General features: G+C 72.4%; 51 protein-coding genes and 1 pseudogene (2 of these 52 running past the window's edge). 17 read left to right on the forward strand and 35 right to left on the reverse strand.

Annotated elements, in window-relative coordinates; genetic code table 11:
* Both dnaJ and hrcA read right to left on the reverse strand, forming a co-directional pair.
* Window positions 1-1,135, reverse strand: partial view of a molecular chaperone DnaJ gene (gene dnaJ, locus J2S42_RS14565; protein WP_307248761.1) — the 5' portion only. It extends 2 nt beyond the left edge of the window; 1,135 of the gene's 1,137 nt are visible here — the first part of the coding sequence; it begins with the start codon at window positions 1,133-1,135; its stop codon straddles the left edge of the window (only 1 of its three bases is visible, at window position 1).
* 45 nt (window positions 1,136-1,180) lie between these two features.
* Window positions 1,181-2,203, reverse strand: a complete 1,023-nt coding sequence (gene hrcA, locus J2S42_RS14570; RefSeq protein ID WP_307239488.1) for a heat-inducible transcriptional repressor HrcA — start codon at window positions 2,201-2,203, stop codon at window positions 1,181-1,183.
* Between the two features lie 237 nt (window positions 2,204-2,440).
* Here hrcA and J2S42_RS14575 point away from each other — a divergent pair, with 237 nt between their 5' ends.
* Window positions 2,441-3,175, forward strand: a complete 735-nt coding sequence (locus J2S42_RS14575; protein WP_307239490.1) for a DUF4870 domain-containing protein — start codon at window positions 2,441-2,443, stop codon at window positions 3,173-3,175.
* A 59-nt stretch (window positions 3,176-3,234) separates the two neighbouring features.
* Here the strand turns inward: J2S42_RS14575 and hemW are convergent, their stop codons facing one another.
* Window positions 3,235-4,455: a radical SAM family heme chaperone HemW gene (gene hemW / locus J2S42_RS14580; RefSeq protein WP_307239492.1), complete on the reverse strand. Its 1,221-nt coding sequence runs from the start codon at window positions 4,453-4,455 to the stop codon at window positions 3,235-3,237.
* Window positions 4,456-4,519: 64 nt separating this feature from the next.
* Between hemW and J2S42_RS14585 the strand changes: the two genes are divergently transcribed.
* Window positions 4,520-5,290 (forward strand): enoyl-CoA hydratase-related protein, encoded by a 771-nt coding sequence (locus tag J2S42_RS14585; RefSeq protein ID WP_307239493.1) that lies wholly within the window; start codon window positions 4,520-4,522, stop codon window positions 5,288-5,290.
* A gap of 29 nt (window positions 5,291-5,319) precedes the next feature.
* Window positions 5,320-6,177: a hypothetical protein gene (locus J2S42_RS14590; protein WP_370879184.1), complete on the forward strand. Its 858-nt coding sequence runs from the start codon at window positions 5,320-5,322 to the stop codon at window positions 6,175-6,177.
* Between the two features lie 83 nt (window positions 6,178-6,260).
* On the opposite strand, the gene J2S42_RS14595 is transcribed toward J2S42_RS14590, so the two are convergent.
* The 3 genes from J2S42_RS14595 to lepA form a co-directional block, all read right to left on the reverse strand.
* The gene (locus tag J2S42_RS14595) at window positions 6,261-6,539 is read right to left on the reverse strand and encodes a GlsB/YeaQ/YmgE family stress response membrane protein (protein ID WP_307239495.1); all 279 of its coding nucleotides are present in this window, start codon (window positions 6,537-6,539) and stop codon (window positions 6,261-6,263) included.
* 92 nt (window positions 6,540-6,631) lie between these two features.
* Window positions 6,632-7,048 (reverse strand): NUDIX hydrolase, encoded by a 417-nt coding sequence (locus J2S42_RS14600; RefSeq protein WP_307239497.1) that lies wholly within the window; start codon window positions 7,046-7,048, stop codon window positions 6,632-6,634.
* An 80-nt stretch (window positions 7,049-7,128) separates the two neighbouring features.
* A complete protein-coding gene (gene lepA, locus J2S42_RS14605) occupies window positions 7,129-8,988 on the reverse strand; it encodes a translation elongation factor 4 (RefSeq protein ID WP_307239498.1) in 1,860 nt (619 codons plus the stop codon).
* A 263-nt stretch (window positions 8,989-9,251) separates the two neighbouring features.
* On the opposite strand from lepA, the gene J2S42_RS14610 reads away from it, so the two are divergent.
* The 3 genes from J2S42_RS14610 to J2S42_RS14620 all read left to right on the forward strand — a co-directional run bounded on the left by J2S42_RS14610 (window position 9,252) and on the right by J2S42_RS14620 (window position 11,264).
* Entirely contained in the window at window positions 9,252-10,241 is a 990-nt protein-coding gene (locus J2S42_RS14610) for a phosphotransferase (protein WP_307239500.1), read from the forward strand.
* Window positions 10,242-10,384: 143 nt separating this feature from the next.
* Window positions 10,385-10,657 carry a 30S ribosomal protein S20 gene (gene rpsT / locus J2S42_RS14615; protein ID WP_307239502.1) on the forward strand — a complete coding sequence of 91 codons (273 nt, stop codon included), beginning with the start codon at window positions 10,385-10,387 and terminating at the stop codon, window positions 10,655-10,657.
* 82 nt (window positions 10,658-10,739) lie between these two features.
* Window positions 10,740-11,264 (forward strand): GNAT family N-acetyltransferase, encoded by a 525-nt coding sequence (locus J2S42_RS14620; RefSeq protein ID WP_307239504.1) that lies wholly within the window; start codon window positions 10,740-10,742, stop codon window positions 11,262-11,264.
* Between the two features lie 351 nt (window positions 11,265-11,615).
* Here J2S42_RS14620 and J2S42_RS14625 read toward each other — a convergent pair whose 3' ends face one another.
* The 5 genes and pseudogenes from J2S42_RS14625 to J2S42_RS14645 all read right to left on the reverse strand — a co-directional run bounded on the left by J2S42_RS14625 (window position 11,616) and on the right by J2S42_RS14645 (window position 17,732).
* Window positions 11,616-13,124: a hypothetical protein gene (locus J2S42_RS14625; protein ID WP_307249324.1), complete on the reverse strand. Its 1,509-nt coding sequence runs from the start codon at window positions 13,122-13,124 to the stop codon at window positions 11,616-11,618.
* Between the two features lie 288 nt (window positions 13,125-13,412).
* Window positions 13,413-13,631: pseudogene (locus tag J2S42_RS14630) on the reverse strand (hypothetical protein); the annotation flags it as partial.
* Window positions 13,628-14,608, reverse strand: a complete 981-nt coding sequence (holA, locus tag J2S42_RS14635) for a DNA polymerase III subunit delta (protein ID WP_307239506.1) — start codon at window positions 14,606-14,608, stop codon at window positions 13,628-13,630. The pseudogene J2S42_RS14630 and the gene holA, both read right to left, overlap by 4 nt.
* Before the next feature lie 56 nt (window positions 14,609-14,664).
* Entirely contained in the window at window positions 14,665-17,079 is a 2,415-nt protein-coding gene (locus J2S42_RS14640; protein ID WP_307239507.1) for a ComEC/Rec2 family competence protein, read from the reverse strand.
* Window positions 17,076-17,732: a ComEA family DNA-binding protein gene (locus J2S42_RS14645; RefSeq protein ID WP_307239509.1), complete on the reverse strand. Its 657-nt coding sequence runs from the start codon at window positions 17,730-17,732 to the stop codon at window positions 17,076-17,078. The genes J2S42_RS14640 and J2S42_RS14645 overlap by 4 nt, the downstream gene beginning before the upstream one ends.
* 175 nt (window positions 17,733-17,907) lie before the next feature.
* Here J2S42_RS14645 and J2S42_RS14650 point away from each other — a divergent pair, with 175 nt between their 5' ends.
* A complete protein-coding gene (locus tag J2S42_RS14650; protein ID WP_307239511.1) occupies window positions 17,908-19,077 on the forward strand; it encodes a DUF1444 domain-containing protein in 1,170 nt (389 codons plus the stop codon).
* Here the strand turns inward: J2S42_RS14650 and J2S42_RS14655 are convergent, their stop codons facing one another.
* The 7 genes from J2S42_RS14655 to pepN all read right to left on the reverse strand — a co-directional run bounded on the left by J2S42_RS14655 (window position 19,078) and on the right by pepN (window position 25,055).
* Window positions 19,078-19,326, reverse strand: coding sequence for a hypothetical protein (locus J2S42_RS14655; RefSeq protein WP_307239512.1), 249 nt, complete (start codon window positions 19,324-19,326; stop codon window positions 19,078-19,080).
* Between the two features lie 50 nt (window positions 19,327-19,376).
* The gene (locus J2S42_RS14660) at window positions 19,377-20,198 is read right to left on the reverse strand and encodes a DegV family protein (protein ID WP_307239513.1); all 822 of its coding nucleotides are present in this window, start codon (window positions 20,196-20,198) and stop codon (window positions 19,377-19,379) included.
* A gap of 29 nt (window positions 20,199-20,227) precedes the next feature.
* Window positions 20,228-20,665, reverse strand: a complete 438-nt coding sequence (locus tag J2S42_RS14665; protein ID WP_307239514.1) for a hypothetical protein — start codon at window positions 20,663-20,665, stop codon at window positions 20,228-20,230.
* Between the two features lie 37 nt (window positions 20,666-20,702).
* The gene (locus tag J2S42_RS14670; RefSeq protein WP_307239515.1) at window positions 20,703-21,329 is read right to left on the reverse strand and encodes a histidine phosphatase family protein; all 627 of its coding nucleotides are present in this window, start codon (window positions 21,327-21,329) and stop codon (window positions 20,703-20,705) included.
* Window positions 21,326-21,730 (reverse strand): ribosome silencing factor, encoded by a 405-nt coding sequence (gene rsfS, locus J2S42_RS14675; RefSeq protein ID WP_307239516.1) that lies wholly within the window; start codon window positions 21,728-21,730, stop codon window positions 21,326-21,328. Before rsfS ends, J2S42_RS14670 begins: the two co-directional genes overlap by 4 nt.
* 102 nt (window positions 21,731-21,832) lie before the next feature.
* On the reverse strand, window positions 21,833-22,429 hold the full coding sequence (gene nadD, locus J2S42_RS14680; RefSeq protein ID WP_307239517.1) for a nicotinate-nucleotide adenylyltransferase: 597 nt from the start codon (window positions 22,427-22,429) through the stop codon (window positions 21,833-21,835).
* Window positions 22,430-22,541: 112 nt separating this feature from the next.
* Complete coding sequence (gene pepN / locus J2S42_RS14685) at window positions 22,542-25,055, reverse strand: aminopeptidase N (RefSeq protein ID WP_307239518.1); 2,514 nt, start codon at window positions 25,053-25,055, stop codon at window positions 22,542-22,544.
* Between the two features lie 131 nt (window positions 25,056-25,186).
* On the opposite strand from pepN, the gene J2S42_RS14690 reads away from it, so the two are divergent.
* Window positions 25,187-25,414, forward strand: a complete 228-nt coding sequence (locus tag J2S42_RS14690; protein ID WP_033340074.1) for a DUF397 domain-containing protein — start codon at window positions 25,187-25,189, stop codon at window positions 25,412-25,414.
* A 6-nt stretch (window positions 25,415-25,420) separates the two neighbouring features.
* Here the strand turns inward: J2S42_RS14690 and J2S42_RS14695 are convergent, their stop codons facing one another.
* The 11 genes from J2S42_RS14695 to J2S42_RS14745 all read right to left on the reverse strand — a co-directional run bounded on the left by J2S42_RS14695 (window position 25,421) and on the right by J2S42_RS14745 (window position 36,383).
* On the reverse strand, window positions 25,421-26,050 hold the full coding sequence (locus J2S42_RS14695; protein WP_307239519.1) for a cellulose binding domain-containing protein: 630 nt from the start codon (window positions 26,048-26,050) through the stop codon (window positions 25,421-25,423).
* Between the two features lie 124 nt (window positions 26,051-26,174).
* Window positions 26,175-26,708 carry a hypothetical protein gene (locus J2S42_RS14700; RefSeq protein WP_307239520.1) on the reverse strand — a complete coding sequence of 178 codons (534 nt, stop codon included), beginning with the start codon at window positions 26,706-26,708 and terminating at the stop codon, window positions 26,175-26,177.
* Window positions 26,705-26,965, reverse strand: a complete 261-nt coding sequence (locus J2S42_RS14705) for a hypothetical protein (RefSeq protein ID WP_307239521.1) — start codon at window positions 26,963-26,965, stop codon at window positions 26,705-26,707. The genes J2S42_RS14700 and J2S42_RS14705 overlap by 4 nt, the downstream gene beginning before the upstream one ends.
* A 368-nt stretch (window positions 26,966-27,333) precedes the next feature.
* Window positions 27,334-27,735 (reverse strand): hypothetical protein, encoded by a 402-nt coding sequence (locus J2S42_RS14710; RefSeq protein WP_307239522.1) that lies wholly within the window; start codon window positions 27,733-27,735, stop codon window positions 27,334-27,336.
* A gap of 78 nt (window positions 27,736-27,813) precedes the next feature.
* Window positions 27,814-28,251, reverse strand: a complete 438-nt coding sequence (locus J2S42_RS14715; RefSeq protein WP_307239523.1) for a GNAT family N-acetyltransferase — start codon at window positions 28,249-28,251, stop codon at window positions 27,814-27,816.
* Between the two features lie 64 nt (window positions 28,252-28,315).
* A complete protein-coding gene (gene obgE / locus J2S42_RS14720) occupies window positions 28,316-29,845 on the reverse strand; it encodes a GTPase ObgE (RefSeq protein WP_307239524.1) in 1,530 nt (509 codons plus the stop codon).
* Between the two features lie 153 nt (window positions 29,846-29,998).
* The gene (gene rpmA, locus J2S42_RS14725) at window positions 29,999-30,256 is read right to left on the reverse strand and encodes a 50S ribosomal protein L27 (protein ID WP_307239525.1); all 258 of its coding nucleotides are present in this window, start codon (window positions 30,254-30,256) and stop codon (window positions 29,999-30,001) included.
* 13 nt (window positions 30,257-30,269) lie between these two features.
* The gene (gene rplU / locus J2S42_RS14730; RefSeq protein WP_033340082.1) at window positions 30,270-30,587 is read right to left on the reverse strand and encodes a 50S ribosomal protein L21; all 318 of its coding nucleotides are present in this window, start codon (window positions 30,585-30,587) and stop codon (window positions 30,270-30,272) included.
* A 189-nt stretch (window positions 30,588-30,776) separates the two neighbouring features.
* The gene (locus J2S42_RS14735; protein WP_307239526.1) at window positions 30,777-31,346 is read right to left on the reverse strand and encodes a hypothetical protein; all 570 of its coding nucleotides are present in this window, start codon (window positions 31,344-31,346) and stop codon (window positions 30,777-30,779) included.
* Between the two features lie 139 nt (window positions 31,347-31,485).
* Entirely contained in the window at window positions 31,486-35,472 is a 3,987-nt protein-coding gene (locus tag J2S42_RS14740; protein WP_307239527.1) for an Rne/Rng family ribonuclease, read from the reverse strand.
* Between the two features lie 176 nt (window positions 35,473-35,648).
* Window positions 35,649-36,383: a TIGR03936 family radical SAM-associated protein gene (locus tag J2S42_RS14745; protein WP_307239528.1), complete on the reverse strand. Its 735-nt coding sequence runs from the start codon at window positions 36,381-36,383 to the stop codon at window positions 35,649-35,651.
* A 147-nt stretch (window positions 36,384-36,530) separates the two neighbouring features.
* Between J2S42_RS14745 and J2S42_RS14750 the strand changes: the two genes are divergently transcribed.
* Together J2S42_RS14750 and J2S42_RS14755 are read left to right on the forward strand one after the other, a co-directional pair.
* Entirely contained in the window at window positions 36,531-37,598 is a 1,068-nt protein-coding gene (locus J2S42_RS14750; protein ID WP_307239529.1) for a glucose-1-phosphate thymidylyltransferase, read from the forward strand.
* The gene (locus tag J2S42_RS14755; protein ID WP_307239530.1) at window positions 37,598-38,323 is read left to right on the forward strand and encodes a class I SAM-dependent methyltransferase; all 726 of its coding nucleotides are present in this window, start codon (window positions 37,598-37,600) and stop codon (window positions 38,321-38,323) included. Before J2S42_RS14750 ends, J2S42_RS14755 begins: the two co-directional genes overlap by 1 nt.
* 338 nt (window positions 38,324-38,661) lie before the next feature.
* On the opposite strand, the gene J2S42_RS14760 is transcribed toward J2S42_RS14755, so the two are convergent.
* Both J2S42_RS14760 and J2S42_RS14765 read right to left on the reverse strand, forming a co-directional pair.
* On the reverse strand, window positions 38,662-41,256 hold the full coding sequence (locus J2S42_RS14760) for a hypothetical protein (protein ID WP_307239532.1): 2,595 nt from the start codon (window positions 41,254-41,256) through the stop codon (window positions 38,662-38,664).
* A complete protein-coding gene (locus tag J2S42_RS14765; protein WP_307239534.1) occupies window positions 41,253-41,621 on the reverse strand; it encodes a GtrA family protein in 369 nt (122 codons plus the stop codon). The genes J2S42_RS14760 and J2S42_RS14765 overlap by 4 nt, the downstream gene beginning before the upstream one ends.
* Window positions 41,622-41,723: 102 nt before the next feature.
* On the opposite strand from J2S42_RS14765, the gene J2S42_RS14770 reads away from it, so the two are divergent.
* Window positions 41,724-42,668, forward strand: a complete 945-nt coding sequence (locus J2S42_RS14770) for a glycosyltransferase (RefSeq protein WP_307239535.1) — start codon at window positions 41,724-41,726, stop codon at window positions 42,666-42,668.
* Complete coding sequence (locus tag J2S42_RS14775; protein WP_307239537.1) at window positions 42,652-43,146, forward strand: GNAT family N-acetyltransferase; 495 nt, start codon at window positions 42,652-42,654, stop codon at window positions 43,144-43,146. The genes J2S42_RS14770 and J2S42_RS14775 overlap by 17 nt, the downstream gene beginning before the upstream one ends.
* A 609-nt stretch (window positions 43,147-43,755) precedes the next feature.
* Here J2S42_RS14775 and rffA read toward each other — a convergent pair.
* A complete protein-coding gene (gene rffA, locus J2S42_RS14780) occupies window positions 43,756-44,928 on the reverse strand; it encodes a dTDP-4-amino-4,6-dideoxygalactose transaminase (RefSeq protein WP_307239539.1) in 1,173 nt (390 codons plus the stop codon).
* Between the two features lie 58 nt (window positions 44,929-44,986).
* Entirely contained in the window at window positions 44,987-46,957 is a 1,971-nt protein-coding gene (locus J2S42_RS14785) for a TIGR03960 family B12-binding radical SAM protein (protein WP_307239541.1), read from the reverse strand.
* Window positions 46,958-47,124: 167 nt separating this feature from the next.
* On the opposite strand from J2S42_RS14785, the gene J2S42_RS14790 reads away from it, so the two are divergent.
* Both J2S42_RS14790 and J2S42_RS14795 read left to right on the forward strand, forming a co-directional pair.
* Window positions 47,125-48,750, forward strand: a complete 1,626-nt coding sequence (locus J2S42_RS14790; protein WP_307239543.1) for a hypothetical protein — start codon at window positions 47,125-47,127, stop codon at window positions 48,748-48,750.
* A gap of 112 nt (window positions 48,751-48,862) precedes the next feature.
* Window positions 48,863-50,335 carry a cryptochrome/photolyase family protein gene (locus J2S42_RS14795; protein ID WP_307239545.1) on the forward strand — a complete coding sequence of 491 codons (1,473 nt, stop codon included), beginning with the start codon at window positions 48,863-48,865 and terminating at the stop codon, window positions 50,333-50,335.
* On the opposite strand, the gene J2S42_RS14800 is transcribed toward J2S42_RS14795, so the two are convergent.
* Together J2S42_RS14800 and ileS are read right to left on the reverse strand one after the other, a co-directional pair.
* Window positions 50,336-51,013: a lysophospholipid acyltransferase family protein gene (locus J2S42_RS14800; protein WP_307239547.1), complete on the reverse strand. Its 678-nt coding sequence runs from the start codon at window positions 51,011-51,013 to the stop codon at window positions 50,336-50,338. It lies immediately after the preceding gene.
* A 118-nt stretch (window positions 51,014-51,131) separates the two neighbouring features.
* Window positions 51,132-54,284, reverse strand: coding sequence for an isoleucine--tRNA ligase (gene ileS / locus J2S42_RS14805; protein WP_307239549.1), 3,153 nt, complete (start codon window positions 54,282-54,284; stop codon window positions 51,132-51,134).
* 316 nt (window positions 54,285-54,600) lie between these two features.
* Between ileS and J2S42_RS14810 the strand changes: the two genes are divergently transcribed.
* The 3 genes in view from J2S42_RS14810 to J2S42_RS14820 are tightly spaced (each overlapping or abutting the next) and all read left to right on the forward strand, a layout consistent with a single transcriptional unit that may run on beyond the window.
* A complete protein-coding gene (locus J2S42_RS14810; RefSeq protein WP_307239551.1) occupies window positions 54,601-55,596 on the forward strand; it encodes an ABC transporter ATP-binding protein in 996 nt (331 codons plus the stop codon).
* Window positions 55,593-56,363 (forward strand): ABC transporter permease, encoded by a 771-nt coding sequence (locus J2S42_RS14815; RefSeq protein ID WP_307239553.1) that lies wholly within the window; start codon window positions 55,593-55,595, stop codon window positions 56,361-56,363. Before J2S42_RS14810 ends, J2S42_RS14815 begins: the two co-directional genes overlap by 4 nt.
* Window positions 56,360-56,874: the 5' portion of an ABC transporter permease gene (locus tag J2S42_RS14820; protein WP_307239555.1), read on the forward strand. The gene runs 274 nt beyond the window's last position; 515 of the gene's 789 nt are visible here — the first part of the coding sequence; the start codon lies at window positions 56,360-56,362; its stop codon lies off the right edge, out of view. The genes J2S42_RS14815 and J2S42_RS14820 overlap by 4 nt, the downstream gene beginning before the upstream one ends.

A 56,874-nucleotide genomic window follows, 5' to 3' on the forward strand; every position in this document is an offset into this window, starting at 1 on the left:
AGTGCCCGTTGAAGGCGTCGCGCATGCGGGAGAAGAAACCGCCCTGCTTGGAGAGCTCGGCGACGTCCTCACCGCGGGTCTTGGCGAACTCGCGGAGCATGCGCTCCTGGTCGGAGGTCAGCTTGGTGGGGGTGCGCACGTCCAGGTGGACGAAGAGGTCGCCGCGGCCCTGGCCGCGCAGGCGGGGGACGCCCTTGCCGCGGATCCGCATGGTGGCGCCCGGCTGGGTGCCGGACTTGACGTCGATCTGCTCCTCGCTGTCCAGCGTCTTGATGGTCAGCCGGGTGCCGAGCGCGGCCGAGGTCATCGGCACGGTGACCCGGCAGTGCAGGTCGTCGCCGCGGCGGGAGTAGACGTCGTGCGGGCGCTCGTGGATCTCGACGTAGAGGTCGCCGGCGGTGCCGCCGCCGGGGCCGACCTCGCCCTGCTGGGCGAGGCGGATGCGCATGCCGTCCTCGACACCGGCCGGGATCTTGACGGTCAGCGACCGGCGGGTCCGGACGCGGCCCTCGCCGGCGCAGGTCGGGCACGGGCTCGGGATGACCGTGCCGTGGCCCTGGCACACCGTGCACGGGCGGGACGACACGACCTGGCCGAGGAACGTGCGCTGCACGGACTGCACCTCGCCGCGGCCCTGGCAGGTCTCGCAGGTGGCCAGGTGGGTGCCGGCCGCGGTGCCGGCGCCGGAGCAGGTGGTGCAGATGACCGCGGTGTCGACCGTGATCGGCGCCTCGACGCCGAACGCGGTCTCCTGCAGGTCGAGCTCGAGGCGGAGGATCGCGTCGGCGCCCGGACGGGTACGCGGTCGCGGGCCCCGGGTCGCGCCCGCGGCCTGGCCGAAGAACGCGTCCATGATGTCCTGGAACCCGACGAACGGTCCCGCGCCGCCGGGGCCGCCGGGGCCGCCCCCGCCGCCCGGGGCGAGCGGGTCGCCGCCGAGGTCGACCATCTGACGCTTCTGGTCGTCCGAGAGCACCTCGTACGCCGCGTTGATGTCCTTGAACTTCTCGTGCGCCTCGGGATCCGGATTCACGTCCGGGTGGTATTGGCGGGCCAGCTTGCGATAGGCCCGCTTGATGTCGTCGTCGGTCGCGTCCCGGCTCACGCCGAGGATCCCGTAGTAGTCCCTGGCCACTGCGTTCGGTGTCCCCATGTCTGTCTGGATCAGGAATGCCGGCGGTTAGTTCTGTGCCAGCAGTTCACTCACGTAGCGTGCCACGGCTCGCACCGTCGCGATGTTGCCGGGGTAGTCCATCCGGGTCGGGCCGAGCACGCCCAACCCGCCCACGATCGTGCTGTGCGGGCCGTACCCGGTGCTGACCACCGCCGCGGACCGCAGGTTGTCGACCTGGGTCTCGTCGCCGATCATCACTCGGGTGGTGGTCGGCTCGACCTCCCCGAACAGCTTGAGCAGGATCAGATCCTCCTCCAGCGCCTCGAGGATGGGCCGCAGCGAACCGTGGAAGTCCAGGATGCCACCCCGGGTCAGGTTCGCGGTGCCCGCCAGGACAACCCGCTCCTCGCGTCGCTCGACCAGCGTCTCCAGCAGCACGGACGAGAGCACCGCCATGGTCGACCGCTGCTCCGGCCGGATCTCGTCGATCAGCGCCTCGACCAGCATCGGCGTGTCCACCAGACGCTTGCCGCAGAGCTTCTCGTTGATCCGGCTGCGCAGGTCGAGCACCAGGTCCGCGGAGGTCGGTGCGGGCAGCTCCACCAGGCGCTGCTCGACCCGGCCGGTGTCGGCGATCATGACGAGCATCAGCCGGGTGGTGGAGACCTGCACCAGCTCCAGATGGCGCACGGACGACCGCGCCAGGCTGGGGTATTGCACGACCGCGACCTGGCGGGTCAGCTGAGCCAGAAGCCGGACAGTGCGATGCACCACATCGTCGAGGTCGACGGCGCCGACCAGGAACTTCTCGATGGCACGCCGCTCGGCCGGGCTGAGCGGCTTCACCCGGGAGAGCCGGTCCACGAAGAGCCGGTAGCCACGGTCCGTGGGGACGCGGCCGGCGCTCGTGTGCGGCTGCCGGATGTAGCCCTCCTCCTCGAGCACCGCCATGTCGTTGCGCACGGTGGCCGGGGAGACCCCGAGGTTGTGCCGCTCGACCAGGGACTTGCTGCCGACCGGCTCCTGCGTCGCGACGTAGTCCTCGACTATCGCGCGCAGAACGGCGAGCTTGCGATCGTCCAATGGCATCGCCAACCTACCTTCCCGCCGGTCAGAGATCCTCTCGCCGATGCTGCCGTACTTCTGTTACCGCTGCCGTACCGCTGGCACTCGACTGTAGCGAGTGCCAGTCTACGACGCACGTCCACGAGAAGCGATGATCAGTTTGGCCCACATATGCGATATTTCTGATATATCGGTTAATGGGATAGGCACGCCGGAGGCGGGAGCTGGCTTGGTTTGATCGGTCCCTCTACCGTGGCGGGCATGACCGAACCGCCTCGTCCGCCTGGCGAGGGCCACCCGGGTCACAACGACCCGACCGCCCCCATGCCGCCGTCGTACAGCACGCCGCCGACGCCGGACGGCTCCTACCCACCGCCCACCAGCGGCGCGGGCGCCTATCCCCCGCCGCCGACCAGCGGTGCCGGCGCATACCCGCCGCCGCCCACCAGCGGCGCGGGCGCCTATCCCCCGCCGCCCACCAGCGGCGCGGGCGCCTATCCCCCGCCGCCCACCAGCGGTGCCGGCGCATACCCGCCGCCCGGTGGCCAGCCCCCGCCGCCCGGCGGCTACGGCACGCCCCCCGGCGGCTACGGCCCGCCGCCCGGCGGTGGCTACGGACAGCCGGGACCGCAGTTCGGCGGGCCCGGTTACCCCGGCGGTAAGGCGAACTACGCCAACGACGACAAGACCTGGGTGCTCCTGTCCCACATCGGCGGCGTCCTCTTCGGCTTCCTCGCCCCGCTGATCGTGCTGCTGGTCAAGGGCAACGAGTCGCAGGTCGTCCGCGCGCACGCGGTCGAGGCGCTGAACTTCCAGATCACCTGGGGCATCGCCGCGGTCGTCTCGGTGGTGCTGACCGCCTGCTCGTTCGGCTTCCTGTTCTTCCTGCCCTTCATCGTCTGGCTGGTCGTGCTGATCTTCGGCATCATGGCGACCATCAAGGTCAACGACGGGGAGTGGTACACGTACCCGATGACCTGGCGTGTCGTGAAGTAGGGCGTGTCGTGAAGTAGGGCGTGTCGTGAAGTAGACAGCCCCGCGACCTGCCGGCCCGGTCAGGTCAGCAGGTCGCGGACCACGCCGTCGGCGAGCAGCCGGCCGTCCCGCGTGAGCACCACCCGGCCCGCGTCGTAGGCGCCCGGCTCCAGCAGCCCGCGGGCCAGCGCGCCCTTCGCACCGGCACGCCCGGCCTCGTCCAGCGTGGCCAACGGCAGGCCCTCGGCCAGCCGGACGCGCAGCATCACGTCCTCCATGTGCCGGTCGGCCTCGGTCAGCAGTTCCCGGGCGAGCGCGGGCGTCTCGCCGGCGGCCAGGCGCTTCGCGTACGCCGCGGGGTGCTTGACGTTCCACCAGCGGACGCCGCCGACGTGGCTGTGCGCGCCCGGCCCGAGCCCCCACCAGTCGCCGCCGGTCCAGTAGAGCAGGTTGTGCCGGCAGCGGGCCTCGGGCGTGGCGGCCCAGTTGCTCACCTCGTACCAGTGCAGGCCCGCGGCGGTCAGCGCCCGGTCCGCGGCCAGGTAGCGGTCCGCGGCCACGTCGTCGTCCGGGTACGGCAGCTCGCCGCGGCGCATGCGGGCGGCGAGCCGGGTGCCGTCCTCGACGATCAGGGCGTACGCGCTCACGTGGTCGACCCCGGCCGCGATCACCGCGTCCAGCGAGCGGGCGAAGTCGTCCGCGGTCTCCCCCGGCGTACCGTAGATCAGATCCAGGTTGACGTGCGCGAAACCGGCTTCCCGTGCCTCGATTGCGGCGGCCGGCGCGCGGCCCGCGGAGTGCTGGCGCTCCAGGATCCGGAGCACGCCCGGCGCGGTGGACTGCATGCCGAGCGAGACGCGGGTGAAGCCACCGCGGCGCAGCGCCCTCAGGTACCCCAGGTCGACCGACTCGGGGTTCGCCTCCGTGGTGACCTCGGCGTCCGGCGCGAGGCCCCAGGTGTCGTCGATCGCCTCCAGGATGCGCACGAGGTCGTCCGCCGGCAGCAGCGTCGGCGTCCCACCCCCCACGAACACCGTGTCCACTTTTTCCGGTTTTTTCGTCATAACGCGTGACGCCAGGCGCAGTTCGGCCAGCACGGTCTCCGCGTACTCGTCCCGGCTCGCACCGCCACCCAGCTCGGTCGCGGTGTACGTGTTGAAGTCGCAGTACCCGCACCGGCTCGCGCAGAACGGCACGTGCACGTAGACGCCGAAGCCACGCCGGCCGGAGGCCTCGAGCGCGGCCGGGGGCAACGCGCCGTCGATCGGTACGGCCTCGCCGTCGGGAAGTTCGCCTGGCACTCTCGATCTCCTGCGTCCGGTTCGTCGGGCGTGCCCGAGCACCCCCGTCCACTAGTGTGCCCGCATGACGTCCGCGCTCCTGCGGGTGGCGGCCGGCGGCGGGGTGGCGACCCTCACGCTGGACAGCCCGCACAACCGCAACGCCCTGTCCACGTCGCTGATCAACGAGCTGTCCGAGGCGCTGGCCGCGGCCGAGGCCGACCCGTCCGTCCGGGTGATCGTGCTGTCCCACACCGGCCCGGTCTTCTGCGCCGGCGCCGACCTGAAGGAGACCCAGGCCGCGTTCGACGGCGACGGCACGCTCCCGGTGGTGCCACTGGCCGACCTGCTGGCCGCGCTGTGGGAGTCGCCGAAGCCGATCGTGGCCCGGGTCGGCGGCCCGGCCCGCGCGGGCGGCATCGGCCTGATCGCGGCCGCGGACATCGTGGTCTGCGCGACGGCGGCCACGTTCGCGTTCAGCGAGGTCCGGCTGGGCGTGATCCCGGCGGTGATCTCCGTGCCGGTGCGCCGCCGGATCACCGCGCGCGCCGCCACCGAGCTGTTCCTGACCGGTGACGTGTTCGACGCGGCCCGCGCCGTGGAGATCGGCCTCGTCACCCGGGTCACCGACGATCTGGACGAAACGGTGCGCGGTTACTGCGAGTCCCTGGTGAAGGGCGCACCGGCCGCGCTCGCCGGCGCCCGTGGGCTGCTCCAGGACGTGACCGTGCGTGACGAGCTGGCCCGGATGGCCGACGCGTCCGACCACTACTTCAGGTCCCCGGAGGGCCAGGAGGGCATCCGGGCATTCCGGGAAAAACGCGCACCCGGCTGGATCCCGCGACCGCCCCAGTAAGCTTGGCGTACTCGACCTGGGGGTGACGATTGCGGATACGGGGAGTTGCCGCCGTCTGTACGGCACTGGCTCTGGTCGCGGCGCTCGGCGCGCTGGCCGCCCGGCACGACTGGGGCGACACCCTCCCCAAGGTCCCGCTCGTCCTCGCCCGCGCGTGCGCCGTCACCGCGGACGGCCAGGTGAACCTGGACGCGCATCAGATGGCGAACGCGGCCACCATCGCCGCGGTCGGCATCCGGCAGAAGATGCCGGAGTACGCGGTGATCGTGGCGCTCGCCACCGCGTTCCAGGAGTCGAAGCTGGAGAACCTAACCGGCGGTGACCGCGACTCGGTCGGCCTGTTCCAGCAGCGGCCGAGCCAGGGCTGGGGCACGCCGGAGGAGATCCTCGACCCGCGGTACGCGTCCGCGAAGTTCTACGGCGCGCTCAAGAAGGTGAAGGGCTGGGAGGACATGCGCGTCACGGACGCGGCCCAGCAGGTGCAGCGCAGCGCATACCCGGAGGCGTACGAGAAGTGGGCCGAGGAGTCCGAGGTGCTCACGAAGGCACTGCTCGGCAAGGCCACCGGCGCGGTCTCCTGCACGGTCAGCGGTGAACCGGAGGTGCGCGGCGCCGCGGCCGCGTCCGGCCTGGCCGACGGCATCAACGCGGACTGGGGCACGCTCCGGTCCGCCACCGCGGAGCCGGACGGCCTCACCGTGGACGTCCAGGACGACCGGGACGGCTGGCGCTACGCACACTGGCTCGTGTCGCACGCCACCGACCACGGCGTGGAACGCGTGCTCTTCGGCGGCCTGGAGTGGGAGGCGGAGGACGGCACCTGGTCGCCGATCGCCGGTGTCCCGGCCGCGGGCACCAATCAGGTGGTCGCCAAGGTGTTCCGTTGAAAGACATCACCTACACGGTGTGGGATATGACAGTGAAAAGCCCGGCCGCGTGATGCGGCCGGGCTTTCGGGACCCCGGAGAGGTCAGTAGCGGCTGACGCTGCGGCGACCGGCGAAACCGGTGACCAGCGCCACACCGACGGCGGCGAGAACGACCTGGGTGGCCAGCTCGCGCCAGTCCCAGCCGGCCGTGTCCGCGAAGCCCAGGGCCCGGGCGACAACCGTGCCGAGCAGCGCGGCCGCGACGCCGATGACCAGCGTGAGCCACAGCGGGATGTTCTGCCGGCCGGGCACGACCAGGCGGCCCAGCGCGCCGATGATGAGGCCGACGATGAGAGCGGTGATGATGCCGGTGATGGTCATTGCGACTCCTTCTCCAACCGGGGGGTTATCTCTCGATGCCACGTTGTCTTGTGTGATCGATGGATTCCCGGAGTGCGGAGAAGCCAAACCGCCTAACCCATTAACAATTTTTGGGCGTCGGCGAGCGCACGGTCCATCGTCGTGAACGCCATGACCGGAGGCGCCGCGATCGGGAACCAGGTCATCTCCGCCGACTCCTCCGGGTCGAGCGTGATCGACGCGCCGGGCGCCAGCGACGCCAGATAGACGCAGTCCAGCACGAGCAGCGTCTCGTCCTGGTAGTCGTAGGTTCCCGGATACATGCCGACCAGGTCGCCGAGCACGATCTCCACGCCGAGCTCCTCACGCGCCTCCCGGACCGCGGCGTCGGCCGGGTGCTCCGCGCCGTCGCAGAAGCCGCCGGGCAGCTCCCACCGCCCGGCCTGCGGCTCCCGCGCCCGCAGCAGCCCCAGGAAGCGATCACCGTCCGGGCTCACGATGATCAGCCCGGATGTCGGGCGCGCGTTCACGAACACGTGGTACCCGCAGGCGGCGCAGACGGACGGCGGTGCGGACGGCAGCGCCGTACCGCACCGCGAGCAGTGAACCGTCACTTCTTGGGTGCCTTGCCGCCCGCGTCGCCGCTGTCGGAGGTGTTCAGCGCCGCGATGAAGGCCTCCTGCGGCACCTCGACCCGGCCCACCATCTTCATCCGCTTCTTGCCTTCCTTCTGCTTCTCCAGCAGCTTCCGCTTCCGGGAGATGTCACCGCCGTAGCACTTGGCCAGCACGTCCTTGCGGATCGCGCGGATCGTCTCGCGGGCGATGATCCGGGAGCCGATCGCGGCCTGGATCGGCACCTCGAACTGCTGCCGCGGGATCAGCTTCTGCAGCTTGGAGGCGATCGTGACGCCGTAGTTGTACGCCTTGTCCTTGTGCACGATGGCGCTGAACGCGTCCACCGGGTCGCCGTGCAGCAGGATGTCCACCTTCACCAGGTCGGACTCCTGCTCGCCGGACGGTTCGTAGTCCAGCGACGCGTACCCCTTGGTCCGGCTCTTCAGCTGGTCGAAGAAGTCGTAGATGATCTCGGCGAGCGGAAGGGTGTAGCGGAGCTCGACGCGCTCGCTGGACAGGTAATCCATGCCCTTGAGCTGGCCCCGGCGGCCCTGGCAGAGCTCCATCACCGCGCCCACGTAGTCGTTCGGCGCGAGGATCGTGGCGCGCACGGTCGGCTCCCAGATGGAGGCGATCTTGCCGGCCGGGAACTCGCTCGGGTTCGTGACCGTGACCTCGTCGCCGCCCTCGATCTGCACGCGATAGACCACGTTCGGCGCGGTGGAGATCAGGTCGAGGCCGAACTCGCGCTCCAGCCGCTCCTGGATGATCTCCAGGTGCAGCAGGCCGAGGAAGCCGCAGCGGAAGCCGAAGCCGAGCGCCGCGGACGACTCCGGCTCGTAGACCAGCGCCGCGTCGTTCAGCTTCAGCTTGTCCAGCGCGTCGCGCAGCGCCGGGTAGTCCGAGCCGTCGATCGGGTAGAGCCCGGAGTAGACCATCGGCCGCGGGTCCTTGTAGCCGCCGAGCGCCTCGGTGGCCGGCTTCGCGTTGATCGTGACGGTGTCGCCGACCCGGGACTGCCGCACGTCCTTCACGCCGGTGATCAGGTAGCCGACCTCGCCGACGCCGAGCGCGTTGCCCTTCTGCATCTCCGGCGAGATGACGCCGATCTCCAGCAGCTCGTGCACCGCGCCGGTGGACATCATCTTGATCCGGTCGCGCGCCTCGATCTTGCCGTCCACCACCCGGACGTAGGTGACCACGCCGCGGTAGATGTCGTACACCGAGTCGAAGATCATGGCGCGGGCCGGCGCGTCCGCCTCGCCCTTCGGCGCGGGCAGCTGCCGGACCACCTCGTCGAGCAGGTGCGCCACGCCCATGCCGGTCTTGCCGGAGACCTTCAGGCAGTCCTCCGGCTCGCAGCCGATCAGGTGGGCCAGCTCCTCCGCGTACTTCTCCGGCTGTGCGGCCGGCAGGTCGATCTTGTTCAGCACCGGGATGATCTGAAGGTCGTTCTCCATCGCCAGGTACAGGTTCGCCAGCGTCTGCGCCTCGATCCCCTGCGCCGCGTCGACCAGCAGGATCGCGCCCTCGCAGGCGGCCAGGCTGCGCGACACCTCGTAGGTGAAGTCCACGTGGCCCGGCGTGTCGATCATGTTGAGCACCGCGGTCTCGCCGGCGCGCTCGCCCTCGCGCACGGTCCACGGCATCCGTACCGCCTGGGATTTGATCGTGATGCCGCGCTCGCGCTCGATGTCCATCCGGTCGAGGTACTGCGCCCGCATCTGCCGCGCGTCCACCACGTCGGTGAGCTGCAGCATCCGGTCGGCCAGCGTCGACTTGCCGTGGTCGATGTGGGCGATGATGCAGAAGTTCCGGATGGCGCCGGGATCGGTCGCGCCGGGGTCACGCATGGGTGGCACGTTCGTCCGTTCTTGTCGTCGAGGCCGCTTGGTTCATCGCTCCGAGCCGCCGGATCGCCGAATCGCTCAGAGCCACTGGATCGCACACCATGGTCCCATGCCGCGACGCGGCAGTTCAAAACCCATGAACATCCGAGGGTACGCCCGGGAACTCCCCCGCCTCGATCGCTTCGCGGCCCGGTGCCATCACGCGCTTCGCGCGCTGCCGTAGTCCGGGTGCGCCGTTTTCCGCCGCCGGAGGGCAGGATGGGGCGATGGGTGTGATCTCGCTGCCTGAGGTGCCGTACGGCGCTACCGCTCTGCGGCCGTCCTGGGCGGATCTTCCCGAGGAACTGCGCACCGCGATCGGCGCCCGGCTGGGCTCGCCGGTGACCTGGGCGACCACCGCCGGCGGCGGCTTCACCCGGGGCTTCGCCGGCGTGCTGGACACCGTGTCCGGGCAGCGGTTCTTCGTGAAGGCGGCGTCGCTGGCGCACGAGCGGCACCTCGCGGACTGGCAGTACCGGGAGGTCGCGATCACCGGAGCGCTGCCCGAGACGGTCCCGGCCGCGCGGCCCCGCTGGTCACTGACCGCCGCCGGCTGCTACGCGACCTGCCTGGACGCGGTGGACGGCGCCGTACCCCGGCTGCCCTGGTCACCGGCCGAGCTGACCGCCGCGCTGGACGCCTGGGCCACGGCCGCGGCCGCGCTCGCCACACCACCGGCCGAACTGCTCGCGATGGACCTGCCACCGCTGCCGCACCTGCTGCGCACCGAGCTGTCCTGGTGGACCGAGATCGCCGCAGGCCGGGAACCCACGCCCGTGCTGCCCCCGTTCGCGGCCGACCGGCTGGACGAGCTGGCCGCGCTGGAACGGCTGGCCCCGGACCACTGCGCCGGCGACGGCGTGATCCACGGTGACCTGCGGCTGGACAACATCATGATCGACCGCACCGGCCGCGCGTGGATCTGCGACTGGACCTGGTGCTGCCGCGGCGCCCCGTTCTTCGACACCGCGACGCTGCTGGTCACCGCGCACGCCAGCGGACTGGACGCGAACCGGCTCTTCGCCGCCCACCCGACCGGCCGCGACGTGCCCGCCCAGGCACTGGACGCGGTGCTCGCCGCGCTCGCCGGTTACTGGCTGACCAGGGCCGAGTCCGGGCCGAGCAGCGCCTCACCGTATATTCGTGGGCACCAGCGGTGGAGCGGCGAGATGGCGCTGCACTGGCTGGCCACCCGACGAGGGTGGCCGGCTCCCTGATCAGACGGCCGTTTTGGCCGGCGACGTACAGGGCTGGTACTCTGGTCTTTCGCGTGCTGCGGCACCATGTTGCCTGCGCTCGCACCAGCTTGAAACACCTTTCATCGTCAGTAATCGCAATTTCGTAAGGACGTGGCTGTCGCGTGGCGAACATCAAGTCCCAGATCAAGCGCAACCGGCAGAACGAGAAGCGCCGGCTGCGGAACAAGTCGGTCAAGTCGTCGCTGAAGACGGCCATCCGCAAGTTCCACACCGCTGCTGAGGCCGGCGACTCCGCCGCCGCGACCACGCTCCTGCGGGACGCCAGCAAGCAGCTCGACCAGGCCGTGAGCAAGGGCGTGATCCACAAGAACCAGGCCGCGAACCGCAAGTCGGCCATCGCGAAGCGCCTGCACTCGCTCTCCAGCGCCGCCTGATTCACCGCACGTCGCGTACGGGTATCGCGCCGGCCTCCGCACGAGGCCGCGCGGTGCCCGTACGTGCGTTTGACCCCCCATCATGATCACAACGCCGCTGGATCTGGCCTCCGCCGCGGACCTCGCCGCCGACATCATGTCGGCCGCGTTCGGCCTCACGCCCGCCGAGGAACTCCAGCGCCGCGACATCTTCGCCGAACACGCCCGCCACCCCGGCCTGATCGCCCGCGGCGCGTTCGACGGCTCTCGCCTGGTCGGCTTCTGCTACGGCTTTCCCGCCGGCGACCGCAGCTGGTGGGAACGCCAGGTTCACCCCCGCCTCGCCGCCGTCGGCGCCGCCTCCTGGCTCGCCTCCGACACGCTCGAACTCACCGAACTGCACGTCCACCCGGACCACCAGGGCCACGGCCTCGGCCGCACCCTGATAACCGAGGTCTGCGACGCCAGCCCGGCCACCCGCGTGCTGCTCAGTGTCCGCGTCCAGAGCACCGCCGCCCGCCACCTCTACAGCACGCTCGGCTTCACCGAGCTCACCACGCCCTTCCTCTTCGGCGGCGTACCACCCCACTACCTCCTGATGGGTGCCCCCCAGCCGTTGCGCCGCTGACCGGCCCACCCGGCCCACACCATTGGCCACCCGGCCACCCACCGCGCCACCAGCCCTGCCGCGCCACTTTCCGCACATCAGGCCCCCGCCGCGCCAGGCTCCCCGCGGGTCCCGACCCACCGCCTCGCCGAACCGGACGTGCGCGGCGCCCGGCCGCGCCGAGCGGGCTACGGATCACCGTCGTCCCGGCACCCTCGACATCGTCCCGGCACCCTCGACATCGTCCCGGCACCCTCGACATCGTCCCGGCACCCTCGACATCGTCGGCAACAGGCGGAGCCCGTCGCCCTGGCCCGGTTTCGTCCGATAAAGGTGGTTGGGTACCTCGCCGGAAGAGGTCGCGGTTCTCGGCTACTCGTAGCGGTGGTCGGCCGAGCGGCGGGCGCGCTGTTGCGGCGTGTCCGCGTGACGTCCCCGGTCGGAACGCTGGTCGATCCGCAGGTCACCGCCGAGCGAGCCGTTTCCGCCGGCCATCCGCCGGCCGTGACCAGCCGCGGGCGGAGGCTGTCGATCGGCGCCTCCCGGGAGCTGGCGCTGACCGGCGTCTCCGGGGCCCTGACGATCCCCGGGCTCGCCGGAACGTTGCGAGAACCGATCGGGGAAGTGATGCGTGCCGCCGTCTGCGGAACGCCGGGCGGACGGCGCACCGCCGGCCCTCGACCCGCCACCACCGGGTTGCACCGGCCCGCCGAACGGTAACCGGTACGACTCGTTCGACCGTCGGCCGCTCGGCACGCCGGAACGCCGGCCGAGGTTCGCGGGCTCGTCCCCGCCGTCCGCCCGCCGCGCCACGTCTCCCTGCCGGTGCGACCTGTTCTGCCGGTGCGTCTCGCGATGCCGGTGCGACTCGGCCTGCCAGTCCGGCTCGTTCTGCCGCACCTGATGTCCCTGCCGACCCGGCTCGCCATACCGGTCCGGCTCACTGTGCCGGTCCCGCTCACTGTGCCGGTCCTGCTCACCGCGCCGGTCGCGATCACCAAGCGGATCCCACTCACCACGCCGATCGTGGTCACCAAGCCGGTCGCGGTCACCAAGCCGGTCGCGGTCACCAAGCCGGTCCGGCTCGCCACACCGAATCGAATTGCCAGGCACGCTCTGGCCCAGCCAGTCCAGCTCCGCCCGCCGATCCGCATCATCCGGGCGGACCTGGCCCCGCCGGGCATCGCCGCCGTACCGATACGAGTCGCCCGGCCCGCCGCGCTCCTGATACCCGGACGGCTCGCCTCGCCGGCTGCTCTGCCGGATCGGATTGGCCTGCCAGTCGGTGCCGGACGACCGATCCGAGCCGGCGTACCCGGTGCCGGCCGGCGTATCGGCACACCGCTCACCACGGCCCGCCACGGAGTCCCCCGCCCAGGAGCGGCCGGCTCCCAAGCCGGCTGCGGAGCCTGCCGCCCACAGATCATCCGTGCGGGATCCGCCGGCTTCGGGGTGGGCGGCGTCGAGTTCACCGGGTGCGGCATCCGCCGCCCACCGCCGGCCGCTTCCGAAACCGCCGCTCTCGGCCGTTCCGTGCCCGGCCACCGCGCCGGCGATTTCGTCGTGATCGTTGCGGTTCCCGTAAACGGTTCCCGGCCGGCTCGCCCCGGACACCGGCGTCGCGTCGTCGGCGGCCGGCCGCGCGTCGGCCTTCTGCCCGGCGAACCGGGGTCCGGCCGCGCCGCGAGCGCCCACACCACCCGTCGTCCGGGTGCGCGGCGCGGCATCGCTCCGCACACCGGACAAGCCATGGGCACCGGCGGCGCCCCGAACATCGGCCGCACCCCGCGCGACGGCGATGCCGTAGATCTCGCGATCGTCGTGCGCGGCGGCCATCCCCGCAGTCACCGCCGGACGCGCCGCCGAAAAGGCGCCGGTCACCGGACGATCGCCCGCGGTAGCGCCGGATGCTTCCGCCGGGTGCCAGCCGGCCGCGGACCGGGCAGTGGACGAGGGTGCTCCCGCCGAGAACGCGGCAGCAGACGGGAGCTGGTCGCCGGCCTCGGGCAACGACTGGCCGGCTGAGATTCCGGCGGCGGACAACGAACGGCCGGCCGAGGAACCAGCGGCGGACGGGTGCTGGGCCGGGGCTGTTGCGGTGGCGGTGCGGCGGCGTTCGGCGAGGGTGCGGCGGACGGTGGCACCGGCGGAGGTGCGGGACGGGTTTCGGGCGGACCGGGAGCCGACCGCGGCGACGACGTCGTTGAGCTTGACCATGACGGCGACCGACGCGGGCAGGACCAGGACGCCCCACCAAGTGACCAGCTCGGCCAGGGCGAGCAGGATGCCGAGGCCGAGCGCGCCCTCGAAGTACACGAAGCAGAGCAGGCCGCCGGGGGTGACGTGCCGGAGGCGGAGGATCCGGGCGTAGAGCGGGCGAGCCGTCATCGGCCGCCACCACGGCGTGCGGTCGCCACCGCGACCACGGCCCGTTCGAGCGCGTAGCCGCGGTCCTCGGCGCCGCCCTTGACGGCCGCGTTGCAGTCCGCGGCCGCGCGCATGGCGTCGACCAGGCCCTCTGGACTCCAGCCGCGGGACTGCTTCTGGGCGCGCTCGATCTTCCAGGCGGGCATGCCGAGGCTACTGGCCAGCTGGTACGCGTTGCCCCGGCCGGCGCCGGCGACGCGTGCGACGGTGCGCACGCCGTCCGCCAGCGCGTCCGCTATCGGCACCGGGTCCACGCCGACGTGCAACGCCCAGCGCAGCGCCTCCAGCGCGCCGGGCACGTCGCCGACGATCGCGGCGTCCGCGACCGTGAAGCCGCTGACCTCGGCGCGGCCCTTGTAGTAGCGGGCGACCGTCTCCGCGGTGATCCGGCCGTCGGTGTCCGCCATCAGCTGCGAGCAGGCCGCGGCGAGCTCGCGCAGATCGTTGCCGACCGCGTCGAGCAGGACGGTGGCCGCGTCCTCGCCGCACGAACCGCCGAGCCGGCGGATCTCGTCGCGGACGAACGCGACGCGCTCCCGGGCACCCTTCATCTTGGGCACGGCGACGACCGTGGCACCGGCCGACTTGAGCCCGTCCGCCAGCGCCTTGCCCTTGGCACCGCCGAGGTGGCCGACGATCAGGTTGACCTCGGGGTCCGGGTCCTTCGCGTACGCCAGCAGTGTGGTGATCATGTCTTTGCGCGCGTCCTGCCCGGAGCGGAGCACGAGCACGCGCCGGCCACCGAACAGCGACGGGCTGAGCATCTCCGCGACCTCGCCCGGCACCAGCGCGCCGCCCTCGTACTCCCGCACGTCGGCCCCGGGGTCCACGGCCCGCGCGGCCTGGACGGCCGCCGCGATCGCGCGGGCCGACAGGAGCTCCTCGTCACCCAGGACGAGCGTCAACGCAGGGGGGTTCGCGGCAGTCACGCCGGACATCGTCGCACGCGGGCCACGGGTGACGCCCCCGGTCACACGAACGGGGTCCGCGCCGCTCACGGCACACCCCTGACCACGACCGCGAGCCCGTCGCGGGTGCGGACCGCGGCGAGGTCACCCTGCTCGTCGGTACGCAGCACGCGCGCGCCGTCGCGGCTGAGCCGGGCCAGCAGCGGCAGGTTGGGATGCCCGTATTCGTTGTCCGTGCCGACCGAGACCAGCACCACGGCCGGGTCGACCGCGGCCAGGAACTCCGGGCTCTGGAACGCCGAGCCGTGGTGTGCAAGTTTGAGAACGTCAGTCCGCACCGCCGCCGAGGCCCGGAGCAGCGCGTCCTGTTCCTCGTTCTCCGCGTCGCCCATCAGCAGGATCCGCACCCCGGCCACGGTTGCGCGCAGGACCAGCGAGTTGTTGTTCGGGTCCGACCGGGTGCCGCGCAACTCTGCCGGCGGCCCGATCACCTCGACCGTCACGTCGCGGGCGGACCAGTGCCACCCGGCGGTCGCGGCGAACACCGGCGTGCCGTGCCGGGCCGCCTCCGCGTGCACCAGCTCATGCCCGGCCGCCGGCTCCGGCCAGGCCGTGGTGACCACCGCGTCAACGCGGCGACCGCGGAACACACCGGCGACGCCGCCGACGTGGTCCTGGTGGAAGTGGCTGACCGCGAACATCGGTACGCGGTGGATGCCCAGGTCACGCAGGCACCGGTCGACCGGCGCGGTATCCGGCCCGGCGTCGATCACCACGGCCTGCCCGCCGCCCAGCGGGAGCACGGTCGCGTCGCCCTGCCCGACCGCGCACCCGGCGACCACCCAGCCGGCGGGCGGCCAGCCGGACGCGATCAGGCGCACCGGTAGCGCGCCGAGGACCACGGCCGCGGTGACGGCGGCGACCACCCGGCGCACCGGCGGGCGGCGGAACGCGAGCAGCAGCACGATCGTGAGCGCGGCCAGCAGCAGACCACCGCCGGCGCCGGCCGGCCATGGGACGGTTCCGGACGGCACCCGCGCGCCGATCCGCGCGACCAGCACCAGCCAGCGCGCCGGCCAGCCACCGGCCCACGCGGTCAGCTCGGCCGCGTCCGGCCAGAGCGGCGAGACGACCGCGGTGATCACGCCGAGCACAGTGGCCGGTGCGACCGCGGGCGCGGCGAGCAGGTTGGCCGGGACCGCGACCAGGCTGACCGAGCCGGACAGCCCGGCGATCACCGGGCCGCAGGCAACCTGTGCGGCGGCCGGCACCGCCAGCGCCTCGGCCAGCCCCGCCGGTACGCCCGCGCGGCGCAGCCCGTCCCGCCATCGGCCGGCGAAGACCAGCAGCCCGCCGGTGGCCAGCACGGACAGCGCGAACCCGGCGTCACCGGCCAGCTCCGGGTCCGCGACCACCAGCACCACGACCGTGGTGGCGAGCGCCGGGACCGCGCTGCGCGGCCGCGACGTAGCCAGCGCGATCAGCGCGATCGCGCCCATCACACCGGCCCGGACCACGCTCGGCGACGGCCGGGCCAGGATCACGAAGCCCATCAGCGCCCCCGCGGCCAGCGCGACGGAGAGTCCCGGCCCGGCCCGGACCCGGCGGAGCGCGAACAGGACGCACCCGATGACGATCGCGATGTTCGCACCGCTGACCGCGCACAGGTGGGTCATGCCGGTGGTCCGGAAGTCCTCCTCCACGGCCGGGTCGAGCCGGCTGGTGTCGCCGACGACCAGCCCCGGCAGTAAGCCGCCGGGCTCGGCCGGCAGCGTCGCGCAGGCGCGCTGGAGCCCGGCGCGGAGCGTGCCGGCCGCGCGCTGCGCCCAGGACGCGGTGCCGCGCGGCTGCGGCGCGGAGTCGACGGCGAGCACGGCCGCGGTGAGGTCGCCGCCGCGCGCGGGCATCAGCCGGCCCTCGGCCTCGACGCGCTGACCGGGCAGCAGCCCGCGCCAGCCGTCGCCGGTGCCGAGCACCAGCACGCGCACGTCGACGCGGTGGCCGGACGCCGCGCCCGCCGCCGCGATCCAGGTGAGCCGGGCCGGCACCAGCCAGGTCGGTGCCCGGCCGGTCGCTGCGGAGAGGGGTCGCGGGTCGTCGCGAACGGTCAGCCGCGCGACCACCGCGGCCCGCTCCCGGGTCAGCCCGGCGAGCGGCTCCGCCTCCCGCACCGCCACGCGCGCCGCGGTCACGACCGCCCCGCACGCCACCCCGAGCAACACCCCCGCGACAACCCACCGCGCGCCGCCGGACCTCCCGACCCCGCAACCCCGCCCGGCGCCGCCGAACCGGCCGAGCGCACCGAACCGGCCGGTGCCGCGGAACGGCCCAGCGGACGGCCGGGAGCCGAGAGCACACATCAGCGCGGTCAGCAGCACAGCGACGCCGGCGATCAGCAGGGACAGCCGCACGCTCAGATGCAGCGCGGCCAGCCCGGTCAGCCACGTCCCGGCCGCCACACCGGCCAGCCGCAGGTCGAGCGCGCCGTCATGGGTGGTCATAGCGTGACCAGATCCTTCAGCTGCTCATAGCGGCTGTCCCCGATGCCCTCGACCTCGCGCAGGTCGCTCACCGCCCGGAACCCGCCGATCCGGTCCCGGTGTTCGAGGATGCGCTGTGCCAGCACCGGCCCCACGCCCGGCAACCCGTCCAGATCGGCCAGCGTCGCGGTGTTCAGATTGACCAGCCCGCCGGCCGCGCCGGGCGCGGGTGGCACCACACCCGGCGCGGCCGGCGGGACGCTCGCCCCGATCACGATCAGCTCACCGTCCGTGACTTTCCGGGCCAGGTTGAGCAGCGCGGTATCGACGCCGGGCAGCGCGCCGCCCGCGGCCGCGAGCGCGTCCGCCACCCGCGCGCCGGGCGGCAGCCGCACCATTCCCGGCGACCGGACCTTGCCCGCGACCGCCACCACGACCTCGCCCGCCGGGGAGGCCGAGCCGCCGGGCGCGTCCGCGGAGACCGCGGGTGCAGGTGCGGCGATCACCTCCGCCTGCGGGCGTGCACGCCAGGCGACCACGGCCGCGCCCACCGCCACGACCAGCACCACGACCGCGATGACCCGCACACCGCGAGCGCCCGGGTCCCACCGGCCGAAGCGCGTGCCCGGCCCGAACGGGTCGCCGCCCCGCGCTGCCTCTTCGTCGTCGTCCACGCGGGCACCGTACGACCGGAAGAAGCGTTTGATTTTTATGATCATCGATTTTGTGGAGAGCGATTCCGCCTGTGGACGCCCCCCGAACGGTGGACTCTTGCTGCTACCATCCCGGCCCGGCCGGTGATCACGAGACGTGACCGCCGAGGATCTGACGAGACCGAGGTGAACCCAGGTGTTCTTCTGGCGCCGCGCTACCGGCAACACGCCGCTGACCAGGGAGGACCTGGCCAAGCGGGTGGTCAGGCGACTCCGCCGGCACGGCATCCGGGACGCCCGTTACGACGCGGGCGACTTCGCCGTCCAGTACGACGGCGCGGTCCTCTACCTGGAGAACCTCTGGACCGAGATCGGCACCGCCGCCCCACGCCAGCGGCGGGCCCGGGTCAACGCGTTCGTCGACACGCTGGTCCGCATGCCGGCCACGCCGGACGACTGGCACCGTGCCCGGCGGATGCTGCGCCCGGTGCTGCGCGGCGCCGCTCCGATGGCGGTGACCCGGAACCCACCGCTCGCCCGCCCCGCGCTGCCGTTCCTGGCCGAGATGCTGGTCCTGGACCTGCCCACGTCGATGGCGTACGTGACCGCGGAGCACCTGCGCACCTGGGGCGTCACCGAGGACGAGGCCTACCGCGCCGCCCGGTCGAACCTGCGGGCCGGACCGGTCGCGCCACCGGCGCCGGGTGCGGGCGTGCCCACGATCCTGCACTTCGTGGACGAGGGCGACTCGTACTGTGCGTCGTTCCCGCTGGTCGACGGCTGGCTGGCCGGCCTCGCAGCGCGGCTGGACGGCAAGCGGCCGGTCGCGTTCCTGCCGGACCGGACGACCGTGGTGGTGACCACGGACGACCCGGACACGCTGCTGGCCACGTTCCCGCTGGTGGAGGCGGAGTTCCTGGAGTCGGCGCGGTCGACGTCACCGATGGCGTACGTGAGCGACCACCTGGGCCGCACCGTCCCCTACGAGGCACCGCCCGGCCACCCGCTGCACCACGCGGTCCGGCGCGCGGAACGGCTGCTGGCGCTGCGCGAGTACGACCGGCAGCACCACGCGGCCGCGACGCTGCCCGGCACGCCACTGCCGCTGCGGATGGCGCAGCGACCGGACGGCTCGACGTTCACCTACGCGCTCTGGTCCGGCGAGGCCCCCGCGCTGATGCCGGTCGCGGACCTGGTGGCGATCTCCGACGGCGAGGGCGGCACGTTCTTCGTACCGTGGGCCGAACTGGCGCTACGCGAGCTGTTCACGCCGGTGGACGACATCGCGCCGCCGCGCCACCTGGCACCGGACTTCCCGGACGAGGCCGCGCGCGCGGAGCTGAAGGGCTGCGAGATACAGCCCTGATCAGTTGTGTGCGGGCGACGGCGGCACGTCCGGCACCAGCACCTCGCCGTATGAGGGGTTGTTCGAGGCCGCGAGCGCGAGCATCGCGTGCACGTGCGCGGCCGCGATGTGGTTCGCGTTCGCCTGGAGGTGAGCCGGATTGCCCTCGTCGCCGGGCTTCGCCTGGGTCACCCACGCGGTCCGGTCGGCCTCGTAGCCCGCGCGGCCCAGCAGCTTCTCGGCCACCCGGTAGTGTTCGTCGCCCGTCATGGGAACCATGCTCGCGTCCCCCGGTTGCAGATGCCGCGAAATCCCGCAAATCACCGCCGGTGGATCACCGCACAGATCGCGCCCGGCCCGAGATGCGCACCGACCACCGCGCCGATCTCGGTGCAGTGCCGCGCCCGCAGCCTGGTCCCGACCCGCTCCGCGACGCGGGTCAGCAGCTCGGCCGCGCGCTCCGGCGCGGCCAGATGGTGCAGCGCCAGATCCGCGTCGCCGTCACCGGCCGCCTCCACGGTCAGGTCCGCGAGCCGGGCGAGCGCGCGACCGGCGGTGCGTACCTTGTCTCGCACCACGATCGCGCCGTCCGCGATCCGCAGGATCGGCTTGACCGACAACGCGGTCCCGACCAGCGCGGACGCGGCGCCGATCCGCCCGCCGCGGCGCAGGAAGTCCAGCGTGTCCACGTAGAACAGCGACGTGGTGCGCTCGACCGTGGTCTGCGCGGCCTTGACCGCCTCGTCCAGGTCGGCGCAGGCGGCGGCCGCGAGTGCGGCGAAGCCGGTGGCCATCCCGGCGGACCGGGAGTCGATCACCCGGACCGCGTCGCCGAACGGCGCCGCGGCCAGCTGGGCGGCCTCGACCGTGCCGGACAGACGGGCGGAGAGGTGCACGGAGACGACGCCGGTGGCGCCGCCGTCCAGTAGCCGCCGGTACGCCTCGGCGAAGCGCTCCGGTGCCGGCCGGGACGTGGTGACCGGCACGCGCCGGTCACGCAGCATCCGGGACAGCTCGGCGGAGCTCAGGCCCGGGACCTCCGGCAGCTCACGGTCGCCGACCACGACGTGCAGCGGCACGACCGTGAGCCCGCCCGTGTCCGGCAGGTACGCCGTGGAGTCCGTGACGACCGCGACTGACATGCCGGGCACGGTAACGCATCCTGGCCGGTTCAGCCCGCTCGCACGGATTTCACCTGCAGTGGCGTGCCCTGCTGGCAGGTGCTCATGATGTTCTCGCCGAGCGTGCCGGTGACGGTCACCCGCGCGCCGACCTTGGCCACGTTCACGTCGCCGCCGAGCAGCAGGTAGGACGTACGGCCGTCGGAGATGAGCCGGCAGCCCGGCTCGACACCGGCCGTGACCTGCCCGGTCACCGTGATCTCCAGTGGCTTGTCCGGCTTGCCGGACATGTCCGGAAGCGGGATGCCGGGATCGGACGGCAGCAGCGGGTCCGGCGACGGCGTGACCGCGACGGAGGACGGCGCGGCCGTGACCCCGGGCCCCGACGACGACGGGGACGACGAGGGCGATGAGGACGGCGCCCCGCAGGCGGTCAGCGCGAGACCGGCGACGACGACGGGCAGGAGAAGGAACCGGCGCATGGTCATGATGGCTACGACGCTACCGGCCGGCGCCGGGTTCCGCTCAGACCGGCGCCGGGATCGCCTTCTCCGGCCACGGGCCCACGTTGTGCGCACGCAGCTGCCAGCCGCGCGGCGACTCCACGATCTCGGTCCAGTGGCAGTTCTGCAGCGGCCGGATCGCGGCCATCACGGCCGACGGCCAGCTCAGCATGTCGCCGAAGCCCTGCCGGGCCGCCCCGCCGTGGGTGGCGACCACCACGACCGCACCGGGGTGCCGCTCCGCGATCTCGCGCAGCGCCTCGCCGACCCGCTTGCCGACGTGGTCGTTGCGCTCGACCTCCGCGCCCACGTCCGGGTCGCCGCCGGTCCACCGCGCGTACGCCTCCGGGTGCCGCTCGGCGATCTCCGGGTTGGTCAGGCCCTGGAACTGGCCGTAGTGCCGCTCACGCAACCGCGCGTCCTCGGTCACCGGCAGCTCGGTGAGCGCGGCCAGCGCGTCCGCGGTGTGCCGGGCACGGAGCAGGTCACTGGCGTAGAGCGCGGCCGGCTCCAGCCCGGCCAGCAGCGGCGCGGCGGTGGCCGCCTGCGACCGGCCGAGCGCGTTCAGCGGCACGTCGGTCTGGCCCTGGACGCGGCCCTCCGCGTTCCAGTCCGTGTTGCCGTGCCGCCAGATGATCAGTCTGGTCACGCCGCCGAACCCGCGCCGGCCTCGGCCTCGACCAGGTCGCGGTCGACGAACGGCACGATCGGGCAGTCCTTCCACAGCCGGTCGAGCGCGTAGAACTCGCGTTCCTCCGAGTGCTGGACGTGCACGATGATGTCGTTGTAGTCCAGCAGGACCCAACGACCGGATCGCTCACCCTCCTTGCGGATCGGCTTCGCCTTCTCCGGGAGCTTGAGCAGCTCCTCCTCGATGGCATCGACGATCGCGAGCACCTGGCGCTCGTTCGGCGCGGAGGCGATCACGAAGGCGTCCGTGATGGGAAGCTGGTCGCCGACGTCGATCACGACGACGTCCTCGGCCTTCTTGTCTGCGGCGGCTTGAGCGGCAGCAAGGGCCAGCTCTAGGGCGCGCTCGGGTACCGTCACCCGGGCTCCTTCCGTGGGTACAGCAACAACCGTTCCAGGGTCTCACAACCGAGGACCGATCGTCTCCTCACTTCCGCCCCAGATCGGATACAAGGGGATAAACTACCCAGCGTACAGCCCTCGTTTTGCGATGTACTGCACCACACCGTCCGGCACCAGGTACCAGACCGGCTTCCCGGCCACCACGCGCGCGCGGCAGGCGGTCGACGAGATCGCCATCGCCGGGATCTCGACCAGGCTGACCGCGTCCTCCGGCAGGTGCGCGCTGGACAGCTCGAAACCCGGACGGGTGACGCCGACGAACCGGGCCAGCTCGAACATGCGCTCCGCGTCCTTCCAGGAGAGCATCTTCTCGACCGCGTCCGCGCCGGTGATGAAGAACAGCTCCGCGTCCGGCCCGTAGACCGCGCGAAGGTCACGCAGCGTATCGACGGTGTAGGTGGGTCCCGGACGGTCGATGTCCACCCGGCTCACCGTGAAGCGCGGGTTGGACGCGGTCGCGATCACCGTCATCAGGTACCGGTCCTCGGCCGGCGTGACCGCCTGCCGCCCCTTCTGCCACGGCTGCCCGGTCGGGACGAAAACCACCTCGTCCAGCCCGAACCGATCCGCGACCTCACTGGCCGCGACCAGGTGACCGTTGTGAATCGGATCGAACGTGCCGCCCATGATGCCGATCCGCTGCCCACGCTCACCCACGCCAGTGATCTTCCCTCGCTCGTGCCCGACCGGCAATCCATCGTCAAAAACAAGATCAAAATCCACGGCCACCAGGGGGTACGACCGGGAGCCGCACCCCCTGGCTCCACGGTCAGACGCCGCGGGCCTTGAGCGCCCGGCGCATGTCGTCGTCCGCGTCGGTGACCGCGCGGCGTACCGCCGGATGCAGGTCGTCGCGCGCGAGCAGGCGTGCCGCGGCCGCCCGCGTCTCCGTCGACACCGCGAACGCCGGGAAGGTGAGCGCGGCCAGCCGCTCCGCCGACCACCCGGACCGGAGTCCCGCCGCCGCCGGGATCTCCGCGAAGTACCGCGCGACGAACGGCGCGGTCAGCTCACTCTGCTCCGGATGCCAGAATCCCTGCGCGTACGCCACCAGCGAGCGGTTGGACAGCGTCTCGTCCGTGTAGAGGCGCTGCCAGGCCCGCTCCTTCGCCTCCGGATCGGGCAGCGCGGCCCGGCACGTGCCGGCCCACAGCTCACCGGCCGCGCTGCGGTCCCGCGCGGACTCCGCCTCGATCTCGGCCTCGCCGGCCTCGCCCAGCACCACCAGGCTCGCCAGCAGCCGCCAGCGCAGGTCGGCGTCGACCGCCAGCCCGTCCGGTACGCCGTCACCGGCCAGCCAGCCACGCAGCCGCGCCGTGTCCCGCGTGGTGGCGATCAGCGAGCGGGCCGCGGCCAGCTGCAGCGACTGCCCAGCCGGTGCGGCGGCCAGCAGCCGGTCGGCCGCGGTCGCGATCAGCAGCAGCGCGTCCTCCCGGGCCGCGCCGTCCAGGTACCGGTCGACCAGCCGACCGGTGAGCAGCAGCACGTCCTCCACGATGATCACCTCGCGCTCGACCGGCAGCGCCGCGAGCACCAGCGAGACCAGGTCCGCGACCGGGCGGTCCGCGTCCTGCACCGCGTCGATCATGGAGCCCCAGATCACCGCGCGGGTCAGCGAGTCCTCGATGCCGGGCAGCACCAGCGGCACCGCGGCCACGGACGCGTCGTCCAGCCGGACCTTCGCGTAGGTCAGATCACCGTCGTTGAGCAGCAGCAGGTCGGCCGCGCGCTGCCCGGCGAGCCGGTCCAGCACGGTGCGCCCGCCGTCCTCGGCCGGGGTCAGATCGACCTCGAAGCGCTCCCGGCAGACCATCTCGGCACCGGCTCGGTCGTAGAGCCCGATCCGGATCCGGTGCGGGCGCAGCGTCGGGTGGCTCTCCGGCGCGGTCTGCCGGACCGCGACCTCGGCCCAGGTGCCGTCCGGTCCCGGCGTGACCTCCGGGGTGAGCGTGTTGACCTGTGCCGTACGCAGCCACAGGTCGGCCCAGCCGGTCAGGTCCCGGCCGCTCGACCGGCTGAGCGCGTCGAGCAGGTCGGCGAGCGTGGCGTTGCCGAACGCGTGCGCCCGGAAGTACTCGCGCAGGCCGGTCAGGAACGCCTCGTCGCCGAGGAACGCGACCAGCTGGCGGAGTACGGACGCGCCCTTCGCGTACGAGATGCCGTCGAAGTTGAGCAGCGCGAGCGCGGAGTCCGGAAGCTCCGCCGGTGCGACCGGGTGCGTGGACGGGCGCTGGTCGGCCGCGTAACCCCAGGCCTTGCGCCGCATGCCGAACGTGGTCCAGGTCTTCCGGTCGGTCACCTCGGCGATCACCCGGTAGCCCATGTGCTCGGCGAACGACTCGTTCAGCCACAGGTCGTCCCACCAGCGCATCGTGACCAGGTCCCCGAACCACATGTGCGCCATCTCGTGCGCGATCACGGTGTCCCGCAGCTCGTGCTCGCTCTCGGTGACCGCGGAGCGGAACACATAGTCGTCGCGGAACGTGACCAGGCCCGGGTTCTCCATCGCACCGGCGTTGAACTCCGGCACGAACGCCTGGTCGTACTTGCCGAACGGGTACCGCACCTGGAACAGCTCGTGGAACCGGTCCAGGCAGCGCGCGGTGACGTCCAGGATCGACTCCGCGTCCTTGTCGAGATCGCCGGCGAGCGAACGGCGGCAGTAGAGCCCCAGCGGAATCCCGTCGTGCTCGCCGCTGACCAGGTGGTACGGCCCCGCGATCAGCGAGAAGAAGTAGGTGGCCAGCGGCTGCGTGCGCGCGAACGTCCAGAGCCCGTCCTCGCGAGCGGCCTCCGCACCGTTCGCGGCGACGAGCCAGCCCTCGGGCGCCCGCACGGTGAGCGTGAACGGCGCCTTCAGGTCGGGCTGGTCGAACGAGGCGAAGACCTTCTCCGACTCGTCCAGGAAGGAGGCACCGTAGAGGTACACCTCGCCGTCCGCCGGGTCCACGAACCGGTGAAGCCCGTCGCCCGAATTCGTGTACGCCATCTCCGCGTCGACCACCAGCACGTTCTCCGCGCCGCCGGTGAGCAGCGCGTCGAGCGGCAGCCGGTTGGCGTCGAGCGTGGCGACGTCCAGGTCGGTGCCGTTGAGCCGGGCGGAGATCAGCCGGTGCGGCTTGACCTCCGCGAACGTCGGGCCGGGCGCGGACGCCCGGAATCGGATCGTGGTGCTCGATCGGAACAGCTCCGGACCACCCGTGAGGTCTAGGTGGATCTCATAGCCGTCGACGGTCAGCAGTGCGGCGCGTTCCACGGCCTCCGCACGAGTCAGGCTGCGCATCGGACCATCCTCCCCGTTCCGGTCCCGGCGGCAACCCCGGGTAACCTGTATCCCGCGATGTGACGTGGCGCACTGGTTCGCCCGCGTCGTCGCTCCCCCGATTCCTCGACCACATCCTCCAGGGAGTCCTCATGACCACGCCTCACCCCAAGGGCGACTTCGACCTCTCCCGCGCGGTGTGGCAGTCGGCCGGGCCGGGCGAGGGCGGCGACGGCAGCTCCGTCGAGGTCGCCTTCGTCGACGACCTGATCGGCATGCGCAACGGCGCCGACCCGGACGGTCCCGTCCTGGTCTTCACCCAGGCCGAGTGGGACGCCTTCGTCGAGGGCGCCAAGGACGGCGAGTTCGACCTGGAGTGAGCCCGCTCAGGCGACCCCGCAGACGCCCCCGTTGACGTGGCAGAGCCGGGGCGGCGCGTCCGCACCCGTGCGCTCGAAGTGGAGGCGCAGCGAGACGGACGCGCCCGCGCTCAACGGCACGGTACTGATGAACGTGTAGAGCGCCCCGTCCCGGCTCATCGTGGCCTGCGGCGCCGACTCCACCCAGAACGTGCGCAACTCCCCCACGTTGTCCTCGAACGCTATCTGCAGCGACCAGTGCCGTACCCCCGTGGTGGGGTTGGTTATCAGCACCTCGCCGATGAACGAGTCGCCGTAGGAGTTCAGCACGCGGAAGGTGCCGGAGGCATCGGTCCGCTGCCGGCCCGACGCCTCCGCACCCGCGATCAGTGACCTCTCCCCCACGCCGCTCGGCGTCGGGGCAGCATGGCCCGGCACCCGGGACAGCTCGGGCGTCTTCGGCCCCGGGTCGGCGGCCCGCGCGCTCTCCGTCGCGGGCGCCGCGGCCTGCTGCGCGGCGTCGAACGGCACGAGCGTCAGCGCCGCGACCAGCAGACCGGTCGCCACCCCGGCCACGGCCAGCACCGGCACCCACGGCACGGCGCCCCGGTCCCGCTCGACCGGCACCGACCGCCGCTCACCGTGCCTCGCCGGCATGCGCTCCCCATCCACGTGTTCCGTCACGACCGAGTGAGATTAGCCGGACCGATGCCCGGATGGACATCGCACGTACCGGATTGACCGAATCGACGCTCGATCGTGGACGGTCGCGGGAGCGGGCTCACGGCCGGATGTCGACCAGGCTGAGCAGCTCCGGCAGCCCGTCCACGCCGCGGCCGACCCGGCGCAGGCGCAGCACCAGCGCGGCCGCGGTCAGCACCGGAGGACCGTCCGGCACGCCCGGGTCCAGCCGCTCGCGGGTCCAGACCTCGATGTCGTCCCAGCTGAAGAACCGCTCCCGGCCGGCCGGCCGCATCGACACCGGCACCGGCGCGCCCGGCTCACCGAACGTGCCGGTCAGCCAGGTGCGAAACCACTCCTCGGGCCGGCCGAGCCGGGATGCCGCCTCCGGGATCGTCACCTCGTCGCGCGGTTCCACCCGGATCGGCCGCAGCCCGACCCGCTCCAGATCGTGCGTGGCCGAGACGATCGCGGTGGCGAGCCGTGGCGCCGCCCGGTCGAACCACACCACGCCGACCTGCTCCTCCGGCGCGACCTCGACGCCGGGCGTGTCCGGGAGACCGACCAGCGCGACGGCCTGCGCGTCGGTCGGCGGCGTGTCCACCACCATGCGGAACTGGAAGACCGGCATCATCGGCCGCTCCGTCCGTGCTGACCCGGGCGGGGCCGGTGCGCGACGTGGTTGTCCAGGAAGACCATGAGCCGGCTGCGCTGCCGGGCCGGGTCCTGGGCCCGCACCGGGACCGAGATCCGCCGGGCGCCGGTCGCGCACTCGACCCACCCCCAGAGCGGCCCCTGCCCGGCCCGGATCGTCACCAGCCCGGCATCGCGGCACTCGTGCAGCGCGGCCTCGATGGCGGGGCTCGGGTGTGCCTTCGTGACGTTCACCATGCGCCTCCCTCCGGCGGGTGCGGGCCCGCCTCGTCGCGGTCGGTTCCCGGCCGCTCCGTGCGGTGATCGGCCGGGCCGGGGTGGCTTTCGGCCCCGGCACGCATCACGATCCACCCGCCGCCGGGCCTTCCGGAGGAGCCACCGACCGGGGCCAACGCACCCGCACCGGCGCTGGCCCCCCTTACCGGCCCCGGTCCGGCACCCGCCCGCCCGTCCCGCGGGGTGGCGCCGGCGTCGTCCGGTGGCGGCGCGATCCACCGGGCACGTGCCAGCGGTGTGTCCGGTGGATCGCGGTGTCCCGTGGCCGGAGCCGGTATCGACGTGGGGTGCCGGGCTGCGGCGACGCCCGTACGTCGATACCGGCTCTGCTAGAGCGCGTCGTCGAGCAGGATCTCGCGCAGGTCGGCCGGGGTCACCAGGTAGACGCCGAGCACGCGGACCCGGGCGGCGCGGCACACCTCGTACGTCGCGTGGAACCAGGCGCGGTCGGAGGCGCTCACGGCGCCGGAGCCGGGGCGGGTGAGGACCACCAGCACGCCGCCGCCCGGTGGTTCACGGGTGAGTGAGGCGGCGAACGCGGCGACGGTGCCGCGCGGGCCGTCACCGTCCGCGAACGGTGGGGGCTCGTCGACCGGGCAGTGCACCCGCACCCGGTTGTCCCGGTCGCAGAGCACGAAACGCACGCCGTACCGCGCGCGCTCGGCGCGGGTGAGCACGCGGGTCAGGTGCTCGTCGATCGCCGCCGGCGTGTCCAGGCGCGCCTCGTCCATAGTCGACCATCGTTTCACCGCGGGGCGGCCGTCGCCATCCCCCGATAGCGCGCGATTAAGGCCACCATGTCCGAAATATCAGGCCAGGACGGGCAGGCGCTTCTCGAAGCAGACGCTGTGCGGGCCGGCCAGGTAGTCCCCGTACGGCCCGATCGGCTCGTAGCCCGCGCTGCGGTAGAGCGACATCGCCACCGGCAGGTAGCCGCCGGTCTCCAGGCGCACCACGCGGTAACCGGCGCGGGCGGCCAACTCCTCCAGCTCCGCCAGGATCGCGCGGGAGAACCCCTGACCGCGGAACTCCGGCCGGACGTACATCCGCTTGATCTCGGCCGTGTCCGGATCGAGCGTGACCACCGCGCCGCACGCGACCGCGTGCCCGTTGACGACGCCGACCAGGTACGACGCGCCGGTCCGCACCGTACGGACCGCGCCGGTCACCGAGGCGAGCTCACGCTGCTGCTCAAGGATGAGTGCGTGCAGCTCGGGGTCGGTGGCCGTACGGGGCTCAATCAACATGAATGGAGGTTAGTCACGCCCGTTTTCTACGAGGTTTCGCAGAAATGGCCCGGAGCCGTGGTGATCACGACCACTCGTCCTCGGCGAGCTTCTCCGACTGCAGCGTGGCGAGCCAGGCGGACTCCTCCGGGATGACCGTCCGCTCCCGCCGCGCCTTCCGGGCAGCCAGACGCGCCGCCGCGGTGGGCCGGTGGTTCTTCTCCTCCAGGCGGATGTCGGTGCCGCGCGGGCCGGCCAGGTATTCCCCGGCGTCCGGCTGCCACTCGAACTCCCAGGTGCCGATGCGCACCACGTCGCCGGGCCGCGCACCGGCCTTGCCCAGCGCGTCCTCGACGCCGAGCCGGTTGAGCCGGTCCGCGAGGTAGCCGACCGCCTCGTCGTTGTCGAAGTTCGTCTGCCGCACCCAGCGCTCCGGCCGTGGCCCGCTCAGGACCCAGGCGCTCTGCCGCGCGGCGTCCTCGGCGTCGAGACCGGCGTCACTGTCGGCCGCGAGCGCGGCGGAGGCCGCCTCGTCGCGGGTGATCGTGAAGCCGCTGTCGTCCACCGCGACCGGGCGGATGACGATCCGGGACGGCTCGGCCGGGGCGACCGTGATCCGGTTCTCCTCGACCAGCTTCGACAGCGCGAAGGTCAGCTCGCGCAGGCCCTCCCGGGTCGCGGTGCTCACCTCGAACACGGTGTAGCCGCGCGCCTCCAGGTCCGGCCGGACGATCTCCGCGAGGTCCCGAGCGTCCGGAATGTCGATCTTGTTGAGCACCACCACACGCGGCCGGTCCTCCAGGCCGCCGTACGCCGCGAGCTCCGCCTCCAGCGTCTCGATGTCGCTGACCGGGTCACGCTCGGTCTCCAGCGCAGCGCAGTCGACCACGTGCGCGAGCACGGCGCAGCGCTCGATGTGCCGCAGGAACTCCAGGCCGAGGCCCTTGCCGGTGGCCGCGCCCGGGATCAGGCCCGGCACGTCCGCCATGGTGAACGTCTTCTCGCCCGCCTGCACCACGCCCAGGTTCGGCACCAGCGTGGTGAACGGGTAATCCGCGATCTTCGGTTTGGCCGCGGAGACCACCGAGATCAGCGAGGACTTACCGGCCGAGGGGAATCCCACCAGGCCCACGTCGGCGACGCTCTTCAGCTCCAGCACCACGTCCAGCAGGTCGCCCGGCTCGCCCAGCTCGGCGAAGCCCGGCACCTTCCGCCGCGAGTTGGCCAGCGACGCGTTGCCACGCCCGCCCCGGCCGCCGCGCGCCGCGTCGAAGCTGGCGTCCGCGCCGATCAGGTCGGCCAGGACCTCACCCTCGGGGGTCAGCACGACCGTGCCGTCCGGCACCTTCAGCACCAGGTCACGGCCCTTCGCACCGTCCCGGTTGCCGCCGCCACCACCGGCGCCGTTCTGCGCCTTGATGTGCGGCCGGAAGTGGAAGTCCAGCAGCGTGTGCACCTGCGGGTCGACGACCAGCCGCACGCTGCCGCCGTGCCCGCCGTCGCCGCCGTCCGGGCCGCCGAGCGGCTTGAACTTCTCCCGGAGGACCGACACGCAGCCGTGGCCACCGTTCCCCGCCTGCAGGTGCAGCACCACGCGGTCGACAAACGTTGCCACTTCCAGCCCCTTAAAGATCAAAACCATCCGGGGGTACGCCGAGGGGCGTGCCCGGGTAACTCAAGAGTGCACGACGCCGAATAATTCCGGTTTGTGGGCAAATAAAAAGCGGGCCGGGGCACACAGCCCCAGCCCGCTTCGAAAGACCGAGGATCAGGCCTCGACCGGCACGATGCTGACCGTCTTGCGGCCACGCGCGTTGCCGAACTGGACCGAGCCGTGGGCCAGCGCGAACAGCGTGTCGTCGCCGCCACGGCCGACCAGGTCACCCGGGTGGAACTTGGTGCCGCGCTGGCGGACCAGGATCTCGCCGGCCTTCACGACCTGACCACCGAAGCGCTTGACACCCAGCCGCTGAGCTGCGGAGTCGCGACCGTTGCGCGAGCTGGAAGCACCCTTTTTGTGAGCCATGAGCTAGCCGCCCCTACTTCTTGCCGCTGGAGATGCCGGTCACCTTGATCTTCGTCAGCGGCTGACGGTGCCCCTGGCGCTTGTGGTAGCCGGTCTTGTTCTTGAACTTGTGGATCCGGATCTTCGGGCCCTTGGTGTGCTCGGCGATCTCGCCGGACACCGAGACCTTGGCAAGCTGCGCCGCGTCGGTCACCAGGTCATCGCCGTCAACGAGGAGCAGCGCCGCGAGCTTCACCGCGTCGCCGGGCTCACCCACGAGCTTCTCGACCTCGATCACGTCGCCCTCGGCGACCTTGTACTGCTTGCCGCCGGTCTTGACGATCGCGTACATGAGACGCGGACTCCCTGTCGTTGACAAGCGGCGCGCAAGTGTCACCACGCAACCGCTGGCGGATGGTTCGGTGCTCGCGCCGAGCCTCTCCGGGAGATGAACTCCAGATGGCGCACGCGAACGCGGCGCACGAAGGTGCGCCAAAGGCAAGCGTACGCCATGACCCCCTGACCTCCCAACTCGGGTGCGTCAGCTGCCGCAGAGCTCGTCGAGCATGGCCTGCAACTGCTCCACCTGGCCGCCGCCGATCGCGTTCAGATCCGCGGTCATCGTGCTCACCTGGGCCGCCATGTTCGTCAGCACCGCCTTGAGCCGGGCGTCCGTGGCCGCACCGGCCTGGGTACGCAGCGACGCCTCCCAGCCGTCCAGCGCCTTCTCCGCCGCAGCCTGCGCGGCCTTGCCCTCCGCCGTGTCCGGACCGGCCTGGGCGAGTTTGGAGAGCTGCCCGACGTACTCCATCACGGCGGCCGAGCTGTCCTTGGTCACCGTGTCGCAGACCTGCTGCGCGTTGCCGCCGGCCGGGCCGGTGCCCTGCGGGATCGACACGGTGCCGGACGCCGCGCCGGTCGCGGGCGCGGTGGCGGCCGGACCGGTGGCGGCCGGACCAGTGGCGGCGGGACCGGACGCGGACGCGGCCGTGGACGGCGCCGGGCCCGCCGGCTCCTCCTCGCCGGACGAACACGCGGCGGTGAACAGCAGCGCGGCAGCCAGCGCGAACGCCGCGCTGGCAGAACGGGAGAGGGACCGGGGGCGGGTCATGTGGGTGCTCCTGGGTTGGGGCCGTCGACCGCCGTCGACACTAACCCGAACCGACGCGCGCCGCTCGCGTCGCTCCCGGAACGGCCGAAGGCGCTCCCCCGGTGCTGGAGGAGCGCCTTCGGCCGATCAGCAGGCCCGATCAGGGACGGGTACGGCGGCGGGTGCCACGCCGGGTCCGGCGACGGCCACCGCTGCCGCCCTCGGCGTCATCGGCGTCCTCGTCGTCGCCGAGCGCGTCCGGGTCCTCCGCACCGGCCAGCCGGACCGGCTCGCCGTCGTCGTCGGTCTCGGCGTCCTCGTCGTAGCCGGTGTTCTCGTACCGGGAGAGGTCGTAACCCATGGTGTCGTCGTAGCTCGCGGCCTCGTACGCGGACAGCGACGGCGCCGGGGCCACCTGCTGGAGGATGCCCGACACGCCACCGGTCACCGGCGGGACGACCGGCGCGACCGGCGGCTCCACCTGCGGCTGCGGGCCGGCCTCCGGCTCGATCACCGGCGCCGGCTCCGGCTCGGCCAGCACGGCCTGCGCGGTCGCCGACTCGGCCACCACCAGCTCGGCGGCCTTCCGTCCGCGACGGCGGCCGGACCCCTCGGCACGGTCACCGCGCTCCGGACGGTCGCCGCGCTCCGGACGCTCACTGCGCTCCGTGCGGACCGGCGACGGGACGATGCCGGAAGCCACCGACTTCACCCGGTCGCCCGCGCCGTGACCGTTACCGTTGCCGTTACGCTTGTCGCCGACCGGCTCGGTGTGGATGACCAGGCCGCGGCCCTTGCAGTGGTCACAGGTCTCGCTGAACGCCTCCAGCAGGCCCGCGCCGATCCGCTTGCGTGTCATCTGCACCAGGCCGAGCGAGGTGATCTCGGTGACCTGGTGCTTGGTCCGGTCCCGGCCCAGGCACTCGGTCAGCCGGCGCAGCACCAGCTCGCGGTTGCTCTCCAGCACCATGTCGATGAAGTCGATGACCACGATGCCGCCGAGGTCGCGCAGCCGCAGCTGGCGCACGATCTCCTCGGCCGCCTCCAGGTTGTTCCGGGTGACGGTCTCCTCCAGGTTGCCGCCCGCGCCGGTGTACTTACCGGTGTTGACGTCGACCACGGTCATCGCCTCGGTCCGGTCGATCACCAGGTGACCGCCGGACGGGAGGAAGACCTTGCGGTCCAGGCCCTTGAGGATCTGCTCGTCGATCCGCTTCTCCGCGAAGATGTCGCCGACGCCGGTGTAGCGGTGCAGCCGGTCGACCAGGTCCGGGGAGACGTGCGTGAGGTAGTCCTCCACCATGTGGTAGGCGTCCTCGCCCTGCACCAGGACCTCGCGGAAGTCCTCGTTGAAGAGGTCACGGACCACCCGTACCAGCAGGTCCGGCTCCTCGTAGAGCGCGACCGGTGCGCCGCCCTCGGCGGCCCGGGCCTGGATGTCCTCCCACTGCGCCTGCAGCCGCTTGACGTCGCGGGCCAGCTCGTCCTCGCTGGCGCCCTCGGCCGCGGTCCGCACGATCACGCCGGCGCCGTCCGGGACCAGCTTCTTCAGCACGTCGCGGAGCCGCTTGCGCTCGTTGTCCGGCAGCTTCCGGCTGATGCCGGACGCGTTGCCGTGCGGCACGTAGACCAGGTGCCGGCCGGAGAGCGCGATGTGGCTGGTCAGCCGCGCGCCCTTGTGCCCGATCGGGTCCTTGGTCACCTGCACCAGCACGGAGTCGCCGGAGCGCAGCGCCTGCTCGATCGAGCGGGCACGCCCCTCCAGGCCGGTCGCGTCCCAGTTGACCTCGCCGGCGTAGAGCACGGCGTTGCGGCCGCGCCCGATGTCCACGAACGCCGCCTCCATGCTGGGCAGCACGTTCTGCACCTTGCCGAGGTACACGTTGCCGGCCATGGTCCCGGAGGAACCGCGGCTGACGTAGTGCTCGACCAGGATGCCGTCCTCCAGCACCGCGATCTGCGTACGGTCGCTGGTCTGCCGGACCACCATCGTGCGGTCGACGGCCTCGCGGCGGGCCAGGAACTCCGACTCGGACAGGATCGGCGGGCGGGTCCGGCGCTGCTCACGGCCGTCCCGGCGGCGCTGGCGCTTCGCCTCCAGCCGGGTCGAGCCGGACACGCCCTGCACCTCGTCGGCGACGGCGCGCGGCTCACGGATGCGCACCACCGTGTGGACGCCGGCCTCTTCGGCCTCGTCCGCGTCGCCGGAGCCCTTGCGGCGGCGACGGCGGCGACGGCGGGTCATCGGCTCGCCGCCGTCCTCCTCCTCGTCGTCCTCGGACTCGGCGGCGGGCGCGTCGGCCTCGGACTCCGGCTGGTCGTCGTCGCCGGCCTCGTCGTCCGAGGTGCCGCGGCCGCGGCCACGGCCACGGCGGCCACGGCGGCGGCGACGGCGGCCGGCGGCCTCGTCGTCGTCCGACTCCCCGTCCAGATCGTCCTCGACGTCGTCCGCGCTCTCGTCCGGCTCCTCCAGCGCAGCGTCGGTACCCCGGCCGCGGACCTCGGCGGTCTCGTCCTCGTCCGGCTCCACCAGGTCGGCGGCCGCACCACGGCGGCGGCGACGGCGACGGCCGGTCTCGATCGGCTCCGGCTCCTCGTCCGCGGCGACCGGCTCCGGCACGGACACGGCCTCGGCCGGTGCGACCAGCGCGGCGGCCGGCGGCTCGGCGCGGCGGGTGACCGGCACGACCGGCTCCGGCTCGGGCGCCATGAACAGCACCGGCGGCGGCATCGCGGCGCGGCGGCGCCGGGTGCGCGGCTCGTCCTCGGCCGGCTCGACCGGCGCGGCGACCGGGGTCGCGGCGCCGGACTCGTCCTCGAGCTGGTCGTCCAGCGGGACCACCACGATCGGCAGCTGCTCCTGCGGAGCGCTCTCCGCGGCCGGGGCCGCGGTCTTGCGGGTACGGGTACGTGTGCGGGTCGCCTTGACCGGCGCGGCCGGGGCCTGGTCGCCCTCCAGCGCGATCGGCACCGGGCTGATCTCCGGGTTGACGCCGGCCTGCGTCTCGGGGTGCGACTCCGCTCCGACCGCCGCGTCGGCAGACGTCGCGGCCGGCGACTCCGCGGCCGGTTCGGCGGCGAGCGCCGGTGCGGCGGCCTTGCGGCTCCGGGTGCGGCGCACGGGCGCGGCGGGCGCGTCCTCCGCGGTCTCACCCTCTGCGGCAGGCGCGGCGGCCTTGCGGGTCCGGGTACGCGTGCGTGCGGCCTTGACCGGCAGCACCGGTACCTCGGCCGCGTCCGCGCCGCCGGCCGGCTCCGCGTCACCGGCCACGATCCCGCCGGCCGCCGTGTCCGTGTCGCCGATCGCATTCGCGCCGGCAGCCGGGTCCGCCGCGTCGCCGGCCAGGTCCGCGTTACCGACCACGTCCGCGCCGTCGGCCGCGGCATCGTACTGAGCAGGCGAAACAGCCGAAATGCCGGCAGCGCCTGAATCAGCGGCAGTCTCGGTCGCGTCAGCGTCGGCATCGTTCTGCGCGGCGACCGCACCGGCGCCCGCGCCGGAACCGCCGACCGCGTTGACGCCGAGTTCCGCGGTGGCGTCGAGTTCCACGGCGGCACCCGGCTCAGCGGTGGCACCAGCAGCCGGAACATCGCCGGCCGCGGCATCGGTCACGCCGGCACCCGGCTCAGCCGAGGCAGCAGGCGCGACCGGCGCACCAGCGGCAGCGCTCGCCACGGCCACATCCGCCGCCGCAGGCTCCGCGTGCACCGCAGGCTCCGTGGACTCGCCACCGCCGGCGGGAGCCGCCTCGATCGGCGCCGGACCGGCGTCGACCGGCACGCCCTCGCTCACCGGCCCCGTCTCGCCGGACTCCCGCGCCGGGGTGTCGAACGTCCCGACCGGCACCGACTCCTCGACCGCCGGAGCGATCTCGTCGTCCGCGGCGGCGATGTCGTCCACCGCGGTGGGGACGTCGTCCACCGAGTCGGTCGAGGGCACCGCCTGCACCGGCGTCGTCTCGCCGAGCACGTCAGCGGCGGCGCCGGGAGCGGACGGAGCCGGGGAATCCACCGGGACCGGACGGTCCGGCCCCTGATCTCCCGAGATGTCCCCGTGTGCCGCAGCGTCCGGGGTAGTGCTGTCGACGGTGTTCTCGGCCGGCGTGGAACCGGTCCGCTCACCGCCCTCTGGCTCGTGGTCGAGCATGGGCGTTCTCCAGTTCTGGCGGCCCCGGGCGCGGGTGAGCGCTGCCACGCAGGGTCGCCGCAAAGGTGTTCCGGTGACGCGCCGCGCGGCCGTCCCGCCGCCGTCAGTGATGGCCGGGAAGACCGAGAAGCGCGAAATACCGAAGTCTGCCGACGAGTGCTGGCCGGAAAACCCGGTCAGCTCCCACCGATGGTTGCCCCGTCGCGGTCCGCTGCCAGCGGGTCGACGATCTCCCCCTGCGCGGTCAGCGTGCCCTGCGCCAGCCGTGTCGCCCTCGGCGGCACCGGCGGCTCCAGGTCGGCCACCACGCGGAGGCCGGACAGGACGTCATCGGGTCGCACGGACGGGGTGACCTGCCGCACGACAAGGTCCAGTATCGCACACGGTGCGGCCCCGACCCCGGAAGGTGCGTCCCCCTCCGATTTGACCTCGATGCGGGTGACCGGCGTACGTGCGTCGAGCTGGCGCCGCCCCTGCTTGGTGAGGCGTTCGACACTCACGTCCGGCGCGTCGCGGAACGCGGCGACCGCGCGGCCGAGCGTCTCCGGCGTGATCCCGGGCAGCTCGATCCGCCAGTGCGACGCGTCGATCCGGTCGGCCAGGCTGCCGGGGCCGGCCTCGACCGCCTCCAGCACGTCCAGCCCGGGTGAGAGCGCGGCGTCCAGCGCGGCGCGGACCGTCTCCGGGTCGGTGCGGGTCTGCAGGCCGATCTCCAGGTACTCCGCCTCGCTGGCCACGCCGGTCGGCGCCGCGGACGCGTACGAGATCTTGGGGTGGGGGGTGAATCCCTGGGAGAACGCGATGGGGATGCCCGCGCGGCGCAGAGCCCGCTCGAACGCGCGCGCGAAGTCCCGGTGCGAGGTGAACCGGAGCGGGCCGCGCTTGGCATAGCGGAGGCGAATCCGCTGCACAACGGGCGCCTGGCCCCCCTCTGGCTGTGGCTTCGGAGGAATCGTGGTGCTCCTTTGTCCTCTGGTGGGTCCCGCCCATCTTCCCGTAACCGTCGCGCCGATGCGACTCGCCGTCGCCATTCGCCTACGCAGGCCGTTACACCGGACATGAAGGCTCTGATGCTGGCCGGTGGGCGGGGTACCCGGCTGCGGCCGCTCACGCACACCTCCGCGAAGCAGTTGTTCCCGGTCGCGAACAAGCCGGTGATCTTCTACGGCCTGGAGGCGATGCGCGAGGCGGGCATCACCGAGGTCGGGGTGATCACCGGGGAGACCGGCGCGGAGGTTCGTGCCGCGCTGGGCGACGGGTCCCGGTTCGGGTTGCAGATCACCTACATCCCCCAGGACGCGCCGCGCGGGCTGGCTCACTGCGTGCTGATCGCGCGCGACTTCCTCGGCGACGACGACTTCGTCATGTACCTCGGCGACAACTTCCTGCTCGGTGGCGTTCAGGAGCTGGTCTCGTCGTTCCGGGCCGGCGACTACGAGGCGCAGATCCTGCTCGCGGCCGTGGACGACCCGCGTTCGTACGGCGTGGCCACGCTCGGCCGCAGCGGTGAGATCGTCGGGCTGACCGAGAAGCCGGCCGAGCCGGAGAGCGACCTGGCGATCGTCGGCGTCTACCTGTTCAGTCCCGCGATCCACCGGGCGGTCCGGGAGATCGGTCCGTCCGCGCGCGGCGAGCTGGAGATCACCGACGCGGTGCAGTGGCTGATCGCACACGGCCACCGGGTGCATTCGCACCTGGTCAGCGGCTACTGGAAGGACACCGGGCGGGCGCGGGACATCCTCGAGTGCAACCGGATGGTGCTGGAGTCGGCGGAGCCGCGGCTGGACGGCACGGTCGACGGCCGCACCGAGATCATCGGGCGGGTGGTGCTGGAGGCCGGCGCCGTGGTCGAGGACTCGGTGCTGCGCGGGCCCATCGTGATCGGCACCGGCACCAAGATCGTCCGCTCGTACGTGGGCCCGTTCACCTCGATCGCGGACAACTGCATGCTGGAGGACGCGGAGATCGAGTACTCGATCGTCTTCGACAACGCCTCGATCCGTGGCGTCTCCCGGATCGGTGAGTCGATCATCGGCCGGGACGCCCGGGTGCTGCCCGCGCCGCGCACGCCCGCGGCACACCAGCTGATCGTCGGCGATCACAGCACCGTCCGGCTGCGGGCCTGATGCGCGGCGCCGACATCCGGGACACCACCGCGGTCGAGGACCGGCACTGGTGGTACCGCGAGCGCCGCGCTCTCCTCGCCCGGGAATTGCGGCGGCTGCATGCCCACCCCGGCCGGGAGGCCGTCGAGATCGGCGCGGCCGGTGGCGGGAACTGCCTGGTCATGCGCGACTTCGGCTATCAGGTGCTGGCCACCGAATTCCTGCCGGAGGGCGTGGAGATCGCGCGGGCCCGCGGCCTCGACGCGATCCAGGCGGACGCGCGCGACCTGCCGCTCGAATCGGCGACCCGGGACCTGTTGGTCGCGTTCGACGTGCTGGAGCACATCGAGGAGGACGCGCGCGCAGCCGCCGAGATCCACCGCGTGCTGCGTCCGGGCGGCAGCGCGCTCATCGCCGTACCGGCTGATATGCGGTTATGGTCAGTCTTCGACGAACTCAGCGGACATGTCCGGCGCTATGACCGGGCCGGCCTGACCGCGCTGATCAGCGGCGCGGGCCTGCGCGTCGACGCGCTCTGGAGCTGGAACGTGCTGCTCCGCCCGGCCGTCGCGCTGCGCCGCACCGCCACCACGCGGCAGCCGGAATCGGCCCTGCGGCACGATGTGACGGCCGTCCATCCGCTGCTCAACGCGCTGCTCGGCGGCATCGTCCGGCTCGAACGTGGCCTCCCGGTCGGCCGCCTCCCCGGTGTATCGCTCTTCCTGCGAGCACACAAACCCCTGTAGAAACCGATTTTCCCGCTTCCGGCGGGGTGCCGTCCGCATGCTCCCGCGGGCACCGGTCGTCGCTGGCGCTCCTCCCTGCATGTTTCGCCGTGGCAAGACCACAGGCCCGCCGCGGGGCGGCGGCGCCCGGCGTGGCACGGCCGACCGGGCGCCGCGTCCGGCTATCTCGGCTATGACGACGCGGACGGGCATCGGCACCGCGAACCCGCGCCCGATACCTCGCCCCATGACGGCGCCAGCGGGCACCGGGCACGGCGGACCGGGCGCCCGCGCCGGATATTTCCGCCTGTGCCGGTGCGGGCGGGCATCGCGGCGGGCATCGGCTGGCCGGGAGCGGATCAGTCCGCCGAGGTGACGCGGTAGTTGGCGGCGGACTCGGGCAGCTCGTAGACGTCGCAGGCGCCGGCCGTGAAACGGTGGATCGCGTAGCGCGCGAGTTCCGGTGGTGGCGTGCTGGTGCGGCGGTCGACCAGGAACCAGCGCACCCGGTGGTCGGCCGCGAGCCGGCCGACGCTGACCGCGGACGGCATCTGGAACGCGGCGTCGTTCAGCTTGAGCAGCGTACGGTCCCAGAACTCGACCCGGTTGACGACCGTGCCGGTGCGGGCCGCCTCGGCGTGCGCGGTCACGGTGTATCCCCAGCCGGAGACCAGGACGCGGCGTTCCGTGTAGGCCGACACCCAGAAGTTGCGGTTGTCGCAGACCCACTGGCGCAGCGTGCGGCAGTGCGCGTTCGTCGCGACCAGATCGCCGGGCGTGGAGTGGTCGCGCAGCCAGCGCCCGGCCTCCACCGCGCCCTCCGGGATCGCGGGCCGCACCTCGGCCGGTTCCGCGTCCATCGGGACGTCCCGCCAGCCGTCCCGGACCGCCGCCATGATCGGCGAGGCGTACCCGGCGACCGCGCCCGGCGCGACCATGCCGAGCATCGCCAGCCAGACCGCGAACCAGGCCCGCCGCGCCGGACGCACCCGGCGGCGCAGCCGGGCGAAGCCCCAGACCAGCAGCCAGACCGCGAGCCCGGCACCGGCCAGCACGGCCAGCGGCGCGAGCACCGACCCGAAGCCCTGGTTGTCGCGCGGCTCGCCGATCAGATCGTGCCCGGCCCAGACCGCGCACGCGCCGGCCGCCAGCGAGAACAGGCCCAGGAACCAGCCACCGACGGTACGGCGCTGCGCCGTCGCCACGGACAGTCCGGCGACCGCGAGCGCGGCGAGGTACGGCCGCGCCGAGTTCACGAAGTACAGCTGGCTCGCGCCCGGATGCTCGAACGTGAGCGCGGCACCGAACCCGGCCGCGACGATGCCCAGGCAGATGAGCACGCCCGGGTCGACCAGCCGGCGCGGGCGCAGCAGCATCGCCCAGGCACCGCCGACCATGCTCATCCAGAGCAGCAGCACCAGTGTGGCCAGCGCGAACGCGGGCCACCAGCCCAGCTCCGCGACGCGTTCCAGGCCGAGCTGCGCCAGCCCGTCACCGACCACGCCGGGCGCGGTCGCGGCCGCGCCCTCGACCGCGGTGCCGCCGGTCGCGGCGGTGACGCCGATCGGCGCGAGCGCGGCCGGGTCCACGTCCTGACCGCCGAACGGCACACCGTCCATCGCGGAGTACCGGATCGGCGCCGGCGGCCCGCCCTCGGTGCCGGGCGGGAACGTGGCGGTGCCGGCGATGTGTCCGAGCGCGGAGTTCAGTGCGGTGGAGAGCGGCTTGACGCTGAGCCCACCGGCCGAGTCGGAGAAGAGGACGAGCTGCGCGAAGATCAGCGTGACCGCGGTCAGCCCGGTCGCCGCGAGCGCGGCCCAGGGCGGCCGGAACTCGCCGATCCAGCGCACGGTCACGGCCAGCACCAGCCCGGCCAGCAGCAGCGGCTGGTACGTCGCCTTGGCACCGGTGATCACCACGAGCAGCAGGATCAGCATCACCCACCGGCCGGCGCCACCGGCGTCACGGAGCAGCTCGATCAGCAGCAGCACGGCCGCGACCGCCAGCATCGCGCCGAACGTCTGGGTCGGGCTGAGCCAGAGCGCGTCCAGGATCGAGCCCTGCGGCACCGACGCGAGCACCCCCTGGTACGGGTTGACCGGCGCCCCGACCAGCGGCAGCAGTGCCGCGAGCGGGCCGGTCCACCACGGCACGGCGGTGCGGAACTCACCGGCCAGCTTGGTGGCGAGCACCGCGGTGCCGATCACGAAGATCAGCGCCATCGGCAGCAGGCTCAGCCGCAGCAGCAGGACCTGGAGCTCGATGCCGGTCGCCCAGCTGGTCGCGGCCAGGTCCGCGTAGACGAACCAGTGATAGTGCAGCGGCTCGCCGATCACGTACGGGATCTGCGGCGGCGCGTGGTTCTTCAGCTCACCGGCGAGCGCGAGGTGGAACGGCATGTCCACGTACGGCGAGCCGGACGTCGGCCAGGACAGCCCGTGCGACCGGAAGAACTTCGCGGCGGTCCAGCCGAGCACCAGCAGGCAGACCACCGCGACGCCCCACGCCCAGCGGCGCGGCACCGGTGCACCCGAACCGCGCCAGAACCGACGCAGCGGCTTGATCAGCAGGAACGCGGCCAGGATCGCGAGCGGCAGCGCGGGCGCGAGCCGCGGCTGACCGGCCCAGCGCGCGGCCACGTACCCGATGATCTCCAGGGAGTAGCCGATCGCGGCGCCACCGGCCACGTCGGACGGCAGCGCGCCCGGGCCGCGGCGCAGCGCGCGCCAGACCAGGGTGCCGGGCAGCAGCACGGCCAGCAGCAGGTATCCGGCGAACGCGGCGATGTCCCGCGTGCTCACGCCGTACCAGCGAAGGACCATGATCGTGATGACGGCCGTGACCACGGCGGGCAGGAAGCGCACCAGGAAACCGGCACCGCGGGCGAACCGGCCGGGGACCGGCGGCGGGGTGACCGGCCCGGCCGGCTCAGTGCGGGTAAGCGTGGCGGTCACCGGAACGACCAGCCGCGATGCAGCTGATACGTGATCATCGGGGCGACCACGATGATCAGCGCCTGGGCCGGCAGCACCGGCAGGCCGGCCGACTCGACCAGCAGCGGCAGCCCCACCAGCGTGCACGCCAGGCTGCCCAGCGAGACCAGGTAGAACCGGACCAGACCGGCCGCCCAGGAGCCGGTCCCGCCGAAGATCCGGCGGTAGACCGGGTAGGTGAGCACCGCGGTCGCCGCGTTCGCGAGCACCGCCAGCAGCAGGTAGCCGGCCTGAAAGATCAGCCAGCCACCGGAGAAGAGCCCGTAGTAGACGCCCGCGCCCAATGCCCCGGCGAGAACGTAGTGAGCGCGTCGGTCGTTGAGCAAGGGGCGGAGCGATCGCCTCCGCCGGCCGGTCGCGTGCGCGGTGCAAGTCACGCGTGTTCAACGATCCACCGGGGAAGTCGGTGGCCAGGTGGGAAGGTGCGGATGCGGATCTCGGTCGTCGTGCCCTGTTACCGCTCGGCGGACACGCTCCCGGCCCTGGTGTCGCAGCTCAGCGACGTGCTGACCGGCCCTCTCGCCGGCCATGAGGTGGTGCTCGTCGTGGACGACGACGGCGGCATCGAGACCTGGTCGACCGCGTCCGCGCTGGCCGTGGCACACCCGGAGGTGCGCGCGATCCGGCTGGCCCGCAACGCCGGCCAGCACGCCGCGCTGCTGGCCGGGCTGCGCGCGGCCCGGCACGAGGTGATCGTGACCATGGACGACGACCTGCAGCACCCGCCGGCCGAGATTCCGCGGCTGCTGGCCGCGCTGACCGACGACGTGGACCTGGTCTACGGCCTGCCCGAGACCGAGGAGCACGGCTTGCTGCGCAACGCCGCATCCCGCCTGGTCAAGGCCGGGCTGGCCGGTGCGATAGGGGTGCGCAACGCGCGGCTGGTCGGCGCGTTCCGCGCGTTCCGGGCATTCCTGGTGCGGGGTCTGGACGGCGTGCACGGCCCGGGCACCGCGATCGACGTGGGCCTGTCCTGGGGCACCACCCGGGTGACCGGCGTCCCGGTGCGGATCTCGCCGCGCGCGGCCGGCCGGTCCGGCTACACGCTCGGCCGGCTGCTGCGGCACGCCGCGGACATGACGTTCGGCTACTCCACCGCGCCGCTGCGCCTGGTGACGTACGCCGGTTTCCTCGCCGGGCTCGGCGGCTTCGCCCTGGTCGTGCGGCTGATCTGGGCGCACGCGAGCGGCGAGACCAGGATCGCCGGCTTCACCACGATCGCGTCGATGGTCGCGTTCTCCTCGTCCGCCCTGATGATCGCGGTCGGCGTCCTCGGCGAGTACATCGGCCGCATCCACACCACCGGCAGCGGCCGGCCCGGTTACGTGATCCGCGAGCAGGTGGAGGGCCCGGTCCATGCTCCGTCCCGCTGAGCCGCACGATCTGGAGCCGGTGCGCCGCTGGCGCAACCACCCCGAGGTCCGCGCACAGTTCCTGTTCCGCGACGTGATCACGCCGGAGGGCCATCGCACCTGGTGGTCCCGGGTCGCCGCGGACCCGGCGCGGCGCGTGCTGATCTACGAGCACGAGGGGACACCGGCCGGCGCGGTCACGTTCCAGGACCACGACCCGCTCGCGCGTACCGCGGAGTGGGGCTTCTTCCTCGACCTGGACGGCCTGCGGCCGCGCAACGCGCTCTTCGGCGCCTGGATCGGCCTGGAGCAGGCCGCCATCCGCTACGCGCTGGACGACCTGGGGCTGGCCGTCCTCGGCGCCCGCACGCTGGCCACGAACCGGCCGGTCCTCACGCTGCACCGCCGCAACGGTTTCGTCGAGGTACCGTCCCGCCACTACAGAACCGACATCGACGGTACGCCGACCGACGTCCTCTGGCTCGAACTGCACGCCTGACCCGCCTCAGCGGGCCGGCTGGCGGGCGCTCCGCGCCCGGAATCTCATCTTCCGACACCCAGCCGACGTCACCATTTCCCGACACTCACCGGAATTGTCATTGAGCGTTTTCGAACGCATTCCACCAGCCAAGGCGATCATCGTTCATCAACGTCACACGAATGATTGTGAGCCGCGTGCGCCAAATTCCTGCGGGTAGCGAGAATGGAAGTTCCGGGCCGAGCTCCGCCACAGCCCGCACCGGACCATCGCGATCATCCAGTTCCGCTCGTGCCTGCGTGCGAATGCCGCGAACAAGACGAAATATCGGGCGCGCGGCGCTCGACCGCGCCTCGTCGACCGCAGCCGGAGAGCGGCGATCGAAATCGGCACGATATCGCCCAGTAAAGCCACATCAGACCATCCGGCGAAACGGCAGCAGACCAGCCGGCGAAACAGCGGCGGATCGCGACGGTGGAAGGGGGCTGCGGAAGATTCGCCGGGTGTTCGGCCGCGCGGCGCGGAAGGTTTGGTCTTGCGACCGCGGAACGTGCAGGGAGGAGCGCCAGCGACGACCGGTGCCCGCGGGAGCACGCCCGGAGCGAACCCGCCGGAAGCGGGAAGAAAGGTTTAAAGCTCGTGATTTCCCGGGCGGTACGCGGTGACCGCGTCGATGACCTGGTCGAGTTCGGTGGCGGTCATGCCGGCGAAGAGAGGCAGCCGGACCAGGCGGTCGGCGATGTCGTCGGTGACCGGGCAGCCGGCCGGTGCGGTGCGCCCGTAGCGGCGGCCGGCCGGGGCCGCGTGCAGCGGCTGGTAGTGGAAGGTGGCCTGGATGCCGCGGTGGCCGAGGTGCCGGATGAACTCCTGACGGTCGGTGAGGTCGCGCATCAGCAGCTGGTAGAGGTGCGCGGGGTGGTCACGGCCGGCCGGCACGACCGGCCGCTGGACGCCGATGGACGCGGCCCAGGTGGCCAGGCGGGTGTCGTAGGCGGACCAGATCGCGTGCCGGCGGCGTTGGATGTCGTCGAACGCCTCCAGCTGGGCGGTGAGGAACGCGGCCAGCAGGTCCGCGGGCAGGTAGGACGAGCCGACGTCGATCCACCGGTACTTGTCCACCATGCCGCGGAAGAACTGGCTGCGGTTCGTGCCCTTCTCCCGGATGATCTCGGCGCGGGAGAACCAGCTCAGGTCGTTGAAGATGAGCGCGCCACCCTCACCGCACTGCACGTTCTTGGTGACGTGGAAGCTCTGCGTGGCCAGCGCGCCGAGCGAGCCGAGCGGCCGCCCGTGGTAACTGCCGCCCAGCCCGTGCGCGTTGTCCTCGATCACGGTCAGGCCGTGCCGGGCCGCGATCGCGGTGATCTCGGACATCTCGCAGGCCACGCCGCCGTAGTGGACGACCACGATCGCCCGGGTACGGGACGTGATCGCGTCCTCGATCAGCCGCTCGTCCAGATTGAGCGTGTCCGGCCGGCAGTCGGCGAACACCGGGACCGCCCCGCGCAGCGCGAACGCGTTCGCGGTGGAGACGAACGTGAACGACGGCATGATCACTTCGTCGCCGGGCCGGAGGTCGAGCAGGATCGCGGCCATCTCCAGCGCATGCGTGCAGGAGGTGGCGAGCAGCGCCTCCGGCGCGTCGACGAGGCGGGCGAGCAGGCCGGTCGCGCGCGCGGTGAACGGTCCGTCACCGGAGAGCGCGCCGAGCCCGATCGCCTCGCCGACGTACTCCCGTTCCAGGCCGCACAGGTAAGGGCGGTTGAACGGGATTCCGGTCAAAGTGGTCGTCGTCGCGGTCACCCGAACGACATTAATACCCTTTTTCCGGTAATGTCCGATCTAAACAAACAACAACCCGTCAGTGTGCGTGCACGCGCGGCCCGGACGCGTTCAGTGGGGTCAGCGGCAGCAGCTTCTTACCGGTCGGGCCGATCTGGATCTCGGTGTCCATCGAGGGGCACACGCCGCAGTCGAAGCACGGGGTCCACCGGCAGTCGTCCTGCTCGAACTCGCTCAGCGAGTCCTGCCAGTCCTGCCACAGCCAGTCCTTGTCCAGCCCGGAGTCCAGGTGGTCCCAGGGCAGCACCTCGTCCTCGAAGCGCTCCCGGACCGTGAACCAGTCCAGGTCGACGCCGAACGCGGGCAGCGTCTCGCCGGCCGACTCCACCCAGCGCTGGAAGGAGAAGTGCTCGTTCCAGCCGTCGAACCGGCCGCCCTTCTCCCAGACCCGCCGGATCACCGCGCCGACCCGCCGGTCGCCGCGGGACAGCAGGCCCTCGATCAGCGACGGCTCGCCGTCGTGGTAGCGGTACCCGATAGCGCGGCCCAGCGACCGGTCGCTGTTGATCGCCTGCTTGAGCAGCCGGAGCCGGTTGTCGATCACCTCGGGCCGGTCCATCTTCGCCCACTGGAACGGCGTGTGCGGCTTCGGCACGAACCCGCCGATGCTCACCGTGCAGCGGATGTCCTTCGAGCCGGTCGCGGCGCGGCCCGCCTTGATCACCTCGTGCGCGAGCCGGGCGATCTGCAGCACGTCCTCGTCCTGCTCGGTCGGCAGGCCGCACATGAAGTACAGCTTGACCTGCCGCCAGCCGTTCGAATACGCCGTGACCACGGTACGGATCAGGTCTTCCTCGCTGACCATCTTGTTGATCACGCGACGGATCCGCTCCGAGCCGCCCTCCGGCGCGAACGTCAGGCCGGTGCGCCGCCCGTTCTTGGACAACTCCTGCGCCAGCTCGATGTTGAACGCGTCCACCCGGGTGGACGGCAGCGACAGCGAGACGTTCGTCCCGGCGTACTGCTCGGCCAGGCCGGAGCACATGTCGCCGATCTCGGTGTGGTCCGCGCTGGACAGCGACAGCAGGCCGACCTCGGAGTAGCCGGAGAACTCGAGCCCCTCGCGCACCATCTGGCCCACGGTCTCGATCGAGCGCTCGCGGACCGGGCGGGTGATCATGCCGGCCTGGCAGAACCGGCAGCCGCGCGTGCACCCCCGGAAGATCTCCACCGCGTACCGCTCGTGCACCGACTCGGCCAGCGGCACGATCGGCTTCTTCGGGTACGGCCACTGGTCCAGGTCCATGGTCGTGCGCTTGTGGATCCGGGCCGGCACGCCCGCCCGGTTCGGCACGACCCGGTGGATCCGGCCGTCGGGGAGGTAGGTGACGTCGTAGAAGCGCGGCACGTAGACGCTCTCGGTCTTCGCCAGGCGCAGCAGGATCTCGTCCCGGCCGCCGGGCGAGCCCTCGGCCTTCCAGGCGCGGACGATCGCGGTGATCTCGAGGACCGCCTCCTCGCCGTCGCCCAGCACCGCCGCGTCGATGAAGTCCGCGATCGGCTCCGGGTTGAACGCGGCGTGCCCACCGGCCACGACGATCGGGTGCGCCTCCGTGCGGTCCGCCGAGTCCAGCGGGATGCCGGCCAGGTCCAGCGCGGTCAGCAGGTTCGTGTAGCCCAGCTCGGTGGAGAACGAGAGACCGAACAGGTCGAAAGCCCCTACCGGCCGGTGCGAGTCGACGGTGAACTGGGAGACGCCTCGCTCGCGCATCAGCGCCTCGAGGTCCGGCCACACCGCGTAGGTGCGCTCGGCCAGTACGTCCGCCTGCTCGTTGAGCACCTCGTAGAGGATCTGGACGCCCTGGTTGGGCACGCCCACCTCGTAGGCGTCCGGGTACATCAGCGCCCAGCGCACGGCGGCGGCGTCCCAGTCCTTGACGACCGCGCCGAGCTCGCCGCCGACGTACTGGATCGGCTTGCTGACGAGCGGCAGCAGCTGCTCCAGCTGGGGCCACACCGAAATCGCGCTCTTTGGTGCCGCGGTGCTCATGAAACCTCCCGGGATCAACCAACCAGGGTACGCGGCCGCGCCGACCGCCCCGCGACCCGGACCGCCCGGCCAAACCGTCACGGACCGGACTGGCCGGGCGGGGATAACCTCGCTTGTAGGGCCCGGACGCACGGCCCGCACCCTGAAACCGCGAGGAGACTGCAGCGATGGCGGAAGATCGGCCGGACCGCCACCCGGAGCCGGATCCGCCGGCCGCCGCCGGTTCCACCCCCGCCGGATCACACCCCTCCGAGGGTACGGCCGGTGGCCGCGCGCCGGACAGCGACACCACTTCGCCGAACGACACCGAGAAGGTTTCCGGCGGCACCTCTGCAGCGGCCGACCGCACCACTGCGGTGGCCGACCACACCGCGAGGATGGACAGCGGCTCGGCGGAGCCGGCCGACGGCACCGCGAAGCTCGCGGACGGCGCCACGACCGGCGACGGCGGCGTGGCGGCGCTGGACGAGGACGACGCGCCGACCGAGGTGCCGCGGCCGGCGCCGTGGCGGGGTGCGGCCGCGGTGCCGCCGCCCGGGCCGAAGAAGCGCCGCCGGTTCGGCTTCGGCCGGGACCGGGACGAGGAGCAGCCCGCCCCGCGTCCGGAGAAGCCGGTCGACCCGACGCTGGATCTGCCCGCGCCGGTCGACCCGTGGGAAGGCACGGAGGGGTGGGACGACCACGCGCCGGACCACCACTACGACCACCCGGCGCCGCCGCTGCACCCGACCCGGATCGACCGGGCGGACCTGCCGCGCACCACCGTCGAGCCACCGTCCCGGCGGTCCGCCGCGCCGCCCCCTCCCCCGCCGCAGCAGGCCGGCCCGCAGTCACCGCCGCACCGGACGACGCCACAGGAGGGGCAGGGGCAGCGGGGGCAGCAGCCGCGTCCGCCGCACTGGCAGCCGCCGCACGGGCAGCAACCGCCCTACGGTCAGCAGCCGCCGCGGTCGGAGCAGGCGGCGCGCTCGCAGCAGCCGCCACCACCGCCTCCGCCGCAGTACGCGCCGCCGTCCTACCCGCGGTCCCAGCAGCCGCCTCCGCCGCCACCGGCGCAGACGCGGCCCGCACAGAGCCGGCCGCCGGGCCCGCCCGCCGCACCGCCGAAGGAGAAGAAGCGCAAGAAGGACCGCCGGGCCGCCGCCACGCGGCCGCAGCTGCCGCCGGGGTATCCGCCGCCGGGCTACCCGCCGCCGCAGCAGATGCGCCGCCGGCGCCGGCGGAAATGGCCGATGGTGCTGCTCACCATGCTGCTGCTGACCGTGGCGTGCTGCTGCGGGCTGCCCGCCTACTTCGGCGTGCCACTGTGGCAGCAGTACCCGGCGTCGGCCTCGCTGCCGGACGCGATAGCGGACCTGTCGCTGAGCACCGGCCCGGAGGCGGACGAGACGTCGCAGGCGCTGGAGGGCGAGATGCGCGGCGTGCACCTGCTGGCCGAGAGCACGTTCGCGGGCGTCTACGGCGACGCGGCGGGCAAGCAGGTGACGGTGTTCGGCGTGACCGGGTTCCGCTGGTCGCCGGAGTCCGACCTGGAGGCCGAGATGACCCGGCTGACCGAGATCTACGCGTTGTCCGGCGTCGAGCCGGTCGACGCCGGGGACAGCGGTGGCTTCCAGCGCTGCGGCACCGGCGAGGCGGACGGCGCGACCGTGGTGGTGTGCGGCTGGGCCGACCACGGCAGCCTCGGCACCGCGGTCTTCACCCGGCGCTCGGTCGCGGACAGCGCGGCGCTGCTCGACCGCATCCGCGGCGCCGTGATCACCCGGGACCAGATCTCGTTCCAGCAGGCCTGACCCACCACGGGATCGACCCCGGCCACCGTGCAAGTTGCATGTGAGCTGAACCACACACGTAAACGGTGCGTCACCGGGAAGCGCGGCGTGCGACGGGGAAAGAATTCGTCGCATGCGGCGCTGGCTGTTCGGGGATCAACTGGGCCCGCACTTTCTCGACGATCAGCGCCAGACCGCGCTCATCGTCGAGTCGAGGGCGGTCTTCGAGCGCCGCGCCTTCCACCGGCAGAAGGCGCACCTGGTGCTCTCCGCGATGCGGCACCGGGCCGCGGAGCTGGGCGACCGCGTGCTGTACCTGAAGACTCGGACGTATCGGGAGGCGCTGCGGCTGGCCGGTGAGCCGGTCGACGTCTGCGCGCCCACCACGCTGCGTGCCCGCCGGTTCGTCAACGGACTGGACGGCGTCACCGTGCTGCCGCCCCGCGGTTTCGTGACCGGCCACGACGATTTCGTCGGGTGGGCCGACGCACGGCGCGGCACGCTGCGGATGGAGGAGTTCTACCGGTACGCCCGGCACCGGCACGGCGTGCTGATGGAGCCGGACGGGAGTCCCACCGGAGGCAGGTGGAACCTGGACGCGGACAACCGGAACCCGCCGCCGCGCGGGGTGGACCGGCTGGACGTACCGTCGCCGCCGGAGATCGTCGAGGACGAGATCGATGCGGAGGTCCGCGCCGACCTGGACCGGTGGGCGGCCGAGGGCGTCGTGTTCACCGGCCGGGACGGGCCGCGCCTGTTCCCGGCGACCCGGGCCGAGGCGCTGGCCCGGCTGCGGCACTTCGTCCGGTACCGGCTGCCGCACTTCGGCCCGTACGAGGACGCGATGCTCTCCGGCGACCCGTTCATGGCGCACAGCCTGCTCTCCAGCAGCTTCAACCTGGGCCTGCTGGACCCGATGGAGGCGGTCCGCCGCGCGGAGAGGGCGCACCGGGACGGCGACGTGCCGCTGGCCGGTGCGGAGGGCTTCATCCGGCAGCTGATCGGCTGGCGGGACTACGTCTGGCACCTCTACTGGTACTTCGAGGCCGGCTACCGCTCGGTCAACGAGCTCGGTGCGCGCGGCCGGCTGCCGGACTGGTTCGCGAACCTGGACGCGGACGCGGTGGAGGCCGCCTGCCTGTCGGACGTGCTGTCCGGCGTACGAGATCGTGGCTACGTGCACCACATCCCGCGGCTGATGGTGCTGGGCAACTACGCGCTGCAACGCGGCTGGCGGCCGTCCGCGATGGTCGACTGGTTCCACCGGAACTTCGTCGACGGCTTCGAGTGGGTGATGGTGGCGAACGTGGTCGGCATGAGCCAGTACGCCGACCTCGGCCGGATCACCACGAAGCCGTACGCCGGCGGCGGCAACTACATCAACCGGATGAGCGACTACTGCGGCGGCTGCCGCTACGACCCACGCACCCGGTCCGGCGAGAACGCGTGCCCGTTCACCGCCGGCTACTGGGCGTTCCTGCACCGCACGGGCGAGCGCCTGTCCGGCAACGTCCGGATGATGCGCGCGCTCCAGCAGCTCGACCGCATCGACGACATCGCCGCGATCGTCGCCCAGGAGCAGGCCCGCGGCTCGGACGCACCCTGACTACGAGCCCTTGGGCTCCTTCGGCGGCGCGTAGCGGGGTACGTACTCCTGGCCGGTGAGCTTCTGGATCTCGACCATGACCTCGTCGGTCATCGCGCGCAGGCCCAGCGTGTCCGTCTCCCGGCCGGTGAAGTCCATCGGCTTGCCGAAGCGGATGATCGCGTTGCTGCGCCGGAAGCTCGGCAGGCGCTGGCCGATCGGCTGCATCCGGTCCGTGCCGAGCACGCCCATCGGGATGATCGGCACGCCGGCCATGGTGGCCAGCCGGACCGCGCCGGTGCGGCCCTTGTAGAGCCGGCCGTCCGGCGAGCGGGTGCCCTCCGGGTAGATGATCACCTGGCCGCCGCGCTGGAGCACCGGGACGGCCGCGTCGAACGCGGCCAGCGCGGCCCGGCCACCGGCCCGCTCGACCGGGATCGCGCCGAGCGCCTGCAGCAGGTGCTTGACGAACAGGCCCCGGGGGCCGCGGCCCGCGAAGTATTCCGACTTCGCCCAGAACGACAGGTGCCGCGGGACGACCACGCCGGAGAGCACCTCGTCGGCCACGGAGAGGTGGTTGCTGGCGAAGACGACGCCGCCGCTGCTCGGGATGTGCTCGAGGCCCTCGACCGTCGGCTGCCAGATCAGGTTCAGGAGCGGGCCGACCGTGACCTTCCCGAACGAATAGAGCGGTGGCAACCTTCTACCCTCCTGCGAATCATCCCCCGAGCGGGGCGTTCACACGGTAGCCGACCGGCGCCCGAAAGAAACCACCCCGTGCCACTGGTAACAGCGGCACGGGGTGGTATCGCGCCGGTCAGCGGGCGACCCGCACGGTGACCGTCTCGCCCTCGCCGACCTCACCGGCGAAGCCCTCGACGGCCGGGTCGAAGCGGACGTCGTCGGCGAGCACCTCGCCGGCCACGAACTCGCGGTACGCGGTGACCGCGGCGACCACCTCGTCGGAGGCGGCCAGCGTCACCGTGATCCGGTCGGAGACGTTCAGGTCCGCGTCCCGGCGGGCCTGCTGCACCACCCGGACCACGTCGCGGGCCAGGCCCTCCGCGGCCAGCTCCGGCGTCACGGCCGTGTCCAGCACGACCACGCCGCCGTTCGGCAGCGTCGCCGAGTTCTCCACGTCCACCGCGACCAGCTTCAGCTCGAACTCGCCGTCCTGCAGCGTGACGCCGGCCGCGACCGGCGTGCCGTCGACGAGCTCCCAGTTGCCGGTCTTGACCGCCTTGATCACTTGCTGCACCTGGCCGCCGACCCGCGGGCCGAGCGCGCGCGGTACGACCGTGAGCACCTGGCGGCAGTAGTCGGCGACCTGCTCGGTGAAGACGACCTCCTTCACGTTGACCTCGTCCGCGATCAGGTCCTTGAACGCCTCGAGCGAGGAGGCGTCCGGCGTGGCCACGGTCAGCCGGGACAGCGGCAGCCGGACGCGCAGCGCGCGAGCCTTGCGCAGGGACAGCGCGCCGGAGCACACGTCCCGCACCGAGTCCATCGCCGCGACCAGCGCGTGGTCGGCCGGGAACTCCTCCGCGGACGGCCAGTCGGTCAGGTGCACCGAGCGCTCGCCGGTCAGGCCGCGCCAGATCTCCTCGCTGGTCAGCGGCGCGAGCGGCGCCACCACCCGGGCGAGCGTCTCCAGCACGGTGTAGAGCGTGTCGAACGCGTCGGAGTCGCCCGCCCAGAACCGGTCGCGGGACCGGCGCACGTACCAGTTGGTCAGCGCGTCCAGGTAGCCGCGCACGGACGCGCAGGCGCCGGAGATGTCGTAGTCGTCCATCTGGCGCTGCACGGCCGTGACCAGCTCACCGGTCTTGGCCAGGACGTAGCGGTCGAGCACGTTGGTGCTGTCGGTCCGCCGGGTCGCCTCGTAGCCCTCCGCGTTCGCGTAGAGCGAGAAGAAGTACCAGACGTTCCACAGCGGCAGCAGCACCTGACGGACCGCGTCGCGGATGCCCACCTCGGTGACCGCCATGTCGCCGCCGCGCAGCACCGGCGAGGACATCAGCATCCAGCGCATCGCGTCCGACCCGTGCGAGTCGAACACCTTGTACACGTCCGGGTAGTTGCGCAGGCTCTTGGACATCTTGCGGCCGTCCTCGCCGAGCAGGATGCCGTGGCTGAGGCAGTTGCGGAACGCCGGCCGGTCGAACAGCGCGGTGGCCAGCACGTGCATGGTGTAGAACCAGCCGCGGGTCTGGCCGATGTACTCCACGATGAAGTCGCCCGGGTAGTGGTCCTCGAACCACTCCGTGTTCTCGAACGGGTAGTGCACCTGCGCGAACGGCATCGAGCCGGACTCGAACCAGCAGTCCAGCACCTCCGGCACCCGGCGCATGGTGGACTTCCCGGTCGGGTCGTCCGGGTTGGGCCGGGTCAGCTCGTCCACGAACGGCCGGTGCAGGTCCTCGATCTTGACACCGAAGTCCCGCTCCATGTCCGCGTACGAGCCGTACACGTCGACGCGCGGGTAGTTCGGGTCGTCGGACTTCCAGACCGGGATCGGGGAGCCCCAGAACCGGTTCCGGCTGATCGACCAGTCGCGCGCGTTCGCCAGCCACTTGCCGAACGAGCCGTCCTTGATGTGCGACGGCGTCCAGTTGATCTGCTGGTTCAGCTCGACCATCCGGTCCCGGAACGTGGAGACGGCCACGAACCAGGACGAGACCGCCTTGTAGACCAGCGGGGTCTCGCAGCGCCAGCAGTGCGGGTACGAGTGGGTGTAGGTGTCCTGCCGGAGCACCACGCCGCGGTCCTTGAGCAGCCGCATGATCGGCTTGTTGACGTCGAAGACCTGCTCGCCCTGGAAGTCCGGGACCAGCGCGGTGAACCGGGTGTGATCGTCCACGGTCACGATGGTCGGGATGCCGGCCGCGTTGCAGGCGTTCTGGTCGTCCTCACCGAACGCGGGCGCCATGTGCACCACGCCGGTGCCGTCCTCGGTGGTGACGAACTCGGCGCCGAGCACCTGGAACGCGTTCGGCCCGGCCTGCTCGACCAGGTAGTCGAAGAGCGGCGTGTACCGCTTCCCGACCAGCTCGCTGCCCTGCACGGTGCCGACCTGCTCGAACCCCTCCAGCTCCTTGGCGTAGGCCGCGACCCGCGACTCGCCGAGCAGGTAGCGCGCGCCGTCCTTCTCCAGCACGGCATAGGTGATGTCCGGGCCCACGGCCAGCGCCAGGTTCGACGGCAGCGTCCACGGCGTGGTGGTCCAGACGCCGATCTTCTCGCCGGAGTCGAGCTGGAACCAGACCGTGACGGACGGGTCCTGCCGGTCCCGGTAGGTGTCGTCCATCCGCGTCTCGGTGTTCGACAGCGGCGTCTCGCAGCGCCAGCAGTACGCCAGCACCCGGAAGCCCTCGTACACCAGGCCCTTGTCGTGCAGCGTCTTGAAGGCCCACATCACGGACTCCATGTAGTCCGGATCGAGGGTCTTGTAGTCGTTCTCGAAATCGACCCAGCGGGCCTGGCGGGTGACGTACCGCTCCCACTCGTTCGTGTAGCGCAGCACGGAGGTGCGGCAGGCGTCGTTGAACGTCTGCACGCCCAGGTCCAGGATCTCCGCCTTGGTGGAGATGCCGAGCTGCTTCTCCGCCTCTACCTCGGCGGGCAGGCCGTGCGTGTCCCAGCCGAACCGCCGCTCGACGCGCCGGCCACGCATCGTCTGGTAGCGCGGGACCAGGTCCTTCACGTACCCGGTGAAGAGGTGGCCGTAGTGCGGGAGGCCGTTGGCGAAGGGCGGGCCGTCGTAGAAGACGTACTCGTTGTCGGCGGAGCTCGCGGAGCCGTCCGTGGCACTGTCCGTCAGCTCCGGTTTCCGGCCGGCGGCCGGCCTGGCATCGACCGATGCTTCGAAGGTCTTGTCGGACGCCCAGTAGTCCAGGACGCCGCGCTCGACCGCCGGCAGGTCCGGACTGGCCGGCACGCCGGGTGTCGCAGCGTTCTTGGGGTACGCCATCGGTGGTCACTTCCTCGTCGCAGCCTGCACAGGTCTGCGAGGACGAGCCCTTGGACGGGCCCGCGGTACCACCCCGCTTGACGGCCTCGGCAGAGGCCGCCCGCTCATTCGCCGGCTGTGACGGGCCGTCCCGTCCGGTTCTACTCGGCCCCGGAGAGGGCCTTTCTTCCGGAGGCTCCCCGGTGATGGCCGGATCGACGCCTTGCTGCCCTCCAGAGTACCCACCCTCCCCCGCCGGTCTCATCCGAGTTACCGGTGATTCGGCCGAACCCGAATTCGTTTCTCGGCCGGCCGCGTCCGTCCTAGGTTCATCGACATGGAGAACGCGATCGAGGCTGAAGGGCTGCGGCGTACCTACCGCAGCCGCACGGGGTGGCTGAGACCGAGGACCACCGAGGTGCACGCGGTGCGCGGCGTGGACCTGACGGTGGGCCGGGGCGAGCTGTTCGGCCTGCTCGGACCGAACGGCGCCGGCAAGACCACCACCATCAAGATGCTGAACACACTGCTCATCCCGTCCGCCGGGACCGCCCGGATCTGCGGTTTCGACGTCGAGCGGCAGACCCGCGAGGTGCGCCGGCGGATCGGGTACGTGTTCGGCGGCGACCGGGGCCTCTACGAGCGCCTCTCCGCGCTGGACAACCTGCGGTACTTCGCCGAGCTCTACGGCGTGCCCGCGCGCGAGCAGAGGCGCCGGATCGCGGAGCTGCTGGAGCTGGTCCGGCTGACCGGCCGGGAGAACGAGCGGGTCGAGGGCTACTCGCGCGGCATGCGGCAGCGGCTGCACATCGCGCGCGGACTCCTGCACGCCCCCGAGGTGATCTTCCTGGACGAGCCGTCGATCGGCGTGGACCCGGTGGCCGCCCGCGAGCTGCGCGCGACCGTGGCCAACCTGGCCGCGACCGGCACCACCGTGCTGCTGACCACGCACTACATGGCGGAGGCGGACGAGCTCTGCGACCGGATCGCGGTGATCGCGGACGGCGAGATCCAGGCGCTCGGCACCCCCGCGGAGCTGCGCCACCGGGCGGACGGGCGGCGCGTGCTGGAGATCGAGGCCTACGGCGTACCCGCTGATGCCCTCGAAGATCTGCAAAACCTTCCGGGGGTACGGGAGGCGGCCGTCGAGGAGCGCGGACAGGTGCAGGTGGTGACCGTGCAGTCGGACGCGGACGTCGACGTGCAGCAGGACGTGCTGCGCCGGCTGGACGGCGTGCGACTGGGCCGGGTGACGTCCCGCGAGCCCACGCTGGAGGACGCGTACGTCGCGATCATCTCGGCGGCCGGGAAGAAAGAGCCGGTGATCGTGTGAGTTCCCTGCGGATGATCGTCATGGGGATGCTGTTCCACATCAAGCACGTGTCCCGGTCGTCGTTCGAGATCGCGGTGTTCGTGGTGGTCCCGGTGGTGCAGGCATCACTCGCGGTCTACCTGTTCCGCGCGTCCGCGGAACCGCAGAAGCTGCTCCAGGCCGCGGTCGGCGCCGGGATGATGGGCGTCTGGTCGTCCGTGCTGTTCGGCGCGGGCGGCGCAATCCAGTCGCAGCGCTGGCAGGGCACGCTGGAGATGCTGATGCTGGCGCCGCGCCGGCCCGTCATGATCTTCCTGCCGATCACGCTGGCGCAGGGCGTGATCGGCAGCTACGCGCTGCTGGCCACGCTCGTCTGGGGGCGCGTGCTCTACGGCATCCGGCTGGACTTCGCGCGCCCGTGGGCGTTCCTGGTCGCGGCGCCGGTCACCGTGCTGTCGCTGGGCGCGTCCGGGATCCTGCTGGCGTCGCTGTTCGTGCTGCTGCGGCACGCGAACGCGCTGCAGAACGCGCTGGAGTACCCGATCTGGCTGCTCTCCGGCATGCTGCTGCCGATCGCGTCGCTGCCCGGGTGGACCGGTCCGCTCGCGGCCGCGCTGCCGACCACCTGGGGTGCGCGGGCGATGCGCGAGGCGACGGTCGGCGGTGCGGTCTGGCCGTCGCTGGCCTGGTGCACCGGCATCAGCGCGGCCTGCCTGGCGCTCGGCGCGCTGTCCCTGGTCCACGTGGAGCGGCGGGCCCGCGCGGCGGCCACGCTGGCGCTGGCATGAGCGGCCCGTTCCGGCTGCTCGGCATGGGCAGCGTGATCGCGTACCGGGCGCTGTTCAACTGGACGACGCCGGCGGTCTTCGTCGGGTCGCTGCTGGTCGGGCCGCTCTTCCAGCTGATCTTCTTCGCCTACGTGGGCCGGCAGCTCGCGGTCGGCGACGACCGGTTCTACATCGTCGGCAACGCGGTGCTGGCCGCGGCGTGGACGTGCGTGTTCGGCGGCACCATGGCGATCGGCAACGAACGCCGGTTCGGCACGCTCGGGCACGTGCTGCTCTCCCCGCGCAGCCGCACGCTGATCTTCCTGGGCCGGGCCACGCCGTACGCGCTGAACGGGCTGTTCGTCGCCGCGGTGATCCTGGCGACCGGCGCGACGTTGCTCGGGCTGCACATCCCGGCGCCGGCGATCCCGCTGCTGGCGCTGTGCCTGGCCGCGGGCGCGATGGCGTCCGCGTTCTTCGGGCTCACGCTGGGCGCACTCGGGCTGCGGTTCCGCGACATCTGGGTGATCTC

The organism is Catenuloplanes indicus, assembly GCF_030813715.1.
Classification (GTDB): Bacteria; Actinomycetota; Actinomycetes; order Mycobacteriales; family Micromonosporaceae; genus Catenuloplanes; species Catenuloplanes indicus.

What these genes read in the sequence shown, in the direction of transcription:
- hrcA (WP_307239488.1), bottom strand. Translation starts at nt 2,203, where the DNA reads ATGCCATTGGACGATCGCAAGCTCGCCGTTCTGCGCGCGATAGTCGAG.
- J2S42_RS14575 (WP_307239490.1), top strand. Translation starts at nt 2,441, where the DNA reads ATGACCGAACCGCCTCGTCCGCCTGGCGAGGGCCACCCGGGTCACAAC.
- J2S42_RS14585 (WP_307239493.1), top strand. Translation starts at nt 4,520, where the DNA reads ATGACGTCCGCGCTCCTGCGGGTGGCGGCCGGCGGCGGGGTGGCGACC.
- J2S42_RS14595 (WP_307239495.1), bottom strand. Translation starts at nt 6,539, where the DNA reads ATGACCATCACCGGCATCATCACCGCTCTCATCGTCGGCCTCATCATC.
- lepA (WP_307239498.1), bottom strand. Translation starts at nt 8,988, where the DNA reads ATGCGTGACCCCGGCGCGACCGATCCCGGCGCCATCCGGAACTTCTGC.
- J2S42_RS14610 (WP_307239500.1), top strand. Translation starts at nt 9,252, where the DNA reads ATGGGTGTGATCTCGCTGCCTGAGGTGCCGTACGGCGCTACCGCTCTG.
- J2S42_RS14620 (WP_307239504.1), top strand. Translation starts at nt 10,740, where the DNA reads ATGATCACAACGCCGCTGGATCTGGCCTCCGCCGCGGACCTCGCCGCC.
- holA (WP_307239506.1), bottom strand. Translation starts at nt 14,608, where the DNA reads ATGTCCGGCGTGACTGCCGCGAACCCCCCTGCGTTGACGCTCGTCCTG.
- J2S42_RS14640 (WP_307239507.1), bottom strand. Translation starts at nt 17,079, where the DNA reads ATGACCACCCATGACGGCGCGCTCGACCTGCGGCTGGCCGGTGTGGCG.
- J2S42_RS14655 (WP_307239512.1), bottom strand. Translation starts at nt 19,326, where the DNA reads ATGACGGGCGACGAACACTACCGGGTGGCCGAGAAGCTGCTGGGCCGC.
- J2S42_RS14660 (WP_307239513.1), bottom strand. Translation starts at nt 20,198, where the DNA reads ATGTCAGTCGCGGTCGTCACGGACTCCACGGCGTACCTGCCGGACACG.
- J2S42_RS14665 (WP_307239514.1), bottom strand. Translation starts at nt 20,665, where the DNA reads ATGACCATGCGCCGGTTCCTTCTCCTGCCCGTCGTCGTCGCCGGTCTC.
- pepN (WP_307239518.1), bottom strand. Translation starts at nt 25,055, where the DNA reads ATGCGCAGCCTGACTCGTGCGGAGGCCGTGGAACGCGCCGCACTGCTG.
- J2S42_RS14690 (WP_033340074.1), top strand. Translation starts at nt 25,187, where the DNA reads ATGACCACGCCTCACCCCAAGGGCGACTTCGACCTCTCCCGCGCGGTG.
- J2S42_RS14695 (WP_307239519.1), bottom strand. Translation starts at nt 26,050, where the DNA reads ATGCCGGCGAGGCACGGTGAGCGGCGGTCGGTGCCGGTCGAGCGGGAC.
- J2S42_RS14700 (WP_307239520.1), bottom strand. Translation starts at nt 26,708, where the DNA reads ATGATGCCGGTCTTCCAGTTCCGCATGGTGGTGGACACGCCGCCGACC.
- J2S42_RS14705 (WP_307239521.1), bottom strand. Translation starts at nt 26,965, where the DNA reads ATGGTGAACGTCACGAAGGCACACCCGAGCCCCGCCATCGAGGCCGCG.
- J2S42_RS14710 (WP_307239522.1), bottom strand. Translation starts at nt 27,735, where the DNA reads ATGGACGAGGCGCGCCTGGACACGCCGGCGGCGATCGACGAGCACCTG.
- J2S42_RS14715 (WP_307239523.1), bottom strand. Translation starts at nt 28,251, where the DNA reads ATGTTGATTGAGCCCCGTACGGCCACCGACCCCGAGCTGCACGCACTC.
- rpmA (WP_307239525.1), bottom strand. Translation starts at nt 30,256, where the DNA reads ATGGCTCACAAAAAGGGTGCTTCCAGCTCGCGCAACGGTCGCGACTCC.
- rplU (WP_033340082.1), bottom strand. Translation starts at nt 30,587, where the DNA reads ATGTACGCGATCGTCAAGACCGGCGGCAAGCAGTACAAGGTCGCCGAG.
- J2S42_RS14735 (WP_307239526.1), bottom strand. Translation starts at nt 31,346, where the DNA reads ATGACCCGCCCCCGGTCCCTCTCCCGTTCTGCCAGCGCGGCGTTCGCG.
- J2S42_RS14740 (WP_307239527.1), bottom strand. Translation starts at nt 35,472, where the DNA reads ATGCTCGACCACGAGCCAGAGGGCGGTGAGCGGACCGGTTCCACGCCG.
- J2S42_RS14750 (WP_307239529.1), top strand. Translation starts at nt 36,531, where the DNA reads ATGAAGGCTCTGATGCTGGCCGGTGGGCGGGGTACCCGGCTGCGGCCG.
- J2S42_RS14755 (WP_307239530.1), top strand. Translation starts at nt 37,598, where the DNA reads ATGCGCGGCGCCGACATCCGGGACACCACCGCGGTCGAGGACCGGCAC.
- J2S42_RS14770 (WP_307239535.1), top strand. Translation starts at nt 41,724, where the DNA reads ATGCGGATCTCGGTCGTCGTGCCCTGTTACCGCTCGGCGGACACGCTC.
- J2S42_RS14775 (WP_307239537.1), top strand. Translation starts at nt 42,652, where the DNA reads ATGCTCCGTCCCGCTGAGCCGCACGATCTGGAGCCGGTGCGCCGCTGG.
- J2S42_RS14785 (WP_307239541.1), bottom strand. Translation starts at nt 46,957, where the DNA reads ATGAGCACCGCGGCACCAAAGAGCGCGATTTCGGTGTGGCCCCAGCTG.
- J2S42_RS14790 (WP_307239543.1), top strand. Translation starts at nt 47,125, where the DNA reads ATGGCGGAAGATCGGCCGGACCGCCACCCGGAGCCGGATCCGCCGGCC.
- J2S42_RS14795 (WP_307239545.1), top strand. Translation starts at nt 48,863, where the DNA reads ATGCGGCGCTGGCTGTTCGGGGATCAACTGGGCCCGCACTTTCTCGAC.
- ileS (WP_307239549.1), bottom strand. Translation starts at nt 54,284, where the DNA reads ATGGCGTACCCCAAGAACGCTGCGACACCCGGCGTGCCGGCCAGTCCG.
- J2S42_RS14810 (WP_307239551.1), top strand. Translation starts at nt 54,601, where the DNA reads ATGGAGAACGCGATCGAGGCTGAAGGGCTGCGGCGTACCTACCGCAGC.